The organism is Pseudomonas sp. MB-090624, assembly GCF_003205245.1.
In the GTDB taxonomy this organism is placed as follows: Bacteria; Pseudomonadota; Gammaproteobacteria; order Pseudomonadales; family Pseudomonadaceae; genus Aquipseudomonas; species Aquipseudomonas juntendi.
Window position 1 is genome coordinate 1 of the sequence record NZ_QJRK01000043.1, and the last position, 57,671, is coordinate 57,671.

Annotated in this window: 42 protein-coding genes and 6 pseudogenes; 24 read left to right on the plus strand and 24 right to left on the minus strand. The window is 61.8% G+C overall.

Features of this window, described 5'->3' with window-relative positions; translation table 11 throughout:
- Positions 1–222: 222 nt before the first annotated feature.
- The 4 genes from DMX12_RS21725 to DMX12_RS21740 all read right to left on the minus strand — a co-directional run bounded on the left by DMX12_RS21725 (position 223) and on the right by DMX12_RS21740 (position 3,900).
- Complete coding sequence (locus DMX12_RS21725) at positions 223–1,641, minus strand: efflux transporter outer membrane subunit (RefSeq protein ID WP_232108577.1); 1,419 nt, start codon at positions 1,639–1,641, stop codon at positions 223–225.
- Positions 1,642–1,744: 103 nt separating this feature from the next.
- Positions 1,745–2,455 carry a helix-turn-helix transcriptional regulator gene (locus DMX12_RS21730; protein ID WP_110679417.1) on the minus strand — a complete coding sequence of 237 codons (711 nt, stop codon included), beginning with the start codon at positions 2,453–2,455 and terminating at the stop codon, positions 1,745–1,747.
- Between the two features lie 171 nt (positions 2,456–2,626).
- The gene (locus DMX12_RS21735; protein WP_009684033.1) at positions 2,627–3,007 is read right to left on the minus strand and encodes a cupin domain-containing protein; all 381 of its coding nucleotides are present in this window, start codon (positions 3,005–3,007) and stop codon (positions 2,627–2,629) included.
- 71 nt (positions 3,008–3,078) lie between these two features.
- The gene (locus tag DMX12_RS21740; RefSeq protein WP_110679418.1) at positions 3,079–3,900 is read right to left on the minus strand and encodes an AraC family transcriptional regulator; all 822 of its coding nucleotides are present in this window, start codon (positions 3,898–3,900) and stop codon (positions 3,079–3,081) included.
- A 154-nt stretch (positions 3,901–4,054) separates the two neighbouring features.
- On the opposite strand from DMX12_RS21740, the pseudogene DMX12_RS21745 reads away from it, so the two are divergent.
- Positions 4,055–4,369 (plus strand): annotated as a pseudogene (locus DMX12_RS21745) (LysR substrate-binding domain-containing protein); the annotation flags it as partial.
- Between the two features lie 15 nt (positions 4,370–4,384).
- Here the strand turns inward: DMX12_RS21745 and lysA are convergent.
- Positions 4,385–5,617 carry a diaminopimelate decarboxylase gene (gene lysA / locus DMX12_RS21750; RefSeq protein ID WP_110679419.1) on the minus strand — a complete coding sequence of 411 codons (1,233 nt, stop codon included), beginning with the start codon at positions 5,615–5,617 and terminating at the stop codon, positions 4,385–4,387.
- A gap of 132 nt (positions 5,618–5,749) precedes the next feature.
- Here lysA and DMX12_RS21755 point away from each other — a divergent pair, with 132 nt between their 5' ends.
- The gene (locus DMX12_RS21755; RefSeq protein WP_110679432.1) at positions 5,750–6,655 is read left to right on the plus strand and encodes a LysR family transcriptional regulator; all 906 of its coding nucleotides are present in this window, start codon (positions 5,750–5,752) and stop codon (positions 6,653–6,655) included.
- Between the two features lie 28 nt (positions 6,656–6,683).
- On the opposite strand, the gene DMX12_RS21760 is transcribed toward DMX12_RS21755, so the two are convergent.
- Positions 6,684–7,037 carry a hypothetical protein gene (locus DMX12_RS21760; RefSeq protein WP_009684028.1) on the minus strand — a complete coding sequence of 118 codons (354 nt, stop codon included), beginning with the start codon at positions 7,035–7,037 and terminating at the stop codon, positions 6,684–6,686.
- A gap of 273 nt (positions 7,038–7,310) precedes the next feature.
- Between DMX12_RS21760 and DMX12_RS21765 the strand changes: the two genes are divergently transcribed.
- On the plus strand, positions 7,311–12,176 hold the full coding sequence (locus tag DMX12_RS21765; RefSeq protein ID WP_054905095.1) for an NAD-glutamate dehydrogenase: 4,866 nt from the start codon (positions 7,311–7,313) through the stop codon (positions 12,174–12,176).
- A 191-nt stretch (positions 12,177–12,367) separates the two neighbouring features.
- Here DMX12_RS21765 and DMX12_RS21770 read toward each other — a convergent pair whose 3' ends face one another.
- On the minus strand, positions 12,368–13,186 hold the full coding sequence (locus DMX12_RS21770; protein ID WP_012271263.1) for a pyruvate, water dikinase regulatory protein: 819 nt from the start codon (positions 13,184–13,186) through the stop codon (positions 12,368–12,370).
- A 191-nt stretch (positions 13,187–13,377) separates the two neighbouring features.
- Here DMX12_RS21770 and ppsA point away from each other — a divergent pair, with 191 nt between their 5' ends.
- The 8 genes from ppsA (at position 13,378) to DMX12_RS21815 (ending at position 21,622) form a co-directional block, all read left to right on the plus strand.
- Complete coding sequence (gene ppsA / locus DMX12_RS21775) at positions 13,378–15,753, plus strand: phosphoenolpyruvate synthase (protein WP_029887870.1); 2,376 nt, start codon at positions 13,378–13,380, stop codon at positions 15,751–15,753.
- A gap of 101 nt (positions 15,754–15,854) precedes the next feature.
- Positions 15,855–16,847, plus strand: coding sequence for an alpha/beta fold hydrolase (locus DMX12_RS21780; protein ID WP_232108579.1), 993 nt, complete (start codon positions 15,855–15,857; stop codon positions 16,845–16,847).
- A gap of 219 nt (positions 16,848–17,066) precedes the next feature.
- Entirely contained in the window at positions 17,067–17,558 is a 492-nt protein-coding gene (rraA, locus tag DMX12_RS21790; RefSeq protein ID WP_110679421.1) for a ribonuclease E activity regulator RraA, read from the plus strand.
- Positions 17,559–17,585: 27 nt separating this feature from the next.
- Positions 17,586–18,581: a zinc transporter ZntB gene (locus tag DMX12_RS21795; protein WP_054913131.1), complete on the plus strand. Its 996-nt coding sequence runs from the start codon at positions 17,586–17,588 to the stop codon at positions 18,579–18,581.
- A 112-nt stretch (positions 18,582–18,693) separates the two neighbouring features.
- Positions 18,694–18,966: a hypothetical protein gene (locus DMX12_RS21800; RefSeq protein WP_009684021.1), complete on the plus strand. Its 273-nt coding sequence runs from the start codon at positions 18,694–18,696 to the stop codon at positions 18,964–18,966.
- A gap of 2 nt (positions 18,967–18,968) precedes the next feature.
- The gene (locus DMX12_RS21805; protein WP_029888071.1) at positions 18,969–19,793 is read left to right on the plus strand and encodes a mechanosensitive ion channel domain-containing protein; all 825 of its coding nucleotides are present in this window, start codon (positions 18,969–18,971) and stop codon (positions 19,791–19,793) included.
- A gap of 113 nt (positions 19,794–19,906) precedes the next feature.
- Positions 19,907–20,473 (plus strand): RNA polymerase sigma factor SigX, encoded by a 567-nt coding sequence (sigX, locus tag DMX12_RS21810; RefSeq protein WP_003248665.1) that lies wholly within the window; start codon positions 19,907–19,909, stop codon positions 20,471–20,473.
- Positions 20,474–20,584: 111 nt separating this feature from the next.
- Positions 20,585–21,622 (plus strand): OmpA family protein, encoded by a 1,038-nt coding sequence (locus DMX12_RS21815; protein ID WP_009684019.1) that lies wholly within the window; start codon positions 20,585–20,587, stop codon positions 21,620–21,622.
- Positions 21,623–21,703: 81 nt separating this feature from the next.
- Here the strand turns inward: DMX12_RS21815 and cobA are convergent, their stop codons facing one another.
- The 5 genes from cobA to DMX12_RS21840 all read right to left on the minus strand — a co-directional run bounded on the left by cobA (position 21,704) and on the right by DMX12_RS21840 (position 27,356).
- Positions 21,704–22,444, minus strand: a complete 741-nt coding sequence (cobA, locus tag DMX12_RS21820; protein ID WP_054913132.1) for a uroporphyrinogen-III C-methyltransferase — start codon at positions 22,442–22,444, stop codon at positions 21,704–21,706.
- Between the two features lie 27 nt (positions 22,445–22,471).
- Positions 22,472–24,142 carry a bifunctional protein-serine/threonine kinase/phosphatase gene (locus tag DMX12_RS21825; protein ID WP_110679422.1) on the minus strand — a complete coding sequence of 557 codons (1,671 nt, stop codon included), beginning with the start codon at positions 24,140–24,142 and terminating at the stop codon, positions 22,472–22,474.
- A 9-nt stretch (positions 24,143–24,151) separates the two neighbouring features.
- The gene (locus DMX12_RS21830) at positions 24,152–25,363 is read right to left on the minus strand and encodes a NarK/NasA family nitrate transporter (RefSeq protein ID WP_110679423.1); all 1,212 of its coding nucleotides are present in this window, start codon (positions 25,361–25,363) and stop codon (positions 24,152–24,154) included.
- Between the two features lie 190 nt (positions 25,364–25,553).
- Positions 25,554–26,129 (minus strand): ANTAR domain-containing response regulator, encoded by a 576-nt coding sequence (locus DMX12_RS21835; protein ID WP_009684013.1) that lies wholly within the window; start codon positions 26,127–26,129, stop codon positions 25,554–25,556.
- A gap of 12 nt (positions 26,130–26,141) precedes the next feature.
- Entirely contained in the window at positions 26,142–27,356 is a 1,215-nt protein-coding gene (locus DMX12_RS21840; RefSeq protein WP_110679424.1) for a CmpA/NrtA family ABC transporter substrate-binding protein, read from the minus strand.
- A gap of 158 nt (positions 27,357–27,514) precedes the next feature.
- Here DMX12_RS21840 and DMX12_RS21845 point away from each other — a divergent pair, with 158 nt between their 5' ends.
- Entirely contained in the window at positions 27,515–28,537 is a 1,023-nt protein-coding gene (locus tag DMX12_RS21845; RefSeq protein WP_110679425.1) for a quinone-dependent dihydroorotate dehydrogenase, read from the plus strand.
- Positions 28,538–28,643: 106 nt separating this feature from the next.
- Here the strand turns inward: DMX12_RS21845 and rmf are convergent, their stop codons facing one another.
- Positions 28,644–28,859 (minus strand): ribosome modulation factor, encoded by a 216-nt coding sequence (gene rmf, locus DMX12_RS21850; protein ID WP_003248687.1) that lies wholly within the window; start codon positions 28,857–28,859, stop codon positions 28,644–28,646.
- Positions 28,860–29,417: 558 nt separating this feature from the next.
- Between rmf and rlmKL the strand changes: the two genes are divergently transcribed.
- The gene (rlmKL, locus tag DMX12_RS21855; protein WP_110679426.1) at positions 29,418–31,610 is read left to right on the plus strand and encodes a bifunctional 23S rRNA (guanine(2069)-N(7))-methyltransferase RlmK/23S rRNA (guanine(2445)-N(2))-methyltransferase RlmL; all 2,193 of its coding nucleotides are present in this window, start codon (positions 29,418–29,420) and stop codon (positions 31,608–31,610) included.
- A gap of 94 nt (positions 31,611–31,704) precedes the next feature.
- Positions 31,705–34,089 (plus strand): GGDEF domain-containing protein, encoded by a 2,385-nt coding sequence (locus DMX12_RS21860; RefSeq protein WP_110679427.1) that lies wholly within the window; start codon positions 31,705–31,707, stop codon positions 34,087–34,089.
- 334 nt (positions 34,090–34,423) lie between these two features.
- On the opposite strand, the gene dacB is transcribed toward DMX12_RS21860, so the two are convergent.
- The 5 genes and pseudogenes from dacB to DMX12_RS21885 form a co-directional block, all read right to left on the minus strand.
- Positions 34,424–35,881 carry a D-alanyl-D-alanine carboxypeptidase/D-alanyl-D-alanine-endopeptidase gene (gene dacB, locus DMX12_RS21865; RefSeq protein ID WP_029887788.1) on the minus strand — a complete coding sequence of 486 codons (1,458 nt, stop codon included), beginning with the start codon at positions 35,879–35,881 and terminating at the stop codon, positions 34,424–34,426.
- A gap of 186 nt (positions 35,882–36,067) precedes the next feature.
- A complete protein-coding gene (locus DMX12_RS21870) occupies positions 36,068–36,412 on the minus strand; it encodes a YggL family protein (protein WP_009684007.1) in 345 nt (114 codons plus the stop codon).
- Positions 36,413–36,453: 41 nt separating this feature from the next.
- Positions 36,454–40,086: a transporter substrate-binding domain-containing protein gene (locus DMX12_RS21875; protein ID WP_110679433.1), complete on the minus strand. Its 3,633-nt coding sequence runs from the start codon at positions 40,084–40,086 to the stop codon at positions 36,454–36,456.
- Between the two features lie 8 nt (positions 40,087–40,094).
- On the minus strand, positions 40,095–40,712 hold the full coding sequence (locus tag DMX12_RS21880; protein ID WP_009684005.1) for a response regulator transcription factor: 618 nt from the start codon (positions 40,710–40,712) through the stop codon (positions 40,095–40,097).
- A 284-nt stretch (positions 40,713–40,996) separates the two neighbouring features.
- Positions 40,997–41,716, minus strand: a pseudogene (locus DMX12_RS21885) (deoxyguanosinetriphosphate triphosphohydrolase); the annotation flags it as partial.
- A gap of 378 nt (positions 41,717–42,094) precedes the next feature.
- Here DMX12_RS21885 and DMX12_RS30415 point away from each other — a divergent pair.
- From DMX12_RS30415 to DMX12_RS21900, 5 genes and pseudogenes are all read left to right on the plus strand, one after another.
- Positions 42,095–42,688, plus strand: a pseudogene (locus DMX12_RS30415) (PAS domain S-box protein); the annotation flags it as partial.
- A gap of 48 nt (positions 42,689–42,736) precedes the next feature.
- Entirely contained in the window at positions 42,737–44,497 is a 1,761-nt protein-coding gene (locus DMX12_RS21890; protein ID WP_371928283.1) for an EAL domain-containing protein, read from the plus strand.
- A gap of 121 nt (positions 44,498–44,618) precedes the next feature.
- Positions 44,619–45,305: pseudogene (locus tag DMX12_RS30420) on the plus strand (PAS domain-containing protein); the annotation flags it as partial.
- Between the two features lie 105 nt (positions 45,306–45,410).
- Positions 45,411–45,845: pseudogene (locus tag DMX12_RS30425) on the plus strand (methyl-accepting chemotaxis protein); the annotation flags it as partial.
- A gap of 79 nt (positions 45,846–45,924) precedes the next feature.
- Positions 45,925–47,289, plus strand: coding sequence for a deoxyguanosinetriphosphate triphosphohydrolase (locus DMX12_RS21900; protein WP_028699746.1), 1,365 nt, complete (start codon positions 45,925–45,927; stop codon positions 47,287–47,289).
- A 162-nt stretch (positions 47,290–47,451) separates the two neighbouring features.
- Here DMX12_RS21900 and dgt read toward each other — a convergent pair.
- The 4 genes and pseudogenes from dgt to DMX12_RS21920 all read right to left on the minus strand — a co-directional run.
- Positions 47,452–48,075 (minus strand): annotated as a pseudogene (dgt, locus tag DMX12_RS21905) (dGTP triphosphohydrolase); the annotation flags it as partial.
- 156 nt (positions 48,076–48,231) lie between these two features.
- The gene (locus tag DMX12_RS21910) at positions 48,232–48,561 is read right to left on the minus strand and encodes a hypothetical protein (RefSeq protein ID WP_009684003.1); all 330 of its coding nucleotides are present in this window, start codon (positions 48,559–48,561) and stop codon (positions 48,232–48,234) included.
- The gene (locus DMX12_RS21915) at positions 48,558–48,932 is read right to left on the minus strand and encodes a phage holin family protein (RefSeq protein WP_009684002.1); all 375 of its coding nucleotides are present in this window, start codon (positions 48,930–48,932) and stop codon (positions 48,558–48,560) included. Before DMX12_RS21915 ends, DMX12_RS21910 begins: the two co-directional genes overlap by 4 nt.
- 9 nt (positions 48,933–48,941) lie before the next feature.
- Positions 48,942–49,256, minus strand: a complete 315-nt coding sequence (locus tag DMX12_RS21920) for a YqjD family protein (RefSeq protein WP_009684001.1) — start codon at positions 49,254–49,256, stop codon at positions 48,942–48,944.
- Between the two features lie 324 nt (positions 49,257–49,580).
- Here DMX12_RS21920 and DMX12_RS21925 point away from each other — a divergent pair, with 324 nt between their 5' ends.
- From DMX12_RS21925 to DMX12_RS21945, 5 genes are all read left to right on the plus strand, one after another.
- Positions 49,581–50,789 carry an ammonium transporter gene (locus DMX12_RS21925; RefSeq protein WP_029886184.1) on the plus strand — a complete coding sequence of 403 codons (1,209 nt, stop codon included), beginning with the start codon at positions 49,581–49,583 and terminating at the stop codon, positions 50,787–50,789.
- A gap of 65 nt (positions 50,790–50,854) precedes the next feature.
- Positions 50,855–51,094 carry a glutaredoxin family protein gene (locus DMX12_RS21930; protein WP_009683999.1) on the plus strand — a complete coding sequence of 80 codons (240 nt, stop codon included), beginning with the start codon at positions 50,855–50,857 and terminating at the stop codon, positions 51,092–51,094.
- Between the two features lie 108 nt (positions 51,095–51,202).
- The gene (locus tag DMX12_RS21935; protein WP_110679429.1) at positions 51,203–51,634 is read left to right on the plus strand and encodes a D-Ala-D-Ala carboxypeptidase family metallohydrolase; all 432 of its coding nucleotides are present in this window, start codon (positions 51,203–51,205) and stop codon (positions 51,632–51,634) included.
- 65 nt (positions 51,635–51,699) lie between these two features.
- Positions 51,700–52,008 carry a hypothetical protein gene (locus DMX12_RS21940; RefSeq protein WP_009683997.1) on the plus strand — a complete coding sequence of 103 codons (309 nt, stop codon included), beginning with the start codon at positions 51,700–51,702 and terminating at the stop codon, positions 52,006–52,008.
- A gap of 51 nt (positions 52,009–52,059) precedes the next feature.
- Positions 52,060–52,944 carry a pseudouridine synthase gene (locus DMX12_RS21945; protein ID WP_029886186.1) on the plus strand — a complete coding sequence of 295 codons (885 nt, stop codon included), beginning with the start codon at positions 52,060–52,062 and terminating at the stop codon, positions 52,942–52,944.
- A gap of 67 nt (positions 52,945–53,011) precedes the next feature.
- Here DMX12_RS21945 and DMX12_RS21950 read toward each other — a convergent pair whose 3' ends face one another.
- Entirely contained in the window at positions 53,012–54,577 is a 1,566-nt protein-coding gene (locus tag DMX12_RS21950; RefSeq protein ID WP_110679430.1) for a PAS domain-containing methyl-accepting chemotaxis protein, read from the minus strand.
- A 180-nt stretch (positions 54,578–54,757) separates the two neighbouring features.
- Entirely contained in the window at positions 54,758–57,499 is a 2,742-nt protein-coding gene (gene acnA, locus DMX12_RS21955; protein WP_009683993.1) for an aconitate hydratase AcnA, read from the minus strand.
- Positions 57,500–57,671 lie beyond the last annotated feature (172 nt).

The following is a 57,671-nucleotide window of genomic DNA, read 5'->3' on the forward strand; positions in this document are numbered from 1 at the left end:
ACTGGCCCGAAACAAACGTAGGAGCGAGCGCAGCTCGCGATTGCGCCGCGCGGGCGGCGCTCGATCTCACAGGCGCTGAAGATGCTCCGGCTACCCTTGCCAGGAACCATAGAATCTCCCACAGGGACCGCGCTGGCCTTGGCGTTTGTTACAGGGCAGCCACTCCCTGATCATTGAAAAGGCTCTCGGCCCAGCGCGGTCCCTGTGGGTTGTTGCTGCGCGCTACCACCGCCCACCCAGCGCGCGGAACAGATTGACCTGTGCCTGCGCCAGGCGCCCTTGGGCCTCGACCTGGCTGGCGCGCAGGCGGATCAGTTCGCGTTCGCTGTCGAGCAATGCCAGGCCGTCCACCGTGCCGGCGCGGTAGTTGTTCTGGGCCAGGGCAAAGCCCCGCTGGCTATGGCCAAGCGCTGCCTCCAGTGCCTGCAGGCGCTGCCGCTCACCGGCGTAACGCGCCAGGGCCTGGCGCACGTCTTTCAGCGCATTCAATGCCACGCCCTGGTAGCGGGCGACCTGCGCCTGCTGCAATGCTCGGGCCTTGCCAACCCGAGCGCGATTGGCCTTCAGGTTGGGGAACTGCCAGTGAATCAGCGGGCCGATCCCGAACATCACCGCGCGGCTGTCGCCGAGGTCGGCCAGGTGAGCGGCGGAGGAGGTCAACGAGGCGCCGAAGCTGACCTTCGGGTACAGGTCCGCCCGGGCGATTTCGGTCTCCAGCGCAGCAGCCCGCAGTTCCCGTTCTGCCTGGCGCAGATCCGGCCTTCGCTCAAGCAGGCGCCACCCATCGCCAAGCGGTAGCGGCACCGACACCGTGGGGATGGCGCTGCAGTCGCCTACCGGTGCCGCAGCCGCCTGGCCACTGAGCATGGCCAGTTCGTAAAGCGCCATCTGCCGCCTGGCAACGAGCATCGGCAGTTGCGCCCGCACCTGCTCACGCAAGCCCAGCAGGCGCTCGCTGTCGAGCGCCGTTGCCACGCCGGCCTGTTGCTGGCGTGCACTCAGTTGCACGCTGTGCTCGAGGCTTTGCAACGACTGCCTGGCCTGGGCCAGGCGTGCGCCATACACGCATTGAGCCAGGTAGGCGCGGCTGGTCTGGGTGACCACCTGCAGGCGTACCAGGTCCCGTGCTGCAGCGCTGGCATCGGCTTGAGCGCGGGCACGCTCGATGGCCGCACGTACCTGGCCCCAGACATCCACCTGGTAGGCCAGCTCGATGCCGGGGCTGAATTGCCATTGTGACGGCGCATGGCTGTCAGTGGCCTCGGCCAGGGTCTGGTCATCGGCGCTCTTGCCATAGGTTGCGCCAACCTCCACGGCAGTGGCGGGCCAGCGGCGCGCGTCGAATTCACCGATACCCGCCAGCATGGCCTGCACAGTGGCGTCTGCTTGGGCCAGGTCCTGGTTATGTGCCAGGGCCAGCTGTACCCAGTGGTTGAGTTGCGGGTCCTGGAACAGCGCCCACCATTGCGCGGGTAACGGCTGCTGGCTAACCCCCGCCGGCAGGTCGGTCAACGGGTTTGCCTGCAGCACGGGTGGCGGCGCGGCGGGGGCCTGCTGCCGCGTGCACGCCGTGAGGGCACCGAGCACGGCGAGCGTGGCGCCCAGCCGGGCAGCAAAGGGAGAAAAGTGCAGTAAAGGCATCACACAGGTCACTTGAAGGGAGTGATGCGAGGTTAACCAGGGATGGGGAAGCGGCGCTGTCGCAAGCAGGACAAGCCTGCGCGCAAGCGGGCCAACCTGCTGTTCAGTGACCGCGTGTGAGGTTGTGCTGCCAGTCACTCGGCGCGTAGCCGAGGATGCGCTTGAACATGGCGGTGAACGCGCTTGCACTTTGGTAACCGTGCTCTAGCGCCACGTTGAGAATCGGCTGCCCCTGCGCCAGGCATTGCTGGCTGAGCATTACCCGCGCGCGGGCGCGCCACTCGCCATACGACATGCCCAGTTCGCGTTGAAACAGCCGCGCCACGCTGCGCGCACTCAGGTTCAACTGCGCGCCACACTGCGCCAGCGTCAGGTCCTGGGCCGGGTCCTGGAGAAAGCCCTCGCACCAGGCACGCAAGCGCGGGTGCGAGGGCGTGGGCACGAAGGCATGGATGCGCCGAGCGGCGGACAACTCGTTCAGGATCAATGCCCGCGCATGCTCGCCGTCACGCCGGTCGAGCATGCGTGACGCGGCCAGGATCAGTTCGCGCAGCAAGCCGGATACCACGATGACCTGGCAGCACGCGATGCCGGCGTCGAGCAGCAACGTGCGCATGCTCACCACGCCCTGCATGCGGATGGCGTGGCTGACCCCGGCAGGCACCCACAGTGCATGCCCGCCGGGGATCACCCAGTCGCCTCCCGCGCTGCTGACGCGCATTACCCCGCTGGCGGCATAGATCAGCTGGTCTTCAGCGTGGCAATGGCTGGCGACCCGGTCGCCGTGGCGGTAGTCCATTTCCAGTGTTCGCATTCAAGGCACCCTCGATATTGGATCCAATTATACGGCGGTGGATTTTCATCGGGTTGCGATGGTAGGCATGGAAAAGGGGTGAGCAAGACGCAAAATGGCTGTTTGGCAGTTGAACGTGGTGAATTATTGCCAGGCGAGTGCTACGCACAACAAATAACGCGGCTTCTCTTGTCAGATCCAGACATCATTGACCGCGGTGCGCTCGCCGCCTTCATGCCCGGTGTTCAGAATGCCGCGGGGCTCGATCATCATCAGTTTCGCTTCGCCCTCTGCGGCTGTCCTGTGTTCGATACCGCGCGGCACGACGTACAGCTCACCGGGGTTGACGTACACACAGCCATCGGGCAGATCGATGCGCAAAACACCCTCCAGCACCAGAAACGCTTCGTCGGTTTCCGGGTGTGCGTGCCAGATGAATTCGCCTTCGATGCGCACCACCTTGAACTGGTAGTCGTTCATTTCGGCAACGACCCTGGGGCTCCACTGCTGCTCGATCAGCGACGCTTTGTGCAGCAGGTTGGCAGGCTGGGAGGGGATACGGGCTTCAGACATGACAATTCCTCGTTGAGTGGAGTGGCCAGCCTAACGGTCTGCAACAGGCGCATCTTGTACGATCCTGCAAGTCAGCGCGTGGGGCGCAGGCGCTCCAGCCAGCGCAAGGGCGGCACCCCATAGCAACGGGTGAAATGCCGGGTCATGTGGCTTTGGTTATGAAAGCCGGCAGCAAGCGCCGCATCGACCAGACTGAACCCGTCGACCACCATGCGCCGCAAACAGTCCAGGCGGCGCAAGGTGACGAAGCGGTAGGGGCTGGTGCCGTACAGCGTGCGGAAATCACGCGACAGGCTCCAGCGCTCGCGGCCGCTGGCCTGTTCGAGCATGTCCAGGGTAATGCTCTGGTGCAGGTGCGCCATGATGAAGGCTCGGGCACGTTCGGCGGCTTGGTAGTCCAGGCGCTTGCGCCCGCGTGGTTTGCCGCCGACCGCCAACAAGGCCATGGCCAGGTCGTACAGGGCGTCCTGCTGCTCCAGCGGCTCCAACGGGTGGTCCACGGCCTGTACCAGTGCCTCGCTGGCCTGGTACAGCCGTGGGTCGCTGGACAGCCCGCCAGCGATGAAGGGCAGCGGCTGGCCACCCAGCACGTTCTGGATCAAGGCCGGGTCTACGTAAGCCATGCGGTAGCGAAAGCCTGCGTTGGTGCCGGCCATGCCGTCATGCAGCTCGTCCGGGTGCAGCACCAGGGTGTTGCCGGGTATGCCGTGGCGCAGCGAGCCCTTGTAATGGAAGCTTTGCACGCCGGCCAGGGTTCGCCCGACCGAGTAGGTATCGTGGCGATGCGGGTCGTAACCGTGGCTGCCGAACCAGGCCTCGATACGCTCAATGCCGCCCGGCTGGTCGCTGCGGATTACCCAGTCGGACGGTGGCGGGTCAGCTTTACGGTTCATCGCGGTGGGAGCCTGGGCGGAGCACGGCTGGGGCGGCCGTGAGGGGACGAGAAGCAAGGGTAACCGGACTGTCCGTTGTCGGGCAATCGGGTCGCCGCCAAGGGCCGCCCTGCCAGGTTATCTACCAACGTTGACTCGACCAGGTGCTTGTCGGTGCTCGCCCACGGCCAATACCCACGGTGTAGTCGATGACTGGCTCAAGGAGTTGGGGCGCGAACGCCAGGTGGTGTTGTCGGTGCCGCAATTCAGTACGCTGCCGGCGATCCTGGCCGGTACCGAACTGCTGGCCTGCTGCCCCGACTACGCGGCCCAGGGGATGGAGCGCTGGGGCAACCTGCAGGCCGAGCAACTGCCGTTCGCCGCCACGGCGCTGGAGCTGGCCATGGTCTGGCTGAGCACTACCGACAATGACCCGGCCGAGCGCTGGCTGCGCGGCCGCCTCGAGCACTACATGGGCGGTATGGCCTAGCCGGCAGAAGGGTGCTTAAAGGCCCGCTTCCAGATCCAGCAGGTCCTGCACGATCTGCCGCCGGCGGATCATCCGCAGTGCACCGTTCTCGATCAGGAACTCTGGCAGCAGTGGCCGGCTGTTGTAGTTGGACGACATCGATGCGCCATAGGCCCCGGCATCGTGAATTACCAGCAGGTCGCCCACCTGTGCTTGCGGCAGGTCTTGCGGGGTGAGTTCCTGGTCGTCCTGGGTGAATACGTCACCCGACTCGCACAGCGGCCCGGCCACCACGGTTGGCTGGCGTGGGCGCTCCACCGGCTGGCCGTTGGCATCGAGCAGGGTCATGCCGTGGTAGGCGCCGTACATGGCCGGGCGCATCAGGTCGTTGAAGCCGGCGTCGATCATCACGAAGGTATTGCGCCCCACCTGTTTCACCGCCCGTACCTCGGCCACCAGGTAGCCGCACTCGGCCACCAGGAAGCGGCCGGGTTCGATCTCCATACGCACCGGGTGGCCGAGCATCGCTTCGATTTCCTTGCGTGCCACTGCCCAGGTCTGGGCGTAGCGCTGCAGGTCGACCGGCTTGTCGCTGCTGCGGTAGGGGGTGGAAAGCCCGCCCCCGATGGAAAACGCCTCGATGTCCACCCCCAGGCGGCCGACCAGTTCGATCATCGAGCGGGCTACCTGTTCCAGGTGCTGGTAATCCACGCCCGAGCCAATGTGCATGTGCACGCCGACCAGGTGCAGGCCGTGTGCCTTGATCACGCCCAGCGCTTCGTCCAACTGCTCATGCCAAATGCCGTGCTTGCTGTTTTCACCGCCGGTGTTGGTCTTGCGGCTGTGGCCGTGGCCAAAGCCGGGGTTGATGCGGACCCACACGCGGTGGCCAGGGGAGCGCTCGCCCAGCTGGCGCAGCATGTCGATGGAGCCGGCGTTCACTTCGATCTTTTCTGCCACCACCCGCTCCAGGGTAGGCCGGTCCAGTGCATCGCAGGTCAGCACCACGCCGGCCGGGTCGCCCTGAACGCTGGCGCCGGCAGCGAAGGCCCGCTCCATCTCGCCCAGCGACACGGCGTCCAGCACCAGGCCGTGGCCGCGCATCAGGCGCAGCACGTGCAGGTTGGGGTTGGCTTTCTGGGCGAAGCGTACGGTGTCGAACACCTTCAGCTGTTCGACACGCTCTGCGATGGTGCCGGTGTCGTAGGCCCACAACGGCGAGCCATGTTGGCGCACTGCCTCGGCCAGGAGGGTGAAGGGTGTTGTCATGTTGGCGCTACTCGCTCAGGTGATACCAGGAATGAAAGCAGGATGCGATAAAGCAGGAATTCAGAAAAATAGCTTTTTTTCTGTCGGCCATTCATATCTGATATGGCCATTGTCATTACGCAGGGCGTTGCCGTGAAATTGTCCGTCCGCCATATCGAAGTGTTCCGCGCCATCATGGCGGCGGGCAGCGTCACCGCCGCAGCTCGCCTGCTGTTCACTTCGCAGCCCACCGTCAGCCGCGAGCTGGCCCGGCTGGAGCAGGTCACCGGGCTGAACCTGTTCCAGCGCGAAGGTGGGCGGCTGGTGCCGACAGCCCAGGCACTGCTGTTGATCGAGGAGGTGGAGCGCGCCTATGTCGGGCTGGAACGGATCGACCGCTTTGCCCAGGCCATTCGCAATTTCGAGCAAGGCCGGTTGGCCATCACCTGCCTGCCGCTGTTCTCGCAAACCCTGCTGCCCAAGGCCTGCCAGCGCTTCCACCAGCAGCACCGGGGGGTGAGTGTGAGCATTCTGGCCCAGGAATCGCCGTTGCTGGAGGAGTCCCTGGTGGCCCAGCAGCACGACCTGGGCCTGACCGAGGTCGAGCAGATACCGCGCGGGGCGTATGGGGAGCGGCTGTTCAGCGCCAACATGGTGTGCGTGCTGCCCGAACACCACCCGTTGCAGGCCAAGGCCGAGCTGGCGTTGAGCGATTTTCACGAAGTCGATTTCATCAACCTGGCCAGCCTGGACACCTACCGCCAGCGACTGGACCAGCACTTTCGCGCGGCGGGTGTGAACCGCCGCACAGTGATCGAGACGACCAGTGCGGCCTCGGTCTGCGCCATGGTGCGCCAGGGCCTGGGGGTTGCCATCATCAACCCGCTGAGCGGGCTGGAGGCCGCGCAGGGCGGGCTGCCGATCCGGCCGTTGCGGGTGTCGGTGCCGTACCAGGTGATGCTGATCCGCCCGGATCATCGGCCGGCTTCGGCTGCGGTGGAGCCGTTTTGTGAGGCATTGCGGGCGCAGGCTAAAGCAATGCAACAAGCGCTGGCATGAGCAGGGGCGACGCGCGGCGTATGAAGCCCTAAAGCTCGCAGACGAAGGTGCCAGTGCCGGCCAGGATGTTCTCCAGGGTTTCCTTCACCTCATCCAGGTCACTGAGGTCGCTGGTCAGGTTGATTTCCAGCACCTCATCCCCCTTCAGCGCATCGCGGTCACCGGCGGCCACTTCGATCAGCAGGCGCTTGGCACTCAGGGTCACTTTCAGCCCATCCAGCGTCGACGGCTCGTCATCCAGGGTCAGGTCGACGGTGTCTTCGTCCGGGTAGCGGGTAAGCAGGAACATCTGGCCCTTGTCGCTGTGGCAGCACAGGGTCGCCATGTTGTCTTCCTCGTCATCGCAAGGGGTGGCGAACAGCAGGGCGGTGTTGATTTGCATGAGCAGGCTCGGATCAAAGGAAACGGAAGGGAATTCTGACAGTCTTGGCTACATGCATAAACGTAAAGTTACCGCCCCTTGACCGAAATTGTCGCAGCGCTGCAAGCCTTGATGACCGATCAGTCGTTAAGCTTCGCCAAGCCCGGGCGTGCCTGCGCACGTTCCACCTCTGGTTTTTACCGTCCGCCTTGCCACGGGTTGGCTATCGTTGATCCGTAAATGGCGCACGCAGCGACGCTTCAACTATTACAAAGCCCAAGCGGAGTACCACAGATGGCGTTCTTCACCGCAGCCAGCAAAGCCGACTTCCAGCACCAACTGCAAGCGGCCCTGGCGCAGCACATCAGCGAACAGTCCCTGCCACAAGTGGCGCTGTTCGCCGATCAGTTCTTCGGCATCATCTCTCTGGACGAACTCACCCAGCGCAGGCTTTCCGACCTGGCCGGCTGCACCCTGTCGGCCTGGCGCATCATCGAGCGTTTCGACCCCGAGTCCCCGCAAGTACGCGTGTACAACCCCGATTACGAACGCAACGGCTGGCAGTCGACCCACACCGTGGTCGAGGTGCTGCACCACGACCTGCCGTTCCTCGTCGACTCAGTACGTACCGAGCTCAACCGCCGCGGCTATAGCATCCACACCCTGCAAACCACCGTGCTCAGCGTGCGCCGGGGCGCCAACGGCGAGCTGCTGGAACTGCTGCCCAAGGGCAGCCGGGGCGAGGGGGTGCAGCACGAGTCGCTGATGTACCTGGAGATCGACCGCTGCGCCAACGCCGCCGAACTGGCCGTGCTGACCCGCGAGATCGAACAGGTGCTGGCCGAGGTTCGGGTGGCGGTTGCCGACTTCGAGCCGATGAAAGCCAAGCTGCAGGAAGTGCTCGCCAAGGTGGAGCAAACCGCGTTCGGCCCGGCGCAAAACGAGAAGGGCGAGGTCAAGGCCTTCCTCGAGTGGCTGCTGGACAACCACTTCACCTTCCTCGGCTATGAGGAATTCACCGTTGCCAGCACCGCCGATGGCGGCCAGATGGTCTACGACGAACAGTCGTTCCTCGGCCTGCCGCGCCGCCTGCGTGTGGGCCTGACGGCCGACGAACTGCGCATCGAAGACTACGCCGTGGCCTACCTCAACGAGCCGCTGCTGCTGTCGTTCGCCAAGGCCGCGCTGCCCAGCCGCGTGCACCGCCCGGCCTACCCGGACTACGTCTCGATCCGCCAGCTGGACGCCGACGGCAAGGTCATCAAGGAGCACCGCTTCATGGGCCTGTACACCTCGTCGGTGTACGGCGAAAGCGTGCATGCCATTCCATACATCCGCGGCAAGGTCGCGGAAGTGGAGCGCCGCTCGGGCTTCGATCCCAAGGCTCACCTGGGCAAGGAGCTGGCCCAGGTGCTGGAGGTGCTGCCGCGCGACGACCTGTTCCAGACGCCGATCGACGAGCTGTTCACCACAGTCATGGCGATCGTGCAGATCCAGGAGCGCAACAAGATCCGCGTGTTCCTGCGCAAGGACCCGTACGGCCGCTTCTGCTACTGCCTGGCCTACGTGCCGCGGGAAATCTACTCCACCGAAGTGCGGCAGAAGATCCAGCAGGTATTGATGGAGCGCCTGAAGGCCAGCGACTGCGAGTTCTGGACGTTCTTCTCCGAGTCGGTGCTGGCCCGCGTGCAGCTGATTCTGCGGGTCGACCCGAAAAACCGCATCGACATCGACCCGCAGCAGCTGGAGCGCGAAGTGGTGCAGGCCTGCCGCTCGTGGCGCGACGACTATTCTGCGCTGGTCGTGGAGAACTTCGGCGAAGCCCAGGGCACCAACATCCTGGCCGACTTCCCCACCGGCTTCCCGGCGGGCTACCGCGAGCGTTTCGCCGCCCACTCGGCGGTGGTCGACCTGCAGCACGTGCTCAACCTGTCGGAAAGCAAGCCCCTGGCGATGAGCTTCTACCAGCCGTTGACCCAGGTCGGCGAGCGCATCCTGCACTGCAAGCTGTACCACGTGGACACGCCGCTGGCGCTGTCCGATGTGTTGCCGATTCTGGAAAACCTCGGCCTGCGCGTACTCGGCGAGTTCCCGTACCGGCTGCGCCATGCCAGTGGCCGTGAGTACTGGATCCACGACTTCGCCTTCACCTACAGCGAAGGCCTTAGCCTGGATATCCAGCAGCTCAATGACACCCTGCAGGACGCGTTCATCCATATCGTGCGCGGCGATGCCGAGAACGATGCCTTCAACCGCCTGGTGCTGACCGCCGGCCTGCCTTGGCGCGACGTGGCACTGCTGCGTGCCTACGCCCGTTACCTCAAGCAGATCCGCCTGGGCTTCGACCTTGGCTACATCGCCAGCACCCTGAACAACCACACCGACATCGCCCGTGAGTTGACCCGGCTGTTCAAGACCCGCTTCTACCTAGCGCGCAAGCTGACCCAGGACGACCTGGACGACAAGCAGCAGCGCCTGGAACAGGCCATTCTGACCGCGCTGGACGAGGTGCAGGTACTCAACGAAGACCGCATCCTGCGCCGCTACCTGGACCTGATCAAGGCCACCCTGCGCACCAACTTCTACCAACCGGACGCCAACGGCCAGAACAAGTCGTATTTCAGCTTCAAGTTCAACCCGCGGCTGATTCCCGAGCTGCCCAAGCCGGTGCCCAAGTTCGAGATATTCGTCTATTCGCCGCGGGTCGAGGGCGTGCACCTGCGCTTTGGCAACGTAGCCCGTGGCGGCCTGCGCTGGTCCGACCGCGAAGAAGACTTCCGTACCGAAGTGCTCGGCCTGGTCAAGGCCCAGCAGGTGAAGAACTCGGTGATCGTGCCGGTGGGTGCCAAGGGCGGCTTCCTGCCGCGGCGCCTGCCGCTGGGCGGCAGCCGTGACGAGATCGCGGCCGAAGGCGTGGCGTGCTACCGCATCTTCATTTCCGGCCTGCTCGACATCACCGACAACCTCAAGGATGGCGGCGTGGTGCCGCCGGCCAACGTGGTGCGCCACGACGATGACGACCCGTACCTGGTGGTGGCGGCCGACAAGGGCACCGCGACCTTCTCCGACATCGCCAACGGCATTGCCATCGACTACGGTTTCTGGCTGGGCGACGCCTTCGCCTCGGGCGGTTCGGCCGGCTACGACCACAAGAAAATGGGCATTACCGCCCGCGGCGCCTGGGTCGGCGTGCAGCGGCACTTCCGTGAGCGCGGCATCAATGTGCAGGAAGACCCGATCACCGTCATCGGTGTGGGGGACATGGCCGGCGACGTATTCGGCAACGGCCTGCTGATGTCCGACAAACTGCAATTGGTGGCCGCGTTCAACCACCTGCACATCTTCATCGACCCCAACCCCGAGCCGGCTTCCAGCTTCGCCGAGCGCAAGCGCCTGTTCGACCTGCCGCGCTCGGCCTGGACCGACTACGACACCAGCATCATGTCCGAAGGCGGTGGCATCTTCCCGCGCAGCGCCAAGAGCATTGCGATCAGCCCGCAGATGAAAGAACGCTTCGCCATCGAAGCCGACCGCCTGACCCCGACCGAGTTGCTGAACGCGTTGCTCAAGGCCCCGGTCGATCTGCTGTGGAATGGCGGGATCGGCACCTACGTCAAGGCCAGCAGCGAAAGCCACGCCGACGTCGGCGACAAGGCCAACGACGCGCTGCGGGTCAACGGCAACGAGCTGCGCTGCAAGGTGGTGGGCGAGGGTGGCAACCTGGGCATGACCCAGCTTGGCCGGGTGGAGTTCGGCCTGCACGGCGGGGCGACCAACACCGACTTCATCGACAACGCCGGCGGCGTGGACTGCTCTGACCACGAGGTCAATATCAAGATCCTGCTCAATGAAGTGGTGCAGGGTGGCGACATGACCGAGAAGCAGCGTAACCAGCTGCTCGGCAGCATGACCGATGAAGTCGCCAGCCTGGTGCTGGGCAACAACTACAAGCAGACCCAGGCGTTGTCGCTGGCCGCCCGCCGCGCCCGCGAACGCATTGCCGAGTACAAGCGCCTGATGGCTGACCTGGAGGCGCGGGGCAAGCTGGACCGTGCCATCGAGTTCCTGCCGTCCGAGGAGCAACTGGCCGAACGCCTGGCCGCCGGCCATGGCCTGACCCGTGCCGAGCTGTCGGTGCTGATCTCGTACAGCAAGATCGACCTCAAGGAGCAGTTGCTGAAGTCGCAGGTGCCCGACGACGACTACCTGACCCGCGACATGGAAACCGCCTTCCCGCCGTCGCTGGTCAGCAAGTTCGCCGAATCCATGCGCCGCCACCGCCTGAAGCGTGAAATCGTCAGCACCCAGATCGCCAACGACCTGGTCAACAATATGGGCATCACCTTCGTCCAGCGCCTGAAGGAGTCGACTGGCATGAGCCCTGCCAACGTGGCCGGGGCCTACGTGATCGTGCGCGACATCTTCCACCTGCCGCACTGGTTCCGCCAGATCGAGGCCCTCGACTACCAGGTGCCGGCGGAGGTCCAGCTGACCTTGATGGACGAGCTGATGCGCCTGGGCCGCCGCGCGACCCGCTGGTTCCTGCGCAGCCGCCGCAACGAGCAGGACGCCGGGCGCGACACCGCGCACTTCGGGCCGAAAATCGCGCAGCTCGGGCTCAAGCTGGATGAGTTGCTCGAAGGCCCGACTCGCGAACGCTGGATGGTGCGCTACCAGGGCTTCGTCGAGGCTGGCGTGCCGGAACTGCTGGCGCGCATGGTGGCCGGTACCAGCCACCTGTACACGTTGCTGCCGATCATCGAAGCGGCTGACGTTACCGGGCATGAGCCGGCGCAGGTGGCCAAGGCGTTCTTCGCCGTGGGCAGCGCGCTGGACCTGACCTGGTACCTGCAGGAAATCAGCAACCTGCCGGTGGAAAACAACTGGCAGGCGCTGGCCCGCGAGGCCTTCCGTGATGACATCGACTTGCAGCAGCGGGCGATCACCATTTCGGTCCTGCAAATGGCCGACGGGCCGCAAGACATGGACGCCCGTGTGGCGCTGTGGGCCGAGCAGCACCGGGTGATGGTAGAGCGCTGGCGCGCGATGCTCGATGACCTGCGCAATGCCAGCGGCAACGACTATGCGATGTATGCGGTGGCCAACCGCGAGCTGGTCGACCTGGCCATGAGCGGGCAGGCAGCGGTGGTGCCTTCTTAAGCTGCAAGCTGCAAGCTACAAGCTACAAGCTACAAGCTACAAGCTACAAGCTACAAGCTACAAGCTACAAGCTGCAAGCGGACCTCACTGGTTTCGCTTGCAGCTTCTGGCTTTAGCACCGTTTAGATCGTGTACACAGCCCCCGCTTTTTCTTGAAGCTTGAAGCTTGAAGCTTGAAGCTTGAAGCTTTCCTACTTGAACCGCCGCTCCACGCCTTTCTCCACCAGGATCTTCGCCGAAATCTCTTCCACCGAAAAATGCGTGGAATTGATGTTGGGAATGTTCTCCCGGCGGAACAGGCTCTCCACCTCGCGCACCTCGAACTCGCACTGGGCAAAGCTTGAGTAACGACTGTTGGGCTTGCGCTCGTGGCGGATGGCCGTGAGGCGGTCAGGGTCGATGGTCAGGCCGAACAGCTTGTTGTGGTGCTTTTTCAGCACTGCCGGCAACTGCAGGCGTTCCATGTCGTCTTCGGTCAGGGGGTAGTTGGCGGCGCGGATGCCAAACTGCATGGCCATGTACAGGCAGGTTGGGGTCTTGCCGCAGCGCGACACCCCCACCAGGATCAGGTCGGCCTTGTCGTAGTAGTGCGTGCGCGCGCCGTCGTCGTTGTCCAGGGCGAAGTTCACCGCCTCGATGCGTTCCATGTAGTTGGAATTGCCGCCGATCGAATGGGACTTACCCACGGAATAAGACGAATGGGCGGTCAATTCCTGCTCAAGGGGGGATAAAAACGACGAAAAGATGTCGATCATGAAGCCATTCGACGTGGCCAGGATCTCACGTATGTCCTGGTTGACGATGGTGTCGAAGATGATCGGGCGCACCCCGTCACGCTCGGCCGCGGCATTGATCTGCTGGACCATGGTCCGCGCCTTGTCGGGCGAATCGATGTACGGCCGGGTGAATTTGTTGAACGGGATGCTCTCGAATTGCGCGAGCAGACTCTGGCCCAGGGTTTCGGCTGTGATACCGGTGCCATCGGAGATGAAGAACGCGGTTCGTTTCATTTGCGACCTGGGCCTTAAGCTGATGAAGATTCTTGGATATGATAAGTTCGGTTTGCCGAATGCGGCTGTCGACATTCTGCCACATTTGCAAAGCCTATTTTCCAGGTACAGGCCACAAACGCCCGGCCAAGTCATAGCGGACAGGCGGGCGCCCTTTGAGCTTTTCCAACACAGTTAGTGGAGAGATCACCTTGGTAGAGTACGTAGTTTCCCTCGATAAGCTCGGCGTCCATGATGTGGAGCATGTGGGGGGCAAGAACGCATCCCTGGGCGAGATGATCAGCAACCTTGCCGGTGCTGGTGTATCGGTGCCGGGCGGCTTTGCCACTACGGCGCAGGCGTACCGCGATTTTCTCGAGCAGAGTGGCCTCAACGACCGAATCCATGCGGCGCTCGACGCCCTCGACGTGGATGACATCAACGCCCTGACCAAGACCGGCGCGCAGATCCGCCAGTGGGTCATGGAAGCCGACTTCCCGGCGCGTCTGGATTCGGAAATCCGTACGGCGTTTGCCGAAATGGCCGCTGGCAACGACAACATGGCCGTTGCCGTGCGCTCCTCTGCCACTGCTGAAGACTTGCCGGACGCCTCGTTCGCCGGCCAGCAGGAAACGTTCCTCAACATCCGTGGCGTGGACAACGTGATCCGCGCGGCCAAGGAAGTGTTCGCTTCGCTGTTCAACGACCGTGCCATTGCCTACCGCGTGCACCAGGGCTTCGATCACAAACTGGTCGCCCTGTCTGCCGGTGTGCAGCGCATGGTTCGTTCCGAAACCGGCACCGCCGGTGTCATGTTCACCCTCGATACCGAATCGGGCTTCCGCGACGTGGTGTTCATCACCGGCGCCTATGGCCTGGGTGAAACCGTGGTACAGGGTGCGGTCAACCCTGACGAATTCTACGTGCACAAGAACACCCTGCAGGCTGGCCGCCCGGCTATCCTGCGCCGCAACCTGGGCAGCAAGGCGATCAAGATGGTCTATGGCGACGAAGCCAAGGCCGGCCGTTCGGTGAAAACCGTGGAAGTCGACCGCGCCGAACGTGCGCGCTTCTGCCTGAGCGACGCCGAGGTCAGTGAACTGGCCAAGCAGGCGATGATCATCGAGCAGCACTACCAGCGCCCGATGGACATCGAATGGGCCAAGGACGGTGACGACGGCAAGCTGTACATTGTCCAGGCCCGCCCTGAAACCGTGAAAAGCCGCTCCAGCGCCAATGTCATGGAGCGCTACCTGCTGAAGGAAAAGGGCACGGTACTGGTCGAAGGCCGTGCCATCGGCCAGCGCATCGGCGCCGGCAAGGTCCGCGTGATCCACGATGTATCGGAAATGGACAAGGTGCAGCCAGGCGACGTGCTGGTTTCCGACATGACCGACCCGGACTGGGAACCGGTAATGAAGCGCGCCAGCGCCATTGTCACCAACCGCGGTGGGCGTACCTGCCACGCGGCGATCATTGCCCGTGAGCTGGGTATTCCGGCCGTGGTCGGTTGCGGCAACGCCACCCAGGTGCTCAAAGACGGCCAGGGCGTCACGGTTTCCTGCGCCGAAGGCGACACCGGCTTCATCTTCGAGGGTGAACTGGGCTTTGACGTCAAGCAGAACTCGGTCGATGCCATGCCCGAGCTGCCGTTCAAGATCATGATGAACGTCGGCAACCCGGACCGGGCCTTCGATTTTGCCCAGTTGCCCAACGCAGGCGTGGGCCTGGCGCGCCTGGAATTCATCATCAACCGCATGATCGGCGTGCACCCCAAGGCACTGCTGAACTACGCAGGCCTGCCTGCCGACCTCAAGGACAGCGTCGACAAGCGCATTGCCGGCTACAACGACCCGGTCGGCTTCTACGTCGAGAAACTGGTCGAGGGCATCAGCACCCTGGCCGCGGCCTTCTACCCGAAAAAGGTCATCGTGCGCCTGTCGGACTTCAAGTCCAACGAGTACGCCAACCTGATCGGCGGCAAGCTGTACGAGCCGGAAGAAGAGAACCCGATGCTGGGCTTCCGCGGTGCCTCGCGCTACATCAGCGAGTCGTTCCGTGACTGCTTCGAACTCGAGTGCCGCGCGCTCAAGCGCGTGCGCAACGAGATGGGCCTGACCAACGTTGAAATCATGGTGCCCTTCGTGCGTACCCTGGGCGAGGCCAGCCAGGTCGTCGACCTGCTGGCCGAAAACGGCCTGGCCCGTGGCGACAACGGCCTGCGCGTGATCATGATGTGCGAGCTGCCGTCCAACGCCATTCTCGCCGAGGAATTCCTGGAGTACTTCGACGGCTTCTCGATCGGCTCCAACGACCTGACCCAGCTTACCCTGGGCCTGGACCGTGACTCGGGCATCATTGCCCACCTGTTCGACGAGCGTAACCCGGCCGTGAAGAAGCTGCTGGCCAACGCCATTGCCGCGTGCAACAAGGCTGGCAAGTACATCGGCATCTGCGGCCAGGGCCCTTCGGACCACCCGGACCTGGCCAAGTGGCTGATGGAGCAGGGCATCGAAAGCGTGTCGCTGAACCCCGACTCGGTACTCGAAACCTGGTTCTTCCTCGCCGAAGGCCAGGGCGCAGCCTGACGCAATAAAACGCGGGGGGCGTCTGGCGTGCCCCCGCCTGGTTTTTTCCAGGGCGAGTTCCAGTAATGGATCCCGCCCTTTTTTGTGCACCAAGCAACCTTATGCAAAGCAGTAGCCGTTTATTTCCCGTGGCCTTGCTCAGTGCCGAGCGCCGCGGCGACCTCAGTGAAGACGTGTACCGGATCAAGGCCGGCAACAGCCCTGATCCCAGTGTGGAATTGGCCGTTACCCGCCTGGGGCTGGCAGACCAGGAGCACGCCCAGGGCGTGCCGGTGATTCTGCTGCATGGCAGTTTTTCCAACCGGCGTTTCTGGTATTCGCCCAAGGGCATCGGCCTGGGGGCCTATCTGGCACGGGCCGGTTTCGACGTATGGATCCCGGAAATGCGTGGCCACGGCCTGTCGCCACGCAATGCAGCCTGGCGACACAACAGCGTAGCCGGCTATGCCCGTGACGACCTGCCAACCATCAACGCCTTCGTGCGCGAAAAAGCCGGCCAGGCGCCGCACTGGGTGGGCCACTCACTGGGTGGAACAACCTTGGTGGCAGCCTTGGGTGGCGGTTTTCTGACCGCCGACCAGGTCGCGAGCGTGGCACTGTTCGGCACACAGGTCAGCCGTGTGTACTGGCCGTTGAAAGTCCCACCAGTGGCCTGGGGCGCGAAGTGGCTGCTCAAGCGCTGGGGGCAAATTTCCGGGCCGCGCTTCAAGCGCGGGCCAGAGGACGAACCCCTGGGGCTGGCCCTGGAAAGCCTGCGCTGGCATGGCTTGTTCGGGCGTTTTGGCGACAAGAAGCAGGATTGGTGGGCAGGGCTGGCTGAGGTTGATGTGCCGCTGTTGGCAGTGGCCGGCGCCGGCGACTTCCAGGACCCGGTGTGGGCCTGCCGCAAGCTGTTCGAGCAGCTGGGCGGCGAGCGCAAGCAGTTCCTGCGGCTGGGGCGTGAAGAAGGTTTTGAAGCCTTCGGGCATGTCGACATGCTGGTGAGCAAGGCTGCGCAGGTGCAGGTGTGGCCGCTGGTAGAGCGCTGGCTGCGTAACCCGCTGTTGCCGGTGCATGCGTCCACAGTGGTTGCAGAGCCTGTGCCGGTCAGCTGAGTTTGTGTCGCCTGTGCTGGCCTCTTCGCGGGCGCGCCCGCTCCCACAGGTACTGCACAAGCCTGCGAACCTGTGACAATCCTGTGGGAGCCGGCTTGCCGGCGATAGGGCCGGCACAGGCAAAACACACATGACTACCTAGTCCCGGATGACTGCAATGGGCTCTACGGTGTAGCCTTGGCCGATACCCGCTTTCGTTGTGACTGACAGGAGCTTCCCATGCAGCATTACGTAACGCCCGACCTGTGTGACGCCTACCCGGACCTGGTTCAGGTGCTGGAACCGATGTTCAGCAATTTCGGTGGCCGTGATTCGTTTGGCGGCCAGATCGTCACCATCAAGTGCTTCGAGGACAACTCGCTGGTCAAGGAGCAGGTCGAACTCGACGGCAAAGGCAAGGTGCTGGTAGTCGATGGCGGTGGGTCGCTGCGTCGCGCATTGTTGGGTGACATGCTTGCCGAAAAGGCTGCCAGGAACGGCTGGGAAGGCTTGTTGATCTACGGCTGCGTACGCGACGTCGATGTTTTGATCCAGACTGACGTCGGCGTGCAGGCGCTGGCCAGCCACCCAATGAAGACCGACAAGCGCGGCATCGGCGACCTCAACGTGGCAGTGACCTTCGCCGGCGTGACGTTCCGCCCGGGCGAGTATGTGTACGCCGACAACAATGGCGTGCTGGTCTCGTCAAGCCCGCTGAAAATGCCGGAGTGATGCGCCGCACGCGCTGATGGAGCTTTGATGTTCGAGGAAGACAACGCGCAGTGGGGGCTGGTGCACGCCCTGGTGCTCGATGGCAAAGGCGGCGCGCGCCCGATTGCCCGTACCGAACTGGCCGACCTGCAATTGCAGCCCCAGCAGAGCCTGTGGCTGCACTGGGACCGCAGCCACCCGCAAACCCGTACCTGGTTGCTGAATGAAAGCGGCCTCAGCGAGTTCGCCTGCGAATTGCTGCTGGAGGAAAACACCCGCCCGCGCTTGCTGCCCATGGCCGATGAACAGCTGCTGCTGTTCTTGCGTGGGGTCAACCTGAACCCGGGCGCCGAGCCGGAAGACATGGTCTCGGTGCGCATTTTCGCCGAGGCGCAGCGGGTCATCTCGCTGCGCTTGCGGCCCCTGCGCGCCAGCGACGAGGTGCTCCAGCTACTGGAACAGGGCAGGGGGCCCACATCCGCATCCGAACTGCTGCTGCTGATGGGGGAACTGCTGACCGAAAAGGTGCAGGGCCTGGTCAGTGACCTCGCCGAACTGGTCGACCTGGAAGAAGAAAAGGTCGAATCCGACGAGCGGTATACCCCCGAACAGGGCAGCCTGCAGCAGATCCGTCGGCGGGCCGCCGGGTTGCGCCGGTTCCTGGCCCCGCAACGGGAAATCTATGCCCAGTTGTCACGCAGCAAGTGGGGCTGGTTCGCCTATGCCGATGCCGATTACTGGAACGAGCTTAACAACAGCCTGATCCGCTACCTGGAGGAGCTGGAGCTGACCCGCGAGCGTGCCGCGCTGGTGCTGGAGAGCGAAGACCGGCGCCGTAGCGAGCGGATGAACCGCACCATGTACCGCTTTGGCATCATCACCTGCATCTTTCTGCCGATGAGCTTCATCACCGGGCTGCTGGGCATCAATGTCGGTGGCATTCCGGGGGCGCAAAACCCCTACGGTTTCCTGTTCGCCTGCATTGTGGTGCTGGGGCTGGCGGTGGGGCAGTGGTGGTTGTTCCGCCGGTTACGGTGGGTATGAAGCGTGGGTGGGCTGCAGGCGAACATCACACCATTCGAAACATTCGTGCCAATCGGATGTGTGACCCATCGCCGGGCCATCTCGTCTCTAGCTGACACTGCGCGAGGTGCACATGCACGATCCGTTTGAAGAATCCCTGCGCGACCTGCTCAAGGCGTCACCCTCCGGCAACGATCGGGACGACCGGGATGACGCTGCCTGCTTGGGCCGCGTGCTGAAAACCGCCAACCGCCAGGTCGGTGCGGGTGATCTGTTCAGCTTGCTTGGCCGCTGGAGCCAGGCGCTGCTGATCGCCGTGAACAATGGCTCGGCGCATGTCGCGCCGGTGCGTCGACACACTTCCCGCAACGCTGCCACTGGCAGCAAAGCAGATAAGGCCGATTGAATATGGAACTCGATCTCTGGACCCAGAGCCTGGTCACCGCGATGACCGCCCTTTGGACCAAAGTGGCGAACTTCATCCCTAACCTGTTCGGCGCACTGGTCGTGGTGCTGCTCGGTTTCGTGGTAGCCAAGCTGCTCGATACACTGCTCTCCAAACTGCTGGCCAAATTCGGCCTGGACCGCCTCATGGCCGGTACCGGCCTGACCAAAATGCTGGGCCGGGTCGGCATACAGGTGCCCATTTCCACCCTCATCGGCAAGATCGTCTACTGGTTCGTACTGCTCATCTTCCTGGTTTCCGCCGCGGAATCGCTGGGCCTGGAGCGGGTTTCGGCGACCCTCGACATGCTTGCCCTGTACTTGCCGAAAGTGTTCGGCGGGGCCCTGGTGTTGCTGGCCGGCGTGCTGCTGGCACAGGTGGCCAATGGCCTGGTGCGCGGTGCTGCAGAAGGCATTGGCCTGGAGTATTCGGCAGGCCTGGGGCGTATCGCGCAAGGGCTGGTCATCATCATCAGCATTTCGGTGGCCATCAGCCAGCTGGAGGTGAAAACCGACCTGCTCAACCATGTGATCGTCATCGGCCTGATTACCGTTGGTCTGGCGGTTGCCCTGGCCATGGGCCTGGGCAGCCGCGAAATTGCCGGGCAGATTCTGGCCGGCATTTATGTTCGCGAGTTGTACCAGGTAGGCCAGCAGGTGCGGATTGGAGAGGTCGAAGGGCTCATCGAGGAGATCGGCACGGTGAAAACCACCCTGCTGACCGATGAGGGGGAGCTGGTGTCGTTGTCCAATCGCGAGCTGCTGGAACAGCGAGTCAATAGCCGCTAACCGCGTGAAAGCTGTTAATGTATGCCGCCGCGAAATTCGACCCACGGGGTCGCGCGGCGACATTGACCTGACTGTCGGCCAGATCCGTTTTGAATAAAGTTCCTACGCCGCCCATGCGTTATGACCCTCGCGAGCTCACCGACGAAGAGTTGGTGGCGCGTTCGCATGAGGAGCTGTACCACGTCACCCGTGCCTATGAGGAACTCATGCGGCGCTACCAGCGGACCCTGTTCAACGTTTGTGCACGTTATTTAGGGAACGACCGTGACGCGGACGATGTCTGTCAGGAAGTGATGCTGAAGGTGCTGTACGGTCTGAAGAACTTCGAGGGTAAATCCAAGTTCAAGACCTGGCTCTACAGCATCACCTACAACGAGTGCATTACCCAGTACCGCAAGGAGCGCCGCAAACGCCGGTTGATGGATGCCCTGAGCCTGGACCCTGTGGAAGAGGCGTCCGAGGACAAGGCACCGAAGCCGGAAGAAAAAGGCGGGCTGGACAAGTGGCTGGTGCATGTGAACCCGATCGACCGCGAGATCCTGGTGCTGCGTTTTGTCGCAGAGCTGGAGTTCCAGGAGATCGCCGACATCATGCACATGGGCCTGAGCGCGACGAAGATGCGATACAAGCGTGCGCTAGACAAGCTTCGTGAGAAATTTGCGGGCCTCGATGAAACTTAGTCGTCTGCAAATATCTCTAACGAATCGGCGAGTTCTGCTAGACTTGCCGTCGAGTTGTCCCCCTTGTTTATGGTGGGACTGCTTAACTATCACCAGATGGGGATTTAACGGATGAAATTGAAAAACACCTTGGGCTTGGCCATTGGTTCGCTCGTAGCCGCCACCTCGATTGGCGCTATGGCACAAGGTCAAGGCGCCGTCGAGACTGAAATCTTCTACAAGAAAGAATTCTTCGACAGCCAGCGCGACTTCAAGAACGACGGCAACCTGTTCGGCGGTTCGATCGGTTACTTCCTGACCGACGACGTTGAACTGCGTCTGGGCTACGACGAAGTGCACAACGCTCGTGGCGATGACGGCAAGAACATCAAGGGCTCGAACACCGCCCTGGACGCCGTTTACCACTTCAACAACCCGTACGACGCTATCCGTCCGTACGTTTCCGCTGGTTTCTCGCACCAGTCGCTGGGCCAGACTGGCCGTGGCGGTCGTGACCACTCCACCTTCGCCAACGTTGGCGCGGGTGCCAAGTGGTACATCACCGACATGTTCTACGCCCGTGCTGGCGTTGAAGCCCAGTACAACATCGACCAGGGCGACACCGAGTGGGCCCCAAGCGTTGGTGTTGGTCTGAACTTCGGCGGTAGCCCGAAGCAAACCGCAGCCCCTGCTCCAGCACCTGTTGCTGAAGTTTGCTCCGACTCCGACAACGACGGCGTGTGCGACAACGTCGACAAGTGCCCAGACACCCCGGCCAACGTTACCGTTGACGCCGACGGCTGCCCGGCTGTTGCCGAAGTCGTTCGTGTTGAGCTGGACGTGAAGTTCGACTTCGACAAGTCGGTCGTCAAGCCAAACAGCTACGGCGACATCAAGAACCTGGCTGACTTCATGAAGCAGTACCCACAAACCACCACCGTGGTTGAAGGTCACACTGACTCCGTGGGTCCAGACGCTTACAACCAGAAGCTGTCCGAGCGTCGTGCCAACGCTGTCAAGCAAGTCCTGACCCAGCAGTACGGCGTAGAATCCAGCCGTGTTGACTCGGTTGGCTACGGCGAAACCCGTCCGGTTGCTGACAACGCCACCGAAGAAGGCCGTGCTATCAACCGTCGCGTTGAAGCTCAGGTAGAAGCCCAGGCCAAGTAATTGGTTTGATGCTTCACGAAAAACCCGGCCTCGGCCGGGTTTTTCTTTGGCTGGGTTTTACCGGCCGGCGGGCCGTGGCTGTCAGCCGGTAGCGGCCACCCACTGCTGAGCCACCTGCGCTCCAACCACCTCGCCAATCACCAGGATCGCCGGGCTACGCAAGGCGAACCCACGCGCATCCTCGACCATCCCCTGCACATCGCTCCTGCACTCGCGTTGCTCGGGCAGCGAGGCATTCTCGATCATGGCCACCGGCATGCCGGGTGCCATCCCCCCGTCCAGCAACCCCTGGCGGACCTGCTCCAGCCGGGCCACGCCCATGTACACCACCAACGTGGTGCCAGCCTGGGCCAATGCTGCCCAGTTCAGTGCGCTGTCATCCTGGGTATGCGCGGTCACCAGCGTTACCCCGCGGCTGACGCCCCGCGAGGTCAGGGAAATACCGCACTGCGTGGCGCCTGCCAGGCCTGCGGTGATGCCGTTGACAATTTCCACCTCGATACCATGCCCCTGCAGCCACAGGGCCTCCTCGCCGCCGCGGCCGAAGATGCACGGGTCGCCACCCTTGAGCCGCACCACACAGCGCCCTTGGCGGGCGTGGCGCAACATCAGGCGCTGGATGAACGCCTGCGGCGTCGAGCGGCAGCCGCCACGCTTGCCCACTGCAATAACCCGCGCCTGCGGGCAATGCGCCAGCACTGCCGGGTTGACCAGGTCGTCGATCATCACCACTGCCGCTTCCTGCAAGGCGCGTACAGCCTTGAGGGTGAGCAGTTCCGGGTCACCCGGGCCGGCGCCAACCAGCCACACTTTTGCATTCATTCGTGTTTCCTCATTGGCAAGGTGCATTCAGCCCTTGAGCAGGGTGAGCAGCAATATCAGGTTGATCAGTAACGACAGCACGGCCAAGGTGCGCCAGACTTTCAGTGGCTCGCGCTCCAGCAATGGCCGCGGGCGGCCGGGCAATTCCTGGCGGTCGCCCCGTTCGAGCAGCAGCAACCAGTGTTCGGCGGTTTCGAAGCGCTGCGCGGGGTCGGCGGCCACGGCCTGCTGCAGGTTGTGCTGCAGCCACTCCGGCAGGTCGGGCCGGTAGCGCGCCGGGTTGACCGGTTGGCCGAAGCGCGGCCGCTGAAAGGCTTCCACTTCCCCATACGGGTAGTGACCGGTCAGCAGGTGATACAGCGTCACGCCTGCGGCATACAGGTCCTGGCGGGGGCTGGGCGGCTGGCCGTCGAAGGCTTCCGGGGCGATGTAGGACGGGGTGCCGGGCAAGGCATGTTGCGGGTCTTCGCAGAGCCCGGGGCAGTACGCCAGGCCGAAGTCCAGTAGGCGCAACTGACCATCGCAGCCCAGGTGCAGGTTGTCGGGCTTGATGTCGCGGTGCAGCAGGTTGCGCCGGTGCAGCACCCCTACCGCCTGTAGCAACTGCCGGGCAAGCTCCAGCCACTGGGCCAACGGCAGTGGGCCATTTTCGGCCAGCAGTGCGGCCAGGCTCTGGCCCGGGTATTCGCGCATCACGTAGTACAACTGCTGGCGCTGGCTGCAGGCGTGCAGCTCGGGAAAGTGCCGGCCGGCGACCCTGCGCATGAACCATTCTTCGAGCAGCAGGCCCTGCGCCGCACCAGGCTCCTGCCGCCGCTCGGGCGGCAAGGTCTTGAGCAGCCACGCCTGGCCTTGGCCATCGCGCACCCGGTACAACAACGACTGACGGCTGTGTGCGCGCAGTTGTTCGACCTGCCAGCCATCGATCGACTGGCCTGCCCGTAACGGCTCGGGCACGGGCCAGTGCTGCAGTTGGGCCAAGGTGTCGCCAAGGTTCGCCGTGCCCGGTTGTTCGACCTGCACCAGCATGGCGCTGGCGTTATCCTGGCTACCGTTGAGGTGGGCGCTGGCAACCAACGTGTCCACGGCCAGCTGCAGGTCGGGTTGCTCGCGCAGCACCGCCTGGATGTGCTGGTCGCCCAGGCTGGCCCACACACCGTCGCTGACCAGCAGATAACATTCACCCGGCTGCAATTCGCCTTCCAGGTAATCCACCAGCAGATGCTGGTCCAGGCCCAGCGCGCGTTTGAGTACATGCTGCATGCCGGGCTGGTCCCAGACATGGTCTTCGCTCAGGCACTGCAGCTGGCCGGCGTGCCAGCGATACACCCGGCAGTCGCCTACGTGGGCCAGGGTGAAGCGCCGCCCGCGCAGCACCAGTGCGCTGAGGGTGGTCAGCAACGGCTGGCCATTCCCTTGGGCGCGCAGCCAGCGGTTCTGTGCCAGCAGCAGGCGGTCGAGGGCCTGGGCCACGCCCCAGGTGGCCGGCGTGGCGTAGTAGTCCAGGGCCAGCGCCTGCAGGCTGGCCCGCGCGGCAAGGCCGCCGTCGGCACATTGGCTGACCCCGTCGGCCAGGGCGAACAGGTAGCCTTTGCTGGCGGCGAGTTCGGGCGCCGGGGTGACCAGGCGCAAGGCATCCTGGTTTTCCGCGCGCGGCCCGGTGCCGCTGGCCTGGGCAAAGCTCAGTTGCAGGCTCATGGGTGTGCCTCAGACCCGCGCTGCGGTCACGGCCGCCGAGCCCCAGGTGGTGCGCCAGCGTTGTTTCACCCCGTGCAGGCCGAACCAGGCCAGCAGGCCCAGGCTGGCGAACAGCCACAACCCCATTTGGTAGTCGCCAGTGTGTTGCTTGATGGTGCCCAGCCCCGCCGCCAGCAGGAAGCCGCCCATACCACCGGCCATGCCGATCAGCCCGGTCATCACGCCGATTTCCTGGCGGAAGCGTTGCGGCACCAGTTGGAACACTGCGCCATTGCCGGCACCCAGGCCGAGCATGGCGCTGACGAACAGGGCCAGGGCGGCGGCCGCGGAGGGCAGGTTGAAGCCGACGGCAGCAATGCAGACGGCCGCTACGCTGTACATGCCCAGCAGCGTGCGGATGCCGCCAAAGCGGTCGGCCAGGGCGCCACCGAGCGGGCGCATCAGGCTGCCGGCGAACACGCAGGCCGCCGTGTAGTAGCCGGCGGTGACCGGGCTCAGGCCGTACTGATCGCTGAAGTAGCCGGGCAGGGCGCTGGCCAGGCCGATGAAACCACCGAACGTGACGCTGTAGAAGAACATGAACCACCAGCTGTCGCGGTCGCCCAGTGCCTTGAGGTAGTCGGCCATGGCTTTGGGCTTGGGCCGTTGTGGGGCGTTACGTGCCAGCAAGGCGAAGACCACCAGCGCCAGCGACAGTGGCAGCAGTGCAAAGCCGAAGACATTGTTCCAGCCAAAGCCGGCTGCCAGTGCCGGGGCGAGCAGGGCCGCGAACACCGTGCCCGAGTTGCCAGCCCCGGCGATGCCCATGGCCTTGCCTTGATGCTGTGGCGGGTACCACTGCGAAGCCAGTGGTAGCGACACGGCGAACGAGGCGCCGGCAAAACCGAGGAACACGCCCAGCAGCAGTGCCTGTTCATAGCTGTGCACGCCCAGGCGCCAGGCAGCGGCCAGCGCGACGATGACCACTACCTGGCCAATCAGCCCGGCGGTCTTGGGCGACAGGCGGTCCACCAGCACGCCCATGGCAAAGCGCAGGATGGCCCCGGCCAGGATCGGCACCGCCACCATCAGGCCCCGCTGTTGTGCGCTCAATTGCAGGTCGGCGGCAATCTGCACCGCCAGCGGGCCCAGCAGGTACCAGACCATGAAGCTGAGGTCGAAGTACAGGAACGCGGCGAACAGCGTGGGCACATGCCCGGATTTCCAGAAGCTGGTACTCATCGAACACCTCACTCGGTCATGCAACGGAACGAAAAAGACGCCGCCACCCGCTCCACGGCTGTGGAGGGGCGAGCGACGTCTTTGTCGGAATTTAAGTGGGGCAACCGCCGTTGGTTACCGGTGCGTTTTGTTCAGCAAGAGATGGGCCAACTGTGCCTGGGCAGGGTGGCCAGGCAGTGCACCGGCCCCCTCAGCCGAGCATCTCGTGCATGGCGATGATCTGCTCGGCCACCTGGATCAGCTTCTGTTGGCGGCTCATGGCCTGGCGGCGCATCAGGGTGTAGGCCTGTTCTTCGTTGCAGTCTTTCATTTTCATCAGCAGGCCCTTGGCTTGCTCGATACGCTTGCGTTCGGCCAGTTGCTGGTCCCGTGCCAGCAACTGGGCGCGCAGGGCCTGGTCGCTTTCGAAGCGAGCCATGGCCACGTCCAGAATCGGCTGCAACCGCGCCGCATGGATACCTTCCACGATATAGGCACTGACCCCTGCCTGGATCGCCTGGCGCATTACCCCGGGGTCGTGTTCGTCAGTGAACAGCACGATCGGTCGGGGTTGGTCACGGCTGACCAGCACCACATGCTCCATCACATCGCGGTCCGGTGAATCGGTATCGATCAGCACCACGTCCGGGCGCACCGTTTCGACGCAGGCGGGCAGGTCGATGGTCAGGCCTGGGGCTTCGGTGACGTCGAAGCCGGCCTCGGTCAAAGCGGCCTTGAGGCGGCCTAGTTTGCTCTGGGTGTCGTCGATCAGCAGGATGCGCAGCATGGTCGTCCCCCCTTACCTGCCAACCTGGGCGTCGGGCAGATCGCCCAACGCATGCAGGCTGAAGCTACGGGCATAGCCGTAGGGGTCGCTGCCGTCCCAGCGGCTACCGTCTATCAGCAGGCTGCTGCGCATTGGGTGCGCCGGGCATGCCACGCCCAGGCTCTGGGCGGCCTCGGTGTACAGCGCCACGTGCTGGACCTGGCCCGCGACCTGGAGGTAATCCGGGTCTTCGCGCAGCAGGCCCCAGCGGCGAAACTGGGTCATGAACCACATTCCGTCGGACAGGTATGGGAAGTTGGCTCGGCCCTGGTCGAACAGGCGCAGGGCGTGCGGGTCTTGCCAGTGGTTGCCCAGGCCGTCGTGATAGTGGCCGAGCAGGCGTGGCTCGATGCTGGCCAGCGCGGTGTCCAGGTAGGCGCTGCCACTGAGCAGTTGCGCGGCGCTGCGGCGGTTGTCCGGGTTTTGCTCGATGAACCGGCTGGCAGCGAGGATCGCCTTGATCAATGCACGCGCGCTGTTGGGGTATTGTTCGGCGAAGGCGCGGGCACAGGCCAGGACCTTTTCCGGGTGGTCCGGCCAGATCGACTGGCTGGTGGCCAGGGTAAAGCCCTGGCCTTTGGCTACCGCGTCGGCGGCCCACGGCTCGCCGACGCAGAAGCCGTCGATGCGCCCGGCCTGGATGTGTGCGGCCATCTGCGCAGGCGGTACGACTACGCTGTCGACGTCACGCAATGGGTGGATGCCTTGGCTGGCCAGCCAGTAATACAGCCACATGGCGTGGGTGCCCGTGGGGAAGGTCTGGGCAAAGGTCAGCCGTGGGCCATGTTGGTGCACCAGCCGCGCCAGTGCTTCAGGGTTGGTCACGCCTTTGCGTTGCAGGGTTGGGGACAGGTTGATGGCCTGGGCGTTCTGGTTCAGCCCCATGAGCACGGCCATGTCGCTGCCCGGCACGCCACCGATGCCCAGGTGCACGGCGTAGACCAGCCCATACAGGCAGTGCGCGGCGTCCAGTTCGCCACTGACCAGTTTGTCCCGCAGGCCGGCCCACGAGCCCTGGCGCTTGAGGTTGAGGGTCAGGCCGTGCTGCTGGGCGAAGCCCTGGGTGGCGGCGACCACGACCGAGGCGCAGTCGGTGAGGCCCATGAAACCGATGTTGAGGCTGGGTTTCTCCGGCGCGTCGCTGCCGTTGACCCAGGCCAGGGGCGTTGCTCGGGGTGCAGTGTTCACAAGGTTCCTCGCCCATACTGATAAGGCTGTGGGCAGTTGGGGTGCAACCGATGTGCCATTTACGCGACCACCTCGCCCCATGGCCCCACGATGTGCTGTCATGCCGGCGCCGCGCTGGCTATAATCGCCCCCTCACTCACCCTGAGCCTTGCCCGCCCATGTATACCCTGGCCCGCCAGCTGCTGTTCAAGCTTTCCCCGGAAACTTCCCACGACCTGTCCCTGGACCTGATCGGTGCCGGTGGCCGTCTTGGCCTAAACGGCATGCTGTGCAAGCAACCGGCGGCGTTGCCGGTTTCGGTCATGGGCTTGAACTTCGCCAACCCGGTCGGCCTGGCCGCCGGCCTGGACAAGAATGGCGCGGCCATCGACGGCTTTGCCCAGTTGGGCTTCGGTTTCGTCGAAATCGGCACCGTCACGCCGCGCCCGCAGCCGGGCAACCCCAAGCCACGGCTGTTCCGCCTGCCACAAGCCACCGCCATCATCAACCGCATGGGCTTCAACAACCTGGGGGTCGATCACCTGCTGGGTCGTGTTCGTGCGTCGCGCTACAGCGGTGTGCTGGGTATCAACATCGGCAAGAACTTCGACACCCCGGTCGAGCGCGCGGTCGACGACTACCTGATCTGCCTGGACAAGGTGTACACCGCTGCCAGCTATATCACGGTCAACGTCAGTTCGCCGAACACCCCGGGCCTGCGCAGCCTGCAGTTCGGCGATTCGCTCAAGCAACTGCTCGATGCCCTGGCCGAGCGCCGTGAGCAGCTGGCTGCTGCACATGGCAAGCGCGTGCCGCTGGCGATCAAGATCGCCCCGGACATGAGCGACGAAGAAACCGCCCTGGTGGCGGCTGCATTGATGGAGTCGGGCATGGATGCGGTGATTGCCACCAACACCACGCTGGGCCGTGAGGGTGTCGAAGCGCTGCCGTATGGGGGCGAGGCAGGTGGCCTGTCAGGCGCGCCGGTGCTGGAGAAGAGCACCCATATCGTCAAGGTGCTGGCGGGTGAGCTGGGTGGCAAGTTGCCGATCATTGCCGCCGGTGGCATCACCGAAGGGCGCCACGCTGCCGAGAAGATCGCTGCCGGGGCGAGCCTGGTGCAGATCTATTCGGGCTTCATTTACAAGGGGCCGGCACTGATTCGCGAAGCGGTGGATGCGATCGCGGCGATGCCGCGCTAGTTTGGCGCTTTGCCAGCCCATTAAAAAGGGCCCCTTGAAGGGGCCCCTGGGCCTACGCCCGCCGCCCGATTGGGGCGTGCATGTAAATCGAATTCAGTGTCCTCGATCAGCCTACGGCGTGATTTTCGTTGAGTCTATGGATGCCAGCGGTGCCAGTCATTCCGTCCCAGTTATCGCCGCGACCTTCACGCCAGCCGTTGATCCAGGCTTGGCGAACAGAAGGAAGATTGAACGGGCAAAGTTCGCGGGATTTGCCGGTGACCCCGTATTGGTAGCCACGTGAATATGCTCTTTCCAACGGATCACGCTTAAGTCTTCTCATAGGGTGTTGCCCTCACTTGTTGACTGTAATGTCCCGTCGGCCTCTCCGAGGCCGGGCAGAGTCTTTCTGCCGGTTTGCGCTCGCTGCCGGCGTCGCGAGCTGAATGTGCCGCCTCGTTGCGAAGCGGCCTGAGACCAGTTCTATCGAATGCGAGTCACGGTGTGAATGATCGATTTGTCATAAGGACGTAACGTTTGTGAGGGTGTGGGGATAAGTAAAGAAATGCGACTCAACCTTGTTTAGCGTTGAGCCCGCTACGATCGGGGTTTTCCGATCATTGACGTCATTTTGCCAGCGTCACTCAAGGAACAGAGAAATAATTTGAAATGCGACGAAGGGTCACACAGGGCTCTACGTCGCCAGAATTTTTCGTACTGCCTGATGATCTAAGCTGTCTTTGCCACCCGGCAAAGTGCAGATCTGTCAGGTGGCCCGGCCCGCTGCGGCACACGTTGTGCCCAATCGGCCACCTGCACGCCTGCTGGAAAGGCGTGCGGGCAAACATCGCGGGGCGATGCGTCGCCTCGTCAGTCAATAGCCCAAGGCTCTGGAATATTCATGTCGGACCGTTTCGAACTCTACCTCACCTGCCCCAAAGGTCTTGAAGGCCTGCTTGCCGAAGAGGCCAAAAGCCTTGGCCTGGACGAAGTGCGTGAGCACACCTCGGCCATCCGCGGCGCCGCCGACATGGAAACCGCCTACCGCCTGTGCATCTGGTCGCGTCTGGCCAACCGTGTGCTGCTGGTGCTCAAGCGTTTTTCCATGAAGAACGCCGACGACCTGTACGACGGCGTGCACGCCGTCGACTGGGCGGACCACCTGGCGGCCGATGGCACCCTGGCGGTCGAGTTCAGCGGCCATGGCTCGGGCATCGACAACACCCATTTCGGTGCGTTGAAGGTCAAGGATGCTATCGTCGACAAGCTGCGCAACCGCGAAGGCCTGCGCCCGTCGGTGGAAAAAATCGATCCTGACGTTCGCGTGCACCTGCGCCTGGAGCGCGGCGAGGCGATCCTGTCCCTCGACCTGTCCGGGCACAGCCTGCACCAGCGTGGCTATCGTCTGCAGCAGGGCGCCGCGCCGCTCAAGGAAAACCTGGCGGCCGCTGTGCTGATCCGCTCCGGCTGGCCGCGTATTGCCGCGCAAGGTGGTGCGCTGGCCGACCCGATGTGCGGTGTAGGTACGTTCCTTGTGGAAGCCGCCATGATTGCTGCCGACATTGCGCCCAACCTCAAGCGTGAACGCTGGGGTTTCAGCGCCTGGCTCGGCCATGTGCCGGCGCTCTGGCGCAAGGTGCATGAAGAAGCGCAGGCACGGGCCCAGGCTGGCCTGGCCAAACCCCCGCTGTGGATCCGTGGCTACGAGGCCGACCCGCGTCTGATTCAGCCGGGCCGTAACAACGTGGAGCGCGCAGGCCTGGGGGACTGGGTGAAAATCTACCAGGGCGAGGTCAGCACCTTCGAGCCGCGCCCGGACCAGAACCAGAAAGGCCTGGTCATCAGCAACCCGCCCTACGGTGAGCGCCTGGGCGACGAAGCCAGCCTGCTGTATCTCTACCAGAACCTGGGTGAGCGTCTGCGCCAGGCGTGCATGGGTTGGGAGGCTGCGGTATTCACCGGGGCGCCGCAACTGGGCAAGCGCATGGGCATTCGCAGCCACAAGCAGTACGCGTTCTGGAACGGCGCGTTGCCGTGCAAGCTGCTGTTGTTCAAGGTGCAGCCTGACCAGTTCGTCACCGGTGAGCGCCGCGAGGCACCGGCCGACACCCGTGAGGTCGGCCAGCAGGTGCCCGTCACCAGCGAGCCGGCACGCCTGTCGGAAGGGGCACAGATGTTTGCCAACCGCCTGCAGAAAAACCTCAGGCAACTGGGCAAATGGGCCCGACGCGAGCAGGTCGACTGCTATCGCCTGTACGATGCCGACATGCCTGAGTATGCCCTGGCAGTCGATCTGTACCACGACTGGGTACACGTGCAGGAATATGCCGCACCACGCTCGGTGGACCCGGACAAGGCCCAGGCGCGCCTGCTCGATGCCCTGGCGGCCATCCCGCAGGCATTGGGCATTGCCCCGCAGCGCGTGGTGCTCAAGCGCCGCGAGCGGCAAAGCGGTACCCGCCAGTACGAGCGTCAGGCTACCGAGGGCCGTTTCCAGGAAGTCAACGAAGGCGGCGTGAAGTTGTTGGTCAACCTCACCGATTACCTCGACACCGGCCTGTTCCTCGACCATCGCCCGATGCGCATGCGTATTCAGCGCGAAGCAGCCGGCAAGCGCTTCCTCAACCTGTTCTGCTACACCGCCACGGCCACCGTGCACGCGGCCAAGGGTGGCGCGCGCAGCACCACCAGCATCGACCTGTCGAAAACCTACCTGGACTGGGCGCGGCGCAACCTGGCGCTCAATGGTTATTCCGAGCGCAATCGCCTGGAGCAGAGCGATGTCATGGCCTGGCTGGAAGGCAACCGTGACAGCTACGACCTGATCTTCATTGACCCGCCAACCTTCTCCAACTCCAAGCGGATGGAAGGTGTGTTCGACGTGCAGCGTGACCATGTGCAGTTGCTGGACTTGGCCATGGCCCGCCTGGCGCCCGGTGGCGTGCTGTATTTCTCCAACAACTTCCGTAAGTTCCAGCTGGACGAACACCTGATGGCACGCTACGCCGTGGAGGAAATAACGGCCCAGACCCTGGACCCGGATTTCGCCCGCAACAACCGCATCCACCGCGCCTGGCGCTTGCAGCTGCGCTGAGCCGACGGGGTACATTGCGCGGGTAGTGGCCAATAGCTATAACTTGGTTCATGGCTGGATAATCCGCAGGACGCTGACGTGACGAGACGGGTGTATGTCAAAGTGTGGCGTGCTTGCGCGGGTGCCTGGCCTGCGCGCAGAGGCGATGTCCGCCTGGGTGATGGCCTTGATTGCGCTGCTGGCCGGCGGCCTGCTGACGGCCGCCCTGGCCCTGGCCACGCAGTCGTTGTACAACCAGCAGCTGCGCCAGCGCTTCGAGTTGCTGGCGGGAGAGCGCTTGGGCCGCATCGCCGAGCGTTTTGCCGAACAGCAGCAGCGCCTGGATGGGCTGCGCTGGTTTTTCAGCTATTCCGATGAAATAACCCCCCGGGAATTTGCCGGTTATGCCCGGCCGCTGCTGCACCGTACCCAGACCTATGCCTGGGCCCCGCGCGTAGAGGCCGCGCAGCGCGCCGTGTTCGAACGCCAGGCCAGTAACCTTGCCGGCCCGGGCTTTATGATTCGCGATCAGGACCCGCAGGGGCAGTGGCGCCGCGCCCCTGCCCGCGACCTGTATTTTCCCGTGCTGTATAGCGCGTCAGGCACCTTGCCGGGGCTGCCATCTGGTCTCGACCTGGCCGCGCAGGATGCAGCCCGGGCAGTGCTTGCGCGGGCGCTGGTGCCGGGGAGCATGGCGGTGTCGCAGCCGCTGAAGTTGAATGCCAGCGAACCGGGCGTGCGCGGACTGATGATGGTGGCCCCGGTATTCGCCGTTGCCACGCCCCACGGCGCGGCAGCGGGTTATGTGCTGGCCCTGTTGAGCATGCCCGAGCTGATCGGCGATGGCCGGCCAGTGGCGCCTGACGATAACCTGGTAACGCGCCTGGTTGATCCGTCCGGGCGGCAGGGCCCAGAAGTTCTGTACGACTCCAACAACCCCGTGGCGCCCCTGTCGCTGGTCAGCGATCAGGTGTTGCACCTGGCGGACCGCCAGCTGCTGCTGAGTATCCGCCCCAGCCTGGCATTCCTGCAGGCCAACCGTTCTTCGGCGGTGCTGGCAGTCGGTGCACTGGGCGGTTTGCTGAGCCTGCTGCTGAGCGTGCTGTTGTTCAACCTGTTCAGCCAGCGTCAACGGGCCTTGGCCCTGGTTGCACAGCGCACCGCAGCGCTGCAGGTCAGCGAACAGTCGCTGCGTGGCACCCACAACCAGCTGCGCAGCGTGCTGGATGCCGCGACCCAGGTTGCGATCATCGCCACCAACCTCAAAGGGGTGGTCAGCACCTTCAATGCCGGTGCCGAAAGCATGCTCGGTTACCCGGCCAGTGAAGCCATTGGCCGCCTGCGCCTTGAGCAACTGGTGCTGGCCGAGGAGCTGAGCCAGCGTGCCCATGCCTTGAGTTTGCGCTTTGGCCGCGCCATTGCGGGGGGCCATGCACTGTTTGCCGAAACCGTATACGAACAGGGCGCCGAGCCAGGTGAGTGGACCTTGGTACGCGCCGACGGCAGCCAACTGGTAGCCAACATGCTGGTGACCGCCATGCTGGACGACCAGGGTTTATGGGTGGGTTACCTGGCCATCTGCATCGACGTCACCGAGCGGCGTCGGGTACATGAGGCATTGGCTGCGCGTGACCGGTTGCTGGAAAAACTCAGTGCCGAAGTACCGGGCGGCATCTACCAGTACAGGCTGGATGCAAACGGCCATTCGTGTTTCCCCTATGCCAGCAAGGGGCTGTACGACATTTATGAGCTTGACCTGCAGCAGCTGCGCGAGGATGCCGCCGCAGTGTACGAGCGCATTCACCCTGATGACCTGGAGCGGGTGAGCCGTTCGGTGCGCTACTCGGCCGAGCACCTGACGCCATGGCGCGAGGAGTACCGCGTGTGCCTGCCCCGGGCGGGCTTGCGCTGGGTGCGTGGCGAGGCAACGCCGGAAGTGGGCGAGCAGGGCTGCACCTTGTGGCATGGCTACCTGACCGATATTTCCGATCTCAAGGGTGTGGAACACGAATTGCGCAGGCTGTCGGTGACCGATTCACTGACCGGCATCCATAACCGCCGTTACTTCCAGGAACGGCTGAAAAACGAGTTGGAGCGTGCCCAGCGAGATGGCCAGGCGCTGGCGGTGATCATGCTCGACATTGATCACTTCAAGCGCATCAACGACCGTTTCGGCCATGCGGTCGGTGACCGGGTGCTGCGTAGCCTGTGCCAGCGCATCGGCCAGCGCTTGCGGCGTACCGATGTGTTCTGCAGGCTGGGCGGGGAGGAGTTCATGGTGCTGTGCCCGGGCACTGATGCCGAGCAGGCGCGTGTGCTGGCGCTGGAGCTTTGGCAAGGCGTGCGCAATGACCCGGTAGACGGCGTGGGCCAAGTCACCGCGAGTTTCGGCGTGGCCGGGTGGCGGCCGGGGGAGGGCGCCGACGCGTTGCTGTTGCGCGCCGATGCCGGGGTTTATGCGGCCAAGCAGGCCGGGCGGGACCGGGTAGAGGGGGAGTGATCGCGCGCTAGGTGCCGGCCACGGCATCTTCAGCGCCTGTGAGATCGAGCGCCGCCCGCGCGGCGCATCGCGAGCTGCGCTCGCTCCTACGTTTGTTTCGGGCCAATTATTCCTGTGGGATTTGTGCGCGAACGCCTTGGCGCATGCCTCATTATCGCGCTGTACAAACAAGGCGGTCGCGCGCACCTGGCACAGGGGTTACTGGCCCGAAACAAACGTAGGAGCGAGCGCAGCTCGCGATGCGCCGCGCGGGCGGCGCTCGATCTCACACGCGCTGCATATCTTGTGGCAAACACCTGTCAGCCCCACCGCCCCTGCACCCAGTCGCTGTGCATCAATTGGCAGCGGTGCTGCCGGCCAGCTTCGGCTGGCGGTACAGGTCCAGCAGCACCTGGTCCAGCACCTGCGAGGCACCCCATGGTTTCGGGTCGTTGAGGATCGCCGCCACTGCCCAGGTGTGGCCATTGCTGTCGCGGCTGAAACCGGCTATTGCGCGCACCGTGTTCAGGGTGCCGGTCTTGATGTGCCCTTCGCCGGCCATGGCGGTGCGCTTGAGGCGCTTGCGCATGGTGCCATCCATGCCCACCAGCGGCATCGAACTCATGTATTCGGCAGCGTAGGGGCTCTTCCAGGCTGCCTGCAGCATCTCGGCCATTTCCCGGGTGCTGACGCGCTCGGCTCGCGACAGGCCAGAACCGTTTTCCATCACCAGGTGCGGCGCGGTAATGCCTTTTTTCGCCAGCCACTGGCGTACCACGCGCTGTGCGGCACGCGCATCGTCGCCATCGGCATCGGTGCGGAACTGTGCGCCAAGGCTGAGGAACAACTGCTGGGCCATGGTGTTGTTGCTGTACTTGTTGATGTCGCGGATCACTTCGACCAGGTCTGGGGAGAAGGCACGTGCCAGCAGGCGGGCACTCTTGGGCACGTTCTCGACACGGTCGCCGCCCTGGATGGTGCCGCCCAGCTCGTTCCAGATGGCACGTACGGCACCGGCCGCGTAAGTCGGGTGGTCAAGCAGGGCCAGGTAAGTCTGCGAGTTGCAACCGTCACCCAGTTGGCCGCTGACCGTCACACTGATGCCGTTGGCCTGAGGCACTGGGTTGTAGCGCACATCGCCACTGCATTGTTTCGAGGCCACAGGCTTGACCTGGTTGTCGATGCGGATGCTGGCAATCGGTGGCTCCACCGCAATGGTGACCTTGCCTCCATCGTTGCGGGCAACAAAGCGCAGGGCCTTGAGGTTGACCAGCAGCGAGTCGGGCTTGACCAGGAACGGCTTGTTTTCGTCACCGCCGTCGTCGTTGAACTGGGGCAGGTTGGGTTGCACGAAGTGGCTGCGGTCCAATACCAGGTCACCGGTGACGGTGCGCACACCATTGGCGCGCAGGTCACGCATCAGCAGCCACAGCTTTTCCATGTTCAGCTTGGGGTCACCGCCGCCTTTGAGGTACAGGTTGCCGTTGAGCACCCCGTTGCTCAGGGTGCCGTCGGTGTAGAACTCGGTCTTCCACTGAAAGGTCGGGCCAAGCAGCTCGAGGGCTGCGTAGGTGGTAACCAGTTTCATGGTCGAGGCCGGGTTTACCGACACGTCGGCATTGAACACGGTGGGAACACCGGGGCCATCCAGGGGCAGCATGACCAGCGACAGTGCGGTGTCTTGCAGTTTGTTGGCTTTGAGCGCCTGCTGCACTTTGGCAGGCAAGGTGGTGTTGACGGCTGCGGCTTGGCTGGGCAAGGCGAAGGGCAATAGCAGGCCGGCGAGTACGAGGGGACGAAGCGTTTTGATCATGGTGAGCAAATACCCTGCAGCGAGGGAAAAGGACATTGGGGCTGTAAGCGATGATGGCCCCACGAGCTAAAGAAACCGCATTATGCCCCAAGCGTAGCGACGATGCGCCACGTTCGACGGAAAACCATCGCCAATAAAAAGGCCACCTCGAGAGGTGGCCTTTCTTCGATCGAACCGGGCTGAGGGTTACTCAGCCTTGTTGATCGGCTTTTCCGGGTACCAGGCGTCCAGCAACGGGCTGACTTCGATCTTGGTCAGTTCGCTGCGGCCTTTGAGCCAGGCTTCGACGGCGGCGCGTTGTTCTTCGCTGACCGAGCCGCGTTTGACCGAGCACACCAGGCCGTAATCGTCACCGCCTACATAATCCAGGCCGTTGGCGTCCATGGCTTCAGCCAGGAACGCGTCGAGGAAAGCATCGATTGCCTGGTCATCCAGATCTTCCTTGAATTCCAGGTTCAGCTCGAAGCCCAATTCCTGAAACTCGTCGACACACAGCTTCTTGCGCAGACGACGGGAGCGGTTTGTGGCCATGAAACAATCCTCTTAGGTAATAACGCCGCGCAGTCTACCAGTTAACACGCGTGGCTGCCTGCCTGAGTGTCGGCGGGTGGCGCCAACTCCCTGGCCAGGGCGCGCTCCACCCGGCGCATGTGGCGTGCCAGTGCCTGGCGCTTCAAGCGTAGCTGGGCAGGGGTGAGGGTGCCGGCTTCCAGCGCTTCGCATGCCGCCATCAGGGCGGGTGCCTTGAGCATGCGTGCGGCGCTCAGCACCTTGTGGGCCTGGTCGGCGATGGCCGTGCTGTCGTGCTGCGGGTCCAGCGCCATCAAGCTGAGCAGGTCGGCCTGCAGGCTCTGCAGTAGCGCTTGCAGAAAACGCTGGCGGTCGTCGGGTGCTGGCCCGGTCACGGCCGCCAGGCCGCCCAGTTCGTACAACCTGTTCGGGGGGCATTGCTGGCGGCGCGGGTGAATGCCCGCCAGGCACTGGCTGAGCGTACTCAGGCTGATGGGCTTGAGCAGGCAGTCGTCCATGCCGGCGCTCAGGCATTTGCGACGGACCTCTGGCTGGGCGTTGGCGGTATAACCCAGGATGGTGCAGCGCGGCCGCTGGCCATGGCGTTCTTCGGTGCGCACCGCGGTTGCCAGCTGGTAGCCGTTCATGTGCGGCATGTTGCAGTCCAGCACCAGCACGTCGAAATCACCGGCGCGCCAGGCGGCCAGGCCTTCCCGGCCATCCCGGGCGCTGGCATGCTGCAGGCCCAGATAACCGAGCTGCTGCGCCATCAGTTCCAGGTTGGCCGGGTGATCGTCGATCACCAGCACGCGCAGACCGGGGTCGGGAACGTCCAGGCATTCCGGCAACTGGGCGGGTTGCGCTGCAGCATCGACCCGTTGCAACGGCATCTTCAGGCGCACCTGGGTGCCGACATCCTCCAGGCTCTTGATGGTCAGGCTGCCCCCCATCATGTCGCACAGGTTGCGGCAGATGGCCAGACCGAGCCCGGTGCCCGCACGGGCACCCTGGCTGTGCGGGTTGGCTTGGATGAACGGGTTGAACAGGCGCTTCAGGTCGTCGGCATGGATGCCGATACCACTGTCGCGCACCTCCAGGTCCAGCATTGCAGGCCTGCCAGGGGCTTCGTCCAGCAGGCTGACGCAGATGCGTACCTGGCCATGCTCGGTGAACTTGATGGCGTTGCTCACCAGGTTGGACAGCACTTGCTTGAAACGCAGGGGGTCGAGCAACGCGTGGCAACGTGCGGCCGGTTCGATGATCACTTCCAGCGCCAGGCCTTTTTGCCGTGCCTGGCCATCGAACATGCGCCCCACCGACTCGACCAACGCTGCCAGGTCGACCACCTCGGGGGCCAGCGACAGATGCCCGGATTCGATGCGCACGATATCGAGAATGTCACCGATCAAGCCCAGCAGGTCTTTGGCCGAATGGTGCGCCAAGGCCAGCGCGCTGCGGTCCACCCACCCTTGATCGGCGCGTTTGACCGCCAGTTCGAGCATGCCGATGACCGCATTCATGGGCGTGCGGATTTCGTGGCTGATGGTGGCCAGGAAGGTGCTTTTGGCGCGGTTGGCATCGTCGGCCTGCTGCTTGGCCTGGCGCAGTTCCGTGACCAGCTGGCGGCGGTCGCTGATGTCGATCCAGCCGCCGATGATGCCCTGTACCTCACCCAGCGAATCACGGTAGGGCAGGATCCAGTGGTAGATGGTCATCTCCCGGCCCTTGATCCGCAACGGGCGGTCCATGATCAGGGGGGAGCCGGCGGCCATCACTTTGTGGTAATCCGCCTGGATTTGCCGGGTCTGTTCGGCGTCGGCGAACAGGCTGGCGGTCAGCTGTTTGCCGATAACCTGCTCGGAGCGGGCCTGTACCGCCTCCAGATAGCTGTAGTTGCAGCTTTGCAGGCGGCCATCGCGGTCGCGCACGTACATGGGGTGAGGGGTGCCGTTGAGCAGTGCGCGCATGAATGCCAGTTGGTCGTTCAGCGCCCTTTCGGCGCGCTGGCGCTGACGGATCTGCAAGCGCAGGCGGGCGTTCCAGAGCAACGCCAGCAGAAGCAGCACCGCCGTGGCCAGTACCACCTGCAGCGCCAGCCGGCGGTAGCTCTGGCTCTTGCTGTCTTCGTGCGGGCCAAAGCTGCGCCAGCGGTTATTGATGACACCCAGTTCCTCGGGCGAAATGCTCTGCAGGGCCTTGTCGAGAATCGAGGCCAAAGCCGGTGAAGACGCGTTGGTGGCCATGGCGTAGTTGGCGGGCTCGCCGCCGACCGAGGTGCGGATGACCAGGTCTGGGTTGCTGGCCAGGGCGTGGTTGGCATCGATCAGGGTGGTGATCACCGCATCGACGGCGCCGCTGTTGAGCAATGCCATGGAGTAGAACGCGCTGGCGCTCTCGACCCAGCCAATGTGCGGATAATGCTGCGGCAACGTGGCATGCATGGCGCTGTGGCGGGTCACGGCGATGCGGTGGCCCTGCAACTGCTCCAGGGACCCTGGGGCCGGTTTGTCCTTGCGGCTGACCAGAACATAGGCGCTTTCCAGGTACGGCCGGCTGATCTGCAGGTCCTTGTCGACCAACCCGGCAATGGCCAGGGCGGCGATCACGTCGGCGCGGCCATCCTTCAAGCGGGCGATCATGTCGGCAATGCCACTGGCCCGCTGTACCTCGAAGCGCAAGCCGGTGCGCAGGCGAATGAGCTCCAGCAGGTCAGCAGTGATGCCGCGAAAATGCCCTGAGCCGTCGAAGTAGGACAGGGGCGCAGCGGTGTCGTCAATGGCCACACGCATCACGGGGTGCTGTTGCAGCCATTGTTGCTCTGTTGCGCTCAATTGCAGGTTGCGGTCGGTCAACAGCAGGTCGCTGCCGGCGCTCCAGCGTTTGAAGATACTGGCGCGCATGGCGGGGGGCTGGCTATCGAGGATGGTATCGACCAGTTCCCTCAGTACGGTGTCCTGCTGGCGCAGGGCAAAGCCGAAGCCGATGGCTTCGTGCTTGCCGAAGTTGGCCATGCGCAGGCGCGGCAGGTGGCCGCGGTTGAGCTGGTAGTGGGTGGAAATGGTGTCGCCGATGAACACGTCGGCCTGGCCGAACGCTACGGCATTCAACGCCTGGCTGGAAGACTCGAACGTCAGCAGCTCGGCCTTCGGGTAGGCGTTGAGCATTTCTGCCTCGGGCAGGTAGTGATAGAGCATGCCCAGGCGCATGCCGGCCAGGCCTGTGTCCAGTGCCCGCGTTTCGTCTTCGCGCGTGACCAGCACCGGCTGGTCAACGGCATAGGGGTGCGACAGGGCCAGGCCGTCGCTGGCCGCTTCGTAGCCATTGGCGCTGCCCAGCAGGTCGATGTCGCCTTGCCGGAGTGCTTCTACAGCGGCCTGGCGGCTGGGAAAACGCAGCACGCGTACCGGCAACTCCAGGGCCGTACCGATCAGGTTTGCATATTCGGCGGTGAGCCCCTGGTAGTCATGGCCGCCACTGGAGATGTCGAACGGCGGGTAGTCGGGGGCCGATGTTCCCAGTACCAGTTCCTGGCGCCCTGCAAGCCATTGCCGTTGCTCGGCGGTGAGTTGCGGTGGCGCTGGCCTGGCCGATGAACGCGCCAGGAGCGTGTACGATGCAGTTTCGGGGTGGGTGCCCAGTGCCGCGCTGCTGAACAGCAGCAGCGCGAGCAGCAGGCGGGCGAAAGGGCGGGCCATGAACATGCTCAGACCAGCGCGTTGCGCTTGGCCATCTCGATCAGGTCGACCAACGTACTGACCTGCAGCTTTTGCATGAGGCGCTTCTTGTAGGTACTCACGGTCTTGCTGCTGAGGAACATGCCCTTGGCAATTTCCTTGTTGCTGCGCCCTTGGGCGAAGAGTTGCAGCACCATCAGTTCGCGATCATTTACCTGGCGGAAAAGTTGCAGGTCGCTCGTGGTTACCTGGTCATGCTTTATTGCCTGGCTGGGGAAGTAGTTATAACCGGCCAGCACGGCCTTGATTGCACTCAGCAGTTCACCGAGGTCCTCCTGCTTGCACACATAACCGGCAGCACCCGAGTGCATGCAGCGCACGGCAAACAACGCCGGGGCCTGTGCAGTCAGCACCAGCACTTTCATGGGCAGCGCCATGGCCTGGAAGCGCGCAAGCACCTCCAGCCCGTCTAGCTTGGGGATGCTGATGTCGAGGATGACCAGGTCGGGGTGGCTCTCGCGGATCATCTGCATCGCGTCCACGCCATTGTCCGATTCACCGACAATCTTGTAATTCTGGTTTTCCAGCAGCATGCGGACGGCAAGGCGGATGACCGGATGATCGTCAACAATAAATATGGAATGCATGTTCAACTTGCCTGCGGTCAATTGTGGGTGACAGGCGGCACCTTATCGCAGTTGGAAGTCAACGGGCATGCAAGGAAGGGCTGTTTGCCCCATATGGGAAATGGCTTACAAGATAAAGCAAAACGGGCTACGAGATAATCGTGCGCGACCCAATGTCAAAGTGCATTTGGTAACTTTTCGTTGGCAAATTAAACGTGTTGTTTAATTTGCCCTCGGTATATGTAGGAAGTTTCCTGTAACCCAGGTGCAGCACCGGCACGCTGGCCGGTCTGCACCGCCATGGCTCAGCCCGGGCCCGAGCGCCCGGTCATTTCCCTGGCCATTTCGCTGGCGTAGCTGTCGGTCATGCCGGCGATGAAATCGATCATGCGCAGGAACGCGTTGTACAGCGAGCCGTGTGGGTCTGGTGCACTGTTGCCGAGCAGGTCCATGACGCGCCGGCTCTTGAACGAGGGTGTGCGCCCGCCGTGTTGTTCGAGCGCCGCGCCGCAGAAGGTATTGAGCAGGATTTCCAGTGTGGTGTAGGCGCCGATTTCGTGCAGGGTCTTGCGCTTGTCCTGGAAGATCTTGTTGCGCGCAATGTCTTTGGCCTGCAGCACGCAGCGCTTGGCCGGGCCGTGCATGTGTTCGACCAGGTCGCCTGGCAGTTGCCCGGCCAGCAACGCTTGCTGCTGCTCGACAAAAGCCTGGGCGGCAGCGTTGGTCAAGTGCTCGATGGCCTTGCCACGCAGGATGGCCAGCTTGCGCCGGCGAGAATCGCCGGGGCCCAGCTGGCGATAGGTTTCCGGCAGATCGTCGCCGACCAGGTCGAGCAGCAAGGCTTCGACTTCGCCGTATTGCAGCAAGTCCATCTCCAGGCCGTCTTCCAGGTCGATCAGCGCGTAGCAGATGTCGTCGGCCGCTTCCATCAGGTACACCAACGGGTGGCGCGCCCAGCGCTGGTGCTCCAGCTGTGGCAGGCCGAGCTTGCGGGCGATCTGTTCCAGCAGTGGCAGCCCGCTTTTGGTAATTGAACAACCATTTCTTATATTGATGGCGGAGTACCTTCAAATAGGTGTTTTTCGGAAAAATTGTTCTTTAGATTCAGTATTTTAGGGTTCGATGCTTAAGTGGATAAAGTGCTGCTAAGTGTATTTTTCTGTTCATATGGTCAGGATTTTATGGCCGGGATTAGATGTTCGAGAGCACCTGATGACTTTTGATATTGATGGCCTTAAGCTATTGGTGTTTCGTGGGGCGGGTGATGCGGGCTAAGCCTGCTAGAACTCCGTTGGTAAGATGCCTTTTGAGTAGCTCGTCGGTAGTATCTAAATGCCTATTACACATAATCTTTCAAAAATATTCACTCAGACACTTGAGCAAGCTGTAGGGGCTATAGCAGAGATGAAGTGCTAGGTCGTAATGTTAAGATGCTCGTTCCTTTAGGAATGCAGTCTAAGCACGATGACTATATAAATGAAAATCGCCGGACGGGTATCAATAAAATTGTAGGTACTACGCGAGAGGTCCCGATTCATAGAAAGGATAGCTCTCAGCGGTGGGGAGCTATGTCGATCTCTCGTGTCGAGAGTGAAGGGATGGTTGTTTATACTGCATTTGTGAAGGATATTACTGATAGGCGTAAAGAGCGTCAGCGTACCAAGCTTTTATCACTGGTTGCGAATGAGACAGATAATGCAATTGTTATTACCGACCATGAGTGGAAAATTGTCTTTGTAAATAAGGGTTTTGAGCGTATTTTTGGCTATTCTTCTGAAGAGGTTGAAGGGTTAAGGCCTGCTGCTCTAATAGTGCCGCATTTGAGTGATGAAAGAATTCAGGCGGTCCACTCTAGATTAAAGGCTGGTTTGTCTTTTAAGGTTGAAGAGTTAACGCGGCTTAAAGATGGCGAGCGTATATGGTCAAATATTGCTATTAGTCCAATTTTGAGTGCGAGTGGCGATCTTGTTAATACTGTTACTGTGCTTGCTGATGTGACAGGCTCAAAGATACATGAGGTTATTCAAAGTGCTATATTGGATGCCATGGTGCGGGAGAATCCTCTAGAGGAGGTAATGGATCTGGTATGTAGGGAAATTGAATTTGTTGAGCCTGATATAAAGATAGCTGTTATACAGATTGATGAAGATGGGGTCATGCATCCGCTGGCGGCCCCCAGTCTTCCGGTTGAGTATGCAAGGCTATTAGAAGGGATGCAAGTGAAACATTGTGTCGGCTCTTCAAGCAAGGCTGCTTACTATGGTGAGCCTGTTGTTGCGGAGGATATTGAGCAAGATCCAGTATGGGAGGGCCTGTCAGAAGAGTTTTTGAGGTTTGGAATTAAAAGTTATTGGTCTACGCCTATCAAGAATACAAAGGGAAGTGTTGTCGGTGTACTTGTTTTTTATTACTCGGTGCGTAGGGTTCCTTCAAGCCTTCATGAAATGATGATGGAGGTTGCTTCGCCGCTTTGTGCTCTTGCGATAGAGCGTGAAGAAGATAGAGAGAACATACGGCAGTTAGCGTTTTATGATAGCCTTACCGAGCTTCCCAATCGCAGTCTATTGCATGCTAAAGCCGACCATGCTTTGGTTGATGCGAGGAGATCAAAAAGCTCAATGTCGGTCTTGTTTATTGATTTGGATCGATTTAAGCAAGTTAATGATTCACTTGGGCATCCGGCTGGTGATGAGTTGCTTAGGGCCGTTGCTGAAAGATTACTATTTAATCGCCGGGCGTCTGATATTGTAGGGCGGCTGTCTGGAGATGAATTCGTTGTGGCTCTACCAAACTGTGGTAGTGAACATGTCACTGAGATTGTTGAGGAAATAAGAAAGTCTATATCAAGGCCGATTAATATTGGTGGGGTTATTTTGTCTCCATCCGCCAGTATAGGGGTTAGTGTGTATCCTCAAGATGGTCATGATATGGGTACTTTGATACATCGTGCTGATATGGCTATGTACCAAGCGAAAGGAAGTGGGAGAGGCAGGTTTAGTTTCTTTAGTCCTGAGCTGAATCAATTGGCTCTAGAAAGGCAGGAGTTGGAAAGTGCATTGCGTTTGGCAATAGATGGTGGCGAGCTTAGGTTGCACTATCAGCCGCAAGTTAATGTAGATGATGGGACGCTCTATGGTGTTGAAGCTTTGGCTAGGTGGCGGCACTCAAAGTTTGGAGAAGTTTCTCCTTCGAGATTTATTCCTCTTGCTGAAGAGTGTGGGCTGATAGGGGATTTAGGTGCTTGGGCTGTAAGGGAGGCCTGTCGTCAGCTTGCAAGTTGGAGGCGGAAAGGGCTGAAAATACCTGCCGTTTCTGTGAATTTGTCGCCAAGTAATTTTCATAACTTAGATCTTGGTGGGATGATATTGAGGACTCTAGGGCAGCATGATTTAAAGGTCGGCGATTTGACATTGGAGCTTACGGAGAGTGTTTTGCTTGATACAAATCCTAATACTATGAAGGTGTTGGGTGATGTCAACTCAAAAGGGATTAAGTTGGCGATGGATGATTTTGGTACGGGCTACTCTAGTTTAAGCTATCTTAGGAAGCTTCCGATTCAAGAGCTAAAGCTAGATAAGAGCTTTGTTCTTGATTTGGAGAAAGATGAGATAAGTAGGGCACTTAGTGAGGCTGTGCTTAGGATAGGTGATAGTTTACATTTAAAGGTCGTCGCTGAAGGCGTTGAAGAGGCGGGGCAATATAAGGTTCTCAAGGAGCAGGGTTATCATGTTGCTCAAGGTTACTTTCTTTCAAAGCCGCTTGCTCCTAGAGAATTAGAAGAGTGGGTTTCCAATCTCTATAAATAATTTAATTTTTCGAGTGGGTGATGGTATGTTTTTCAAGGTTAGGGATTTAAAAGAAAAGCTTGCGGAAGTTAGTGAGAAGCTTTTTTCGTTGGAGCAGGTTAGGAAAAGTCTTGACGATGAGATGTTAGTGCTTCGATTAGATTCTCAAGGTGTTATTATGGAGGGTAATGATAATTTTTTACGTGAAATGATTTATTCGGTTGAAAAATTGGTTGGGAGGCCAATTTTTGACTTGGTTCCAGCTTTTGCTCGGAGTACAGATCATTTTAATCGTATGAAGAATGCGGTTCAGTCTGGGAGTCATTGGGTTGGTGCTCTTCAAGCTTGTAGGGGGAATGGGGAGGAGGCATGGTTGCGTGTGATTATTCAGCCAATTAGAAGTTCAATGGGGGTGCTTTCTCATCTCTCAGTGTATGCCACTGACCTTACTCGAACTATTGCAGAGTCCTGTGAACATGAGAATTTGATTGGGGCTTTGCAGCGTTCAACTGCAGTTATTGAATTTGATCTTGATGGGATAGTTTTAACTGCAAATGATAGATTTTTAAGTGCAATGGGTTACAGCTTGGAGCAAATAAAAGGAAAGCACCACAGGATTTTCTGTGAGTCTGCAGAGTCTTCCTCTCAAGGGTATGAGGATTTTTGGGAGAGACTTCGAAGGGGGGAGTTTGTGGCGGATCGCTTAAAACGTATAGATAGTTATGGTCGGGTTGTGTGGCTGGAGGCCTCGTATAATCCAGTTTCGGACTCTTATAAAAGATTGTATAAAGTGGTTAAGTTTGCAACTGTCATTACTGAGCAAGTTAACCGCGAGCAGGCAGTGTCTGAGGCGGCCGATATAGCTTATGGTACTTCGAGGAATACTGATGAAAGTGCACGGCGTGGTAGTGGAGTGGTTCAGGATACAGTGAGGGTAATGCAGGAGCTGGCTGCTCAAATGGAAGCGGCTGTAGAGGGTATTCGTGCACTGGATCAGCAGTCCCAACTGGTTGGTGGGATTGTAAAAAGTATTGGGGGAATTGCTGATCAGACTAATTTGCTTGCACTCAATGCGGCGATTGAAGCGGCAAGGGCTGGTGAACAAGGGCGGGGGTTTGCTGTAGTTGCTGATGAGGTAAGACAGCTTGCATCCAGAACTACGAAGGCGACGAAGGAAGTTGTCGAAGTGGTTTCTAAAAACCAAAAAATGGCGGAGGAGGCTCTTCGAATCATAGAGCAGGGTAAAATGCATGCAGTGCAAGGTCTTGAGCTTTCCGCTGAGGCAGGAAATGTTATATGTGAAATTCAGGAGGGGGCTCAAAAAGTGGTTGAGGCGGTAGGACGTTTTGCTAATAGGTTGGGTAACTGATTGGTCTTGTGAGTTTGTGTTTTGCTGATATCAATGGCTAATGATTTTTTTGTGTGTTGTTCCTTCGCCCGGAGGTGCTATGGACAGAATGAGTTGGGATAAGTTGTTGAATACTAGTCGATTAGGTGGACGCCCCCCGAAGTCGGAACTTGGTCGTTCACCCTTCCACTCAGACCATGATAAAGTCATTTTCTCCGGTGCGTTCAGACGCCTTGCAAGAAAAACTCAGGTACATCCTCTGGCGACCAATGACCATGTACATAATCGCCTTACCCATAGTTTAGAGGTGGCTTGCGTAGGTAGGACGCTCGGGGTCCGAGTTGGGCAGGAGCTTTTGAAGGAAAAACTAATTTCTGATTTCTATTCAGCTTCGGACATTGGCGATATCGTACAGACTGCATGTCTTGCTCACGATATTGGCAACCCGCCGTTTGGACACACAGGTGAAGAGGCCATACGTCATTGGTTCACTAATGATGTAGGTGCGAAGATGATTGAGCACTTGCCTTTCAATGAAGCTACTGACTTCCGTAGATTTGAAGGGAACGCCCAAGGGTTCCGGGTGTTAACAACCTCAGAGTATCATCCGTATGATGGGGGGATGCGTCTAACTTATGCATCTTTGGGTGCTTTTATAAAGTATCCATGGATGGCACGTGATGCAGTTAATCAGTTGCGACCTATTAAAAATAAATATGGTGTTTACTGCTCGGAACTTGGTTTTTTCGATGAGGTGGCGGATGCGACGGGGTTGTTAAAGCTTGGTGATGGCTGGCGTTGCCGCCATCCATTAGCTAACTTGATGGAGATTTCAGATGATTTTTGCTACGCCATCCTTGATCTGGAGGATGGTGTGGAGATGGGTATCCTCGAATGGGATAAGGTTTTTGATATTTTGTGCCTTGTTCTGGATGAGAAGCAACGGGACCAATTGGCCAAAGAAACGCAGGGAATGAAAGTTGGGCGTAGGTTATCGATGGCTCGCGGTAAGGTTATCTCTGCATTCGTAGATGCAGGGGTGGCTGCTTTTATGGGCAATTATGATGAAATTATGGCTGGCAAGGCTCTTGGTATATTTGAACTGTGTAGCAGTAATGTGCGTGATTGCGTAAATGCTGCCAAAATTCTTGCACGCGAGGAAATTTTCCAACATCCGCGTAAAGTTGAACTTGAAATAGGTGCGTACAGCACGATATCAACGTTGTTGCAAGTTAGCTGTTCGGCTGCTCTGAGTTTTGCTAGGAATGGCGGAGTCGCTGATTCAAAGACCAAGCGGGTAGTCGATTTAATGGGGCTTGACTTGGTTGCTATAAACGCCTGCGAAAATGTTTCAAAGGACTACTCCGCGATTATGCAGGTTCTGGACTACGTGAGTGGCATGACTGATAACTACGCCATGCATTTGGCTCGACAGTTTAGTGGTATGGGCGGTGAGCGAATTTAGGTGGATTGGCTCTCGCCAATGGTGGTATGCTCAAGTTCAGCAAAGCCCTCCTTATTCTTTTTTTGATTATCAAGTTTAGTTTTCATGCCAAAATAGTTGCACTTATAACTTTTTGGCTGTTGATTTTCAAAAAATGTCATTTTTGGCTGTTTACTATAGCCACAGCTCGCTCTGATAACTGCCGAACTTGTGCTTCTTGTAGCCCAGGGCGTCGGCATGGCGGGCGCTCCAGGGGTATTTGAGGTAGGTGCCGAGGGTGGCATAGGTCAACCGGGTGCCACCGTCGAACTGGTGGTACTCCAGTTGCGTAAGCACGCGGAAGCCCTGCGCATTGCCCTCGAAATTGAGGAAGTCGGCACGCTCGTCATCACCCATGTCGTCCAGCCACCCGCGCCCGGCCGCCTGCTGGAACCAGTGACGTATGGCGTCTTCGCCAGAATGGCCGAATGGCGGGTTGCCGATGTCGTGGGCCAGGCAGGCCGACTGCACGATCATCCCCAGGTCGCTGGGCGCGCACCAGTCTGGCAAGCTTTCGCGCAGGGTTTCACCCACGCGCATGCCCAGCGAACGCCCCACGCAACTGACTTCCAGCGAATGGGTCAGGCGCGTGTGAATGTGATCGTTACTGGTGACGGGGTGCACTTGGGTCTTGCGCCCCAGGCGGCGAAAGGCGCCCGAGAAAATGATGCGGTCGTGGTCTTTGTGGAAGGGGCTGCGCCCGAGTTCTTCGGCGCTATACAGGGCTTTGCCCAGACGTTCGCGGGTGAGCAGGGTGTGCCAGTCCAAGGCGCGGTCTCCAGGGGGTCAAAGGCTATAGCTTCTGGTGTGCTGTGCCTGCGCGCAAGTGGCAGGGGCAACGCTGGCCGCTGGCATGCATTACCCGCGAACGGCCGGTGGCGGCACCGACACATTCGCGGTCGAGCCTGCGCCCATGCACCGCCTTCAGCGGCGACGGCTACCTTGCAGGTACAGGCGCACCAGCGGCAGCAGGCTGGTGCCCAGGCGCACAAGCCTGCCCAGGTTGCCGCTGCGCACGCCCTTGCCGGTCATGAAGCCCAGGGCTACCACAGCGCCAATACCCCACAGCGGCGCGTGTTTGATGCCCAAGCCGTCGTGCAGCGAGCTGCCCATGCCGCGCATGCGCTGCAACGGTGCCAGCAGTTGCCCGGATTCGTGGCGGATCTCCTGGCGGTGCATTTCCATGCGCAGGCGCAGCAACGCCTTGCGCAGCTCGCGTGGGTTTCGTGTGTTCGGCAGTTGTGGCAGGTTCATGGCAACAAGCGCTCCCGGTCCTTGGCGAGTTCTTCGAGGGTGGCGTTGAAGGGGGATGACTCGTCGAACACCGCTGCCTTCAACCGTACACCGCAATACAGTGCAGCCAGGCTATAGAACACGCACAGGCCGATGATGCCGGCAAGGCGATAGCTGTCCCACAGCAGCACCAGTAGCAAGCCCGACAGTGCAGTGAGCAGCAGCAGGGCGAACACCAGTGCCAGGCCGGCGAACAACAGCAACCTCAGCGTGCGGCCTTTCTGCTCCTGCAGCTCGATACCGAACAGCTCGATATGGCTGTGCAGCAGCCCCAGCGCGGCTGCGCCCAGGCGCCTGCCCGATGCGCCGGCGCCGTTGGCTTCGTTCTCCATGGGAACCCCTTAACGCCGGTTGGCCAGCAGGCCGATCAACAGGCCGACGCCGGCAGCGATGCCGATGGCCTGCCATGGGTTTTCCTGTACGTACTGCTCGGCGCTGCCCAGCGCAGCCTGGCCGCGGTCGCGTACCGACTCCTGGGTCAACTGCAGGGTCTCGCGGGCCTGGGCCAGGCGCTCGTGAATCTGCCCGCGCAACTCCTCGGCCTGGTCGCCTGCCAGGTTGGCGGTGTCGGCCAGCAGCTTTTCGGTGTCGCGCACCAAAGCCTGGAAGTCAGCCATCAATATCTCTTGTGCAGTCTTTGCCGAATTGCTGGCCATGTGTCTCTCCCTGTCGATGAATGTTGGTAGTTCGAGTGATAGCAGGCGCGGAAGGTTCAAGTGACCGTACACCCGCGTGTGCTGGTATGCGCCTTGCTATGTGTTTGCCACGTTGCGGGGCACCTCAGGCTGTTCTTGCGCCGATTCGGGGCGCCCACGCGGCGAATATCGATAAACCTTAACGCAATCCTCGACAAACCCAAGAAAAAACCACGCAGGTCGCGCCCACGCAACTGAAACAGGGTGACGGCTGGCACCGATTCGGTGCAGGGATGCAGGTTCTTGAACTGTCCTGGTGCCTTTTTCAGCAGGTCTGCCTATTTCATGGATAACATGCACAGCGCGATGGACTCCCTGGTCCACGGTTCCAACACCCTGTTCCTTCTCATGGGCGCCATTCTGGTGCTGGCCATGCATGCCGGCTTCGCGTTCCTCGAAGTGGGCACCGTACGCCACAAGAACCAGGTCAATGCCTTGTCGAAGATCCTCAGCGACTTCGCCATTTCGGCGCTGGTGTATTTCTTTATAGGCTACTGGATCGCCTATGGGGTCAACTTCTTCCAGCCTGCTGCAACGCTGGCTGCCGACCATGGCTACGCGCTGGTCAAGTGCTTCTTCCTGTTGACCTTCGCTGCAGCCATTCCGGCGATCATTTCCGGGGGCATCGCCGAGCGTGCGCGTTTCGTGCCGCAACTGTGTGCCACCGCACTGATCGTGGCATTCGTCTACCCCTTCTTCGAGGGTGTGGTGTGGAACGGCAACCTGGGCCTGCAAGCCTGGTTGCAGGACCGCTTTGGCGCGCCGTTCCATGACTTTGCCGGCTCGGTGGTGGTGCATGCCATGGGCGGCTGGCTGGCGCTGGCGGCGGTGCTGCTGCTCGGCCCGCGCCGCGGTCGCTATCGCGATGGTCGGCTGGTGGCTTTTGCGCCCTCGAGCATTCCCTTTCTCGCCCTGGGCTCGTGGATCCTGATCATTGGCTGGTTCGGTTTCAACGTGATGAGCGCCCAGACCTTGGAGGGGCTCAGTGGCCTGGTGGCGATCAACTCGTTGCTCGCCATGGTTGGCGGCACGTTGTCGGCGTTGCTGGCAGGGCGCAACGACCCTGGCTTCCTGCATAACGGGCCGTTGGCCGGGTTGGTGGCGGTTTGCGCCGGCTCAGACCTGATGCACCCGATCGGTGCGCTGGCTACCGGCCTGGTGGCGGGCGGGCTGTTCGTGTGGACGTTCACCGCGGCCCAGAACCGCTGGAAAATCGACGACGTGCTGGGTGTTTGGCCGTTGCATGGCCTGTGTGGCGTGTGGGGTGGGGTTGCCTGCGGCATCTTCGGCCAGGCGGCACTGGGCGGCATGGGCGGCGTGAGCCTGGTCAGCCAGTTGCTGGGGAGCCTGATGGGGGTGGTGGTGGCACTCGCCGGTGGTTTTGCCGTGTATGGTGCGCTGCGCGCCGTGCATGGCCTGCGCCTGAGCCATGAACAGGAGTTCCAGGGCGCCGACCTGTCGCTGCACCGTATCGGCGCCACCAGCCAGGATTGAAGGTGCACGATGGCCGTGGTGGTCCTAGAATAGGTTTCTCTGCATGCTACATCGGGACCCGCCCCATGCTGCCTGAATGCCAACTGTTCGGCACCCTCGGCTGCCACCTGTGTGAAGTGGCCGAGTCGGTGCTGATGCCCTTCGTCGATCATGGCCTGCTGGTGGAGCTGGTCGATGTTGCCGAAAGCCAGCCTTTGTTCGAGCGATATGGGCTGGTCATTCCGGTGCTCCGGCGCTGTGACAACGGTGCCGAGTTGCACTGGCCGTTCGATGCCGAGCAGGTGGTGGCGTTCCTGGGGCAATGACACCGACAGGGGAGGTACAACCCTGCTCCATGGCAGGTGATGCGCGCTGATGATCAGGCGCCGGCGCACCAGTGCCGGTGCCCCTAGCCATCATCGGAACCGCTTGCCATGTTGATCACACCACATTTCACCCTCGCTGAACTGACCGTTTCCCAGCTCGCGGCCAGGGATGGGTTCGACAACACCCCGCCACCTGAAGCCAGGGCCAACCTGCAACTGCTGTGTTGTGCGCTGGAACAGGTGCGCGCGCTGTTCGGAGTGCCCATCATTGTCAGCAGCGGCTACCGTAGCGAGAAAGTCAACCGCTTGATTGGCGGTGCCACCAAGAGCCAGCATGTCCAAGGGCTGGCGGCTGACTTCACGGTCATCGAGGTCAGCCCGCGCGAGACCGTGCAACGGATCAGCGAAAGTACGGTGCCGTTCGATCAACTCATCCTGGAATTCGACAAGTGGGTGCACCTGTCGGTGGCGCGGGGCACCCCGCGGCGCCAGGTGTTGACCATCCGAAAGGGCAGCGGCTATCTGGCGGGGCTGCAATGAAGCGCATTGACTGCGACGCGAGGATGTTCGTATGCTGTATATAAATACAGTATCGAGGTAAAGCCATGCTCAACGTCGAGCAACTCAAGTACAGCGTCAACCGCATGCCTGTGGAGCGGGTGGCCGACGCCGTTCTGGAACTGCGCCTCGAGGGCCTGGTGACCGATGACCGCACCCCCTTCGGCAAGGTGCACTTCAATACCTGCTTTGCCGAGATCGAAGCCTTGTTCCAGCGGGCCGGCTACCACCGTGGGCTCGATGTGGTCGGGTACCAAGGGGCGCTCTACGCACTTTACGACCCTGGCCGCTGGGAGCCGGTGCAGGTGCTGCGCTGGTTGAAGGAGCGCAGCGAAGCGCTGGCCCAGGCTGGTTGATGGGGCGGGGTTGGGTGATAATGCGCGGCCGTGCCTGTTCCGAGCCCTGCCATGTCCACGCCGTTCGACCCCGCCCGCCAGCAAGCCAGCACCGTGTGCCTGCCACCCGGTCACTGGGCAACGGTGCTCGATTGCCTGTGTGACCATTTCAAGGCCATCGACCGTGCCCAGTGGCTCGACCGCTTTGCCAGGGGGCGGGTGCTGGACGCCCAGGGGCAGGCAGTGGCTGCCGAGCTGCCTTACAAACCGGGCATGCGCTTGCACTATTTTCGCGAAGTGCCGAACGAGCGACCGATCCCGGTGCAGGAGCACGTGCTGCACGTGGACGAGCACCTGGTGGTGGCGGACAAGCCGCATTTCCTGCCGGTGACACCGACTGGCGAGTACGTTGAGCACACCTTGCTGCGCCGCCTGATCCGCAGGCTGGATAACCCTCACCTGGTGCCGTTGCATCGCATTGATCGGCATACCGCCGGGCTCGTGCTGTTCTCTGCCAACCCGCATACGCGTAGCGCTTATCAGCGGCTGTTCCCCGAGCGACGTATCGACAAGCGCTACCAGGCCATCGCGGCCGCTTTGCCGCAACACGCGTTTCCGTTGGTGCACAAAAGCCGCCTGGTGCATGGCGAGCCCTTTTTCCGCATGCATGAGGTAGAGGGTGAGGCCAATAGTGAAACCCTGGCCGAGGTGCTGGAGAAGCGTGGAGCGCTGTGGCGGTACGGGTTGTCGCCGGTCACCGGCAAGACCCACCAGTTGCGGGTGCACATGGCTGCGTTGGGCGCGGGCATCAGCAATGACCCGTTCTATCCGCAGTTGCTCGACACCGCAGACGATTACCAGCGGCCATTGAAACTGCTGGCGCAGAGCCTGCGTTTCACCGACCCGTTGAGCGGCGAAGAGCGCTATTTCGAGAGCCGCTTGAGCCTGGACTGGTAACCCTGCCTGGGCATGCGTTGCCAGCCAGGGGCTGCTGTGCAACCCCTCGCGGCGCGCAGGTCTGCGGTCAGCGGTTGAAGCGCTCCACAAGTGAGTACTGGCTCCCGGCCGTAGTGGTCAGCTCTTCGCTCAACAGCGCCGAGTGCTGTGCCTGCTCGGCGGTCTGGTCGGCCAGTTCGGCGATGGTGCTGATGTTACGGCTGATCTCATCGGCCACGGCGGTCTGCTCTTCGGTCGCGGCGGCAATCTGGGTCGCCATGTCGGTGATGTTGGCGACCGCTTCGCTGATGCCGACCAGCGCTTGGTCAGCCTGCATCACACGATCAACGCCTTCCTGCGCCTGACGGTGGCCGGTTTCCATGGTCAGTACGGCGTTGCTGGCGGTTTGCTGCAGCTTGGCGATCAGGCTGTGGATCTGCCCGGTGGACTCGGCGGTGCGTTGAGCCAGCTGGCGCACTTCGTCGGCCACTACAGCAAAGCCACGGCCCATTTCCCCAGCCCGCGCCGCCTCGATGGCGGCATTCAATGCCAGCAGGTTGGTCTGGTCGGCAATGCCCTTGATCACATCGACGACACCGCCAATTTCGTCGCTGTCCTTGGCCAGTTGCGTGACGGTCTGGCCGGTTTCGCCCACTGCTGTCGACAGGCGTTCGATGGCCTCGCGGGTTTCCCCGGCAATCTGCCGGCCTTGGCTGGTCAGGCGGTTGGCTTCCTGGGTGGCATCGGCTGTGCGTTGCACGTGGTTGGCAACTTCCTGGGTGGTCGCGGCCATCTGGTTGACGGCGGCGGCGACCTGTTCGGTTTCGACCCGCTGGCGTTCCAGCCCCGAAGAGCTCTTGTGTGCCAGGGCGTCGGACTGCCGCGCCTGGTCGCTGAGGTGCTCGGCGCTGTCCTGCAAGCGGGTCAGGCAGGTTTTCATGCGCGCATCCTGGCTGAGCATGGCCATTTCCAGGCGGGCCTGCACGCCACGGCTGTCGGTGTACATCTGCGCGATCAGCGGGTCGGAGGTGGTCTGTTCAGCCAGCCGCAGCAAGCGCTTGAGGCCGCGTTGCTGCCAGCTCAGGCCAATCAGCCCAAGCGGTACGGAAAGCGCGGCGGCCAACGCGAAGCCCCAGGAATGGCCCAGCCAGTTGCCAATCAGGAAGCCCGCCTGGCTGATCAGGATGAACGGCAACCAGTCCTGCAGCACCGGCAGCCACTTGTCACGGCGCGGTACCGGCGGCTTGCCCTGGTTGATGCGCTGGTACAGCGCCTCGGCGCGGCGGATCTGCTCGGCGGTGGGTTTGACCCGCACAGACTCGAAGCCGACCACCTGGTTGTTGTCGAAAATCGGTGTGACGTAGGCGTTGACCCAGTAGTGATCGCCCGACTTGCAGCGGTTCTTGACGATACCCATCCACGGCTGGCCTTGCTTGAGGGTTTGCCACATATGGGCAAACACCGCAGGCGGCACGTCGGGGTGGCGCACCAGATTGTGCGGCGCACCGGTCAGTTCTTCGCGGGTGAACCCACTGATGTCGATGAAGGCATCATTGCAGTAGGTAATCACGCCCTTGGCGTTGGTGGTGGAGATCAACCGCTGCTGGGCAGGGAAAGTCCGTTCTCTCTGGGTAATCGGCTGGTTGTTACGCATGGGGTGATAGTCCGCAGGGCTTTGGATGGGTATCGGCAAGCCACCGGGATTATTGAGTGATTATTTAACATGCGTGACAAAAGGTGTTCGATTTTGGTGCAAGGGTGCCTGAGCAATCGAGCGCCGTGTGGGCGGCGCTCGATTGGCAGGTGTCGCAGGTTTTCCAGTGCGGCTGCGCCCTCAACCCGCAATCAGCTGGCGCAGCACATAATGCAGAATTCCGCCTGCCTTGAAGTATTCCACCTCGTTGACGGTATCGATCCGGCACAGCACCTCGATCTGTTCCTGCTGGCCATCCTCGCGGGTGATGCGCACCTGTAGCGGCATGCCAGGGTGAATCGGTGCGCCGTCCAGCCCCAGCACGTCGATCTGCTCCTTGCCGGTCAGCCCCAGCGCCTTGCGGTCGTGCCCGGCCGTGAACTGCAGCGGCAGCACGCCCATGCCCACCAGGTTGGAGCGGTGGATACGCTCGAAGCTTTCCGCCAGCACTGCCTTCACGCCCAGCAGGTTCGTGCCCTTGGCCGCCCAGTCGCGGCTGGAGCCGGTGCCGTATTCCTGCCCGGCAATCACTACCAGCGGGGTTCCTTCCTGCTGGTAGCGCATGGCCGCGTCATAGATCGACAGTTTTTCACCCGAGGGCACGTGCAAGGTGTTGCCGCCTTCCTCGCCCGCCAGCATTTCGTTGCGGATTCGGATATTGGCGAACGTACCGCGCATCATCACTTCATGGTTGCCGCGCCGCGAACCATAGGAGTTGAAGTCGCGTGGCTCCACACCTTTTTCGCGCAGGTAGCGCCCCGCTGGGCTGTCGGCCTTGATGTTGCCGGCAGGGGAAATGTGGTCGGTGGTCACCGAGTCGCCCAACAGCGCCAGCACGCGGGCGCCGCGGATGTCGGTGATGGCCGGTGGCGGTCCGCCGATGTCGTCGAAGAAGGGAGGGTGCTGAATATAGGTGGAGTCTGCCTGCCACACGTAGGTAGCGGCCTGGGGTACCTCGATGGCCTGCCACTGGGCATCGCCGGCGAACACTTCGGCATATTGCTTGTGGAACATGGCCGTGTCGACCTTGGCCACGGCCGCCGCGATCTCCTGCTGGCTGGGCCAGATATCGCGCAGGTACACCGGTTGGCCGTCCTTGCCCGTACCCAGCGGGTCACGCGTCAGGTCCACGCGCACACTGCCGGCGAGCGCATAGGCCACGACCAGCGGCGGCGATGCCAGCCAGTTGGTCTTGACCAGCGGATGAACGCGCCCTTCGAAATTACGGTTGCCCGACAGCACCGAGGCCACGGTGAGGTCAGCGCTGGCAATGGCTTTCTCGATGGCTTCATCCAGCGGGCCGGAGTTGCCGATGCAGGTGGTGCAGCCATAGCCAACCAGATCGAAGCCCAGCTCGTCGAGGTAAGGCGTGAGCCCGGCGGCCTGGAAGTAGTCGGTGACCACCTTGGAGCCCGGTGCCAGCGAGCTTTTCACCCAGGGTTTGCGTTGCAGGCCTTTTTCCAGGGCTTTCTTGGCTACCAGCCCGGCAGCCATCATCACGCTGGGGTTGGAGGTATTGGTGCACGAAGTGATGGCGGCGATCACCACGGCGCCATCGCGCAGGGTGTGGGTCTGGCCTTGGTGGCTGTAGTCGATCTCGCCGGCCTGGTCGGCATTGCCAACGGCCACGCCGCCACCCCCTTCACTTTCCAGGCGGCCGACTTCCTTGGCCAGCGGCTTGGGTTGCAGTTCGATGAAGTGGTCGAAGGCCTGGCTGACCTGGCCCAGTGCGACCCGGTCCTGCGGCCGCTTAGGCCCGGCCAGGCTGGCTTCGACGTCGTGCATGTCCAGCGCCAGCGTGTCGCTGAACAGCGGCTCGTGGCCGGGCAAGCGCCACATGCCTTGGGTTTTGCAGTACTGCTCGACCAGTTGCACGGTCGCTTCTGGCCGCCCAGACAGGCGCAGGTAGTCCAGGGTGACGTCATCGACTGGGAAAAACCCGCATGTAGCGCCGTACTCCGGGGCCATGTTGGCGAGGGTGGCGCGGTCGGCAAGCGGCAGCTCGGCCAGGCCGTCGCCATAGAACTCGACGAACTTGCCGACCACGCCTTTCTTGCGCAGCATCTGGGTCACGGTCAGCACCAGGTCGGTCGCAGTGATGCCCTCGCGCAGCTTGCCGGTCAGCTTGAAGCCGATCACTTCCGGGATCAGCATCGATACGGGCTGGCCGAGCATGGCCGCCTCGGCCTCGATACCGCCGACCCCCCAGCCGAGCACGCCCAGGCCGTTGATCATGGTGGTGTGCGAGTCGGTGCCGACCAAGGTGTCGGGGAAGGCATAGGTGCGGCCATCGGCTTCACGGGTCCATACCGTGCGGCCCAGGTATTCCAGGTTGACCTGGTGGCAGATGCCGGTGCCCGGCGGTACCACGCTGAAGTTGTCGAAGGCGTTCTGGCCCCAGCGCAGGAAGGCATAGCGCTCGCCGTTGCGCTGCATTTCGATTTCCACGTTCTCGCTGAAGGCTTGCGTTGTGCCGTAGCGGTCGACCATCACCGAGTGGTCGATCACCAGGTCGACCGGTGACAGCGGGTTGATGCGTTGTGGGTCGCCGCCGGCCTTGGCCATGGCGGCGCGCATGGCGGCCAGGTCGACCACTGCCGGTACGCCGGTGAAGTCCTGCATCAGTACGCGTGCGGGGCGGTACTGGATTTCGCGGTCGGAGCGCCGCTCGCCCAGCCATTGGGCGAGGGCGCGCAAGTCGTCGCCGGTCACGGTTTTGCCGTCTTCCCAGCGCAGCAGGTTTTCCAGCAGCACCTTCAGGGACATGGGCAGGCGTTGCAGGTCACCCAGCTGGCGGGCGGCTTCGGTGAGGCTGAAATAGTGGTAGGTCTGGTCGCCGACCTTGAGCGGCTTGAGGGTGTTCAGGCTATCGAGCGAGGGCATTGCCAACTCCTTCTGCGCCGGTGCCCGGCATTGAATTGCGGTTTGCCGGTAGCACCGTTATGTATCGGCCCGCACGGCACGGACCTGGCTGAAAGGTCAGGTTAGACCGGTTTAGGCCACCTGACCCTTTTCTGGACCGGCGGGGCGTGTCGCAGGTTCCGAACTTCCTTTA

What these genes read in the sequence shown, in the direction of transcription:
- DMX12_RS21765 (WP_054905095.1), top strand. Translation starts at nt 7,311, where the DNA reads ATGGCGTTCTTCACCGCAGCCAGCAAAGCCGACTTCCAGCACCAACTG.
- DMX12_RS21740 (WP_110679418.1), bottom strand. Translation starts at nt 3,900, where the DNA reads ATGAACCGTAAAGCTGACCCGCCACCGTCCGACTGGGTAATCCGCAGC.
- DMX12_RS21770 (WP_012271263.1), bottom strand. Translation starts at nt 13,186, where the DNA reads ATGAAACGAACCGCGTTCTTCATCTCCGATGGCACCGGTATCACAGCC.
- DMX12_RS21830 (WP_110679423.1), bottom strand. Translation starts at nt 25,363, where the DNA reads ATGAGTACCAGCTTCTGGAAATCCGGGCATGTGCCCACGCTGTTCGCC.
- DMX12_RS21890 (WP_371928283.1), top strand. Translation starts at nt 42,737, where the DNA reads ATGGTGCGGGAGAATCCTCTAGAGGAGGTAATGGATCTGGTATGTAGG.
- DMX12_RS21730 (WP_110679417.1), bottom strand. Translation starts at nt 2,455, where the DNA reads ATGCGAACACTGGAAATGGACTACCGCCACGGCGACCGGGTCGCCAGC.
- rmf (WP_003248687.1), bottom strand. Translation starts at nt 28,859, where the DNA reads ATGAGAAGACTTAAGCGTGATCCGTTGGAAAGAGCATATTCACGTGGC.
- DMX12_RS21920 (WP_009684001.1), bottom strand. Translation starts at nt 49,256, where the DNA reads ATGGCCAGCAATTCGGCAAAGACTGCACAAGAGATATTGATGGCTGAC.
- DMX12_RS21900 (WP_028699746.1), top strand. Translation starts at nt 45,925, where the DNA reads ATGGACAGAATGAGTTGGGATAAGTTGTTGAATACTAGTCGATTAGGT.
- sigX (WP_003248665.1), top strand. Translation starts at nt 19,907, where the DNA reads ATGCGTTATGACCCTCGCGAGCTCACCGACGAAGAGTTGGTGGCGCGT.
- acnA (WP_009683993.1), bottom strand. Translation starts at nt 57,499, where the DNA reads ATGCCCTCGCTCGATAGCCTGAACACCCTCAAGCCGCTCAAGGTCGGC.
- DMX12_RS21735 (WP_009684033.1), bottom strand. Translation starts at nt 3,007, where the DNA reads ATGTCTGAAGCCCGTATCCCCTCCCAGCCTGCCAACCTGCTGCACAAA.
- DMX12_RS21845 (WP_110679425.1), top strand. Translation starts at nt 27,515, where the DNA reads ATGTATACCCTGGCCCGCCAGCTGCTGTTCAAGCTTTCCCCGGAAACT.
- DMX12_RS21880 (WP_009684005.1), bottom strand. Translation starts at nt 40,712, where the DNA reads ATGCATTCCATATTTATTGTTGACGATCATCCGGTCATCCGCCTTGCC.
- DMX12_RS21945 (WP_029886186.1), top strand. Translation starts at nt 52,060, where the DNA reads ATGTCCACGCCGTTCGACCCCGCCCGCCAGCAAGCCAGCACCGTGTGC.
- DMX12_RS21910 (WP_009684003.1), bottom strand. Translation starts at nt 48,561, where the DNA reads ATGAACCTGCCACAACTGCCGAACACACGAAACCCACGCGAGCTGCGC.
- DMX12_RS21925 (WP_029886184.1), top strand. Translation starts at nt 49,581, where the DNA reads ATGGATAACATGCACAGCGCGATGGACTCCCTGGTCCACGGTTCCAAC.
- DMX12_RS21725 (WP_232108577.1), bottom strand. Translation starts at nt 1,641, where the DNA reads ATGCCTTTACTGCACTTTTCTCCCTTTGCTGCCCGGCTGGGCGCCACG.
- DMX12_RS21870 (WP_009684007.1), bottom strand. Translation starts at nt 36,412, where the DNA reads ATGGCCACAAACCGCTCCCGTCGTCTGCGCAAGAAGCTGTGTGTCGAC.
- rraA (WP_110679421.1), top strand. Translation starts at nt 17,067, where the DNA reads ATGCAGCATTACGTAACGCCCGACCTGTGTGACGCCTACCCGGACCTG.
- DMX12_RS21800 (WP_009684021.1), top strand. Translation starts at nt 18,694, where the DNA reads ATGCACGATCCGTTTGAAGAATCCCTGCGCGACCTGCTCAAGGCGTCA.
- DMX12_RS21935 (WP_110679429.1), top strand. Translation starts at nt 51,203, where the DNA reads ATGTTGATCACACCACATTTCACCCTCGCTGAACTGACCGTTTCCCAG.
- rlmKL (WP_110679426.1), top strand. Translation starts at nt 29,418, where the DNA reads ATGTCGGACCGTTTCGAACTCTACCTCACCTGCCCCAAAGGTCTTGAA.
- DMX12_RS21760 (WP_009684028.1), bottom strand. Translation starts at nt 7,037, where the DNA reads ATGCAAATCAACACCGCCCTGCTGTTCGCCACCCCTTGCGATGACGAG.
- DMX12_RS21805 (WP_029888071.1), top strand. Translation starts at nt 18,969, where the DNA reads ATGGAACTCGATCTCTGGACCCAGAGCCTGGTCACCGCGATGACCGCC.
- DMX12_RS21780 (WP_232108579.1), top strand. Translation starts at nt 15,855, where the DNA reads ATGCAAAGCAGTAGCCGTTTATTTCCCGTGGCCTTGCTCAGTGCCGAG.
- dacB (WP_029887788.1), bottom strand. Translation starts at nt 35,881, where the DNA reads ATGATCAAAACGCTTCGTCCCCTCGTACTCGCCGGCCTGCTATTGCCC.
- DMX12_RS21825 (WP_110679422.1), bottom strand. Translation starts at nt 24,142, where the DNA reads ATGAGCCTGCAACTGAGCTTTGCCCAGGCCAGCGGCACCGGGCCGCGC.
- DMX12_RS21875 (WP_110679433.1), bottom strand. Translation starts at nt 40,086, where the DNA reads ATGGCCCGCCCTTTCGCCCGCCTGCTGCTCGCGCTGCTGCTGTTCAGC.
- DMX12_RS21815 (WP_009684019.1), top strand. Translation starts at nt 20,585, where the DNA reads ATGAAATTGAAAAACACCTTGGGCTTGGCCATTGGTTCGCTCGTAGCC.
- DMX12_RS21795 (WP_054913131.1), top strand. Translation starts at nt 17,586, where the DNA reads ATGTTCGAGGAAGACAACGCGCAGTGGGGGCTGGTGCACGCCCTGGTG.
- DMX12_RS21915 (WP_009684002.1), bottom strand. Translation starts at nt 48,932, where the DNA reads ATGGAGAACGAAGCCAACGGCGCCGGCGCATCGGGCAGGCGCCTGGGC.
- cobA (WP_054913132.1), bottom strand. Translation starts at nt 22,444, where the DNA reads ATGAATGCAAAAGTGTGGCTGGTTGGCGCCGGCCCGGGTGACCCGGAA.
- DMX12_RS21940 (WP_009683997.1), top strand. Translation starts at nt 51,700, where the DNA reads ATGCTCAACGTCGAGCAACTCAAGTACAGCGTCAACCGCATGCCTGTG.
- DMX12_RS21950 (WP_110679430.1), bottom strand. Translation starts at nt 54,577, where the DNA reads ATGCGTAACAACCAGCCGATTACCCAGAGAGAACGGACTTTCCCTGCC.
- lysA (WP_110679419.1), bottom strand. Translation starts at nt 5,617, where the DNA reads ATGACAACACCCTTCACCCTCCTGGCCGAGGCAGTGCGCCAACATGGC.
- DMX12_RS21835 (WP_009684013.1), bottom strand. Translation starts at nt 26,129, where the DNA reads ATGCTGCGCATCCTGCTGATCGACGACACCCAGAGCAAACTAGGCCGC.
- DMX12_RS21860 (WP_110679427.1), top strand. Translation starts at nt 31,705, where the DNA reads ATGTCAAAGTGTGGCGTGCTTGCGCGGGTGCCTGGCCTGCGCGCAGAG.
- DMX12_RS21930 (WP_009683999.1), top strand. Translation starts at nt 50,855, where the DNA reads ATGCTGCCTGAATGCCAACTGTTCGGCACCCTCGGCTGCCACCTGTGT.